We start from the raw sequence: 51,873 nt of genomic DNA, 5'->3' as shown, positions 1-51,873 counted from the left end.
TATATAAGCAAAGAGCGCTGAAGCGCAACTACGTACCTAATTTTTCGTTTTTTATATATATAAGCAAAGAGCGCTGAAGCGCAACTACGTACCTAATTTGTCTGACGACAATAAATTTACCCTGCCATACTAATAATGACTACTGACTAATTATAACTTGCCCTTTTCCATTGCCCACTGCATCAAACCGGGGAATAAGCGATAGGCTTCTGATGCCAAGAAAGCAGGGCCGACTGTGACTTCTGCACGCTGATTCTTCACTGCATCCCAGATAGCTTTAGCAATATCTTCCGGCTGATTTGCCCAGTCAGATTTCAGCATTTCACTCATTTGTTGGCGGCGCAATTCGACTGCGGGCTCGTCTCGATCGCGAAATTGAGCTCTTTCCAAAAAATCGCTGTTGATCAAACCCGGATGTACGGCGCAAACGTGAATTCCTTGGGGCGCCAATTCCAATCGCAAAGTTTCTGTCAAACCCGTTACTGCATACTTACTGGCACAATATGCAGTCATTTGAGGTAAGGGCATTTTGCCACCAATGGAACCAACATTGACGATTGTACCGGTTTTGCGATCGAGAAAATGTGGCAAAAGTTCTTGAATTGTGTTAACGCAGCCCCAAAAATTGGTATTCATTAATTGCTGCCAATCTTCGGAGGTGGTTTGCTCGATCGCCCCTGCGAGACAAATTCCAGCATTATTCACCAAAACATCAATGTTTCCGCAGGTATCCAGGGCTTTTTGGACGATCGCCCGCACTTGTTGAATGTCACCAACATCCCCCGCAATCGCCATAGCCGAAGTGCCTTCACGCTGCACCTGAGCCGCTGCTGCTGCCAATCTTTCCGGCTCCCGAGCCACCATCACCACATCGTAACCCTGACGGGCAAATAACAGTGCCGTTGCCTTGCCACTTCCTTGAGAAGCGCCTGTAATCAAAACTGTAGGAGCCATAGATAGTTTTAAATTGGGAGTTTTCAGTGTTAACTGCGAGATTTATTGATTGTTACACATTTTTTTATTAAAAAGGTGGGGCCCGAGGATCTCGCCCCCAGCCCCTACCCTCGGCTGATTACCAGAAATAATTGGTTGAAAGCCTCTTCGTTTTAGGGAGAAATTAACAGAAGACGATTCATTACTCCAATCCTCTTCCTTCCAGGTAGAGGTTGCTGTGGGAGCATCTCAGTTTTTATAGTCCCCGCTCGCGTATTGTACAATATGCGAGCGGGGACGCTCGCACTCAATCAAAGAAAAAATGCTTTTTACAAAAATGAGATGCTTGCGGTTGTTGTTAACTATCAACTGTCAACTGTCAACTGTCAACTGTCAACACTCTTTTAAATCACCACAAAATCATTTGCTCGCAGCAGCCCGGTGACTCCACTGACATTTGCCAACACTGAGCCTGTCGCAGCAATTTTGATCGCATTTCCACTAGCAGTCTGGGTAATGTCTAACTGTCCGAAGCTCAAGCCATTGCCAAGGATAATCTTATCGCTATCAGTGTCAAAATTCGCGATCGTATCGATACCACTATCTAGATTTAACAAAAAGCGATCGCTACCTTCTCCGCCGATTAGAAAATCATTGCCCTTTTCACCACTCAGGAAATCATCACCCAAACCACCAAGCAAAGTATCATCTCCCTTGCCGCCATACAAGCTGTCATTGCCTGCACCGCCATCCAAACTGTCAGCACCACGGCCTCCAAATAGGATATCATCGCCACTGTTACCTGTCAGCGTATCGAGTCCCTTGCCACCGTAAATACTGTCATCGCCGGCACCACCATCGAGGGAATCACTGCCTTTTCTGCCACTGATGAAATCGTTACCGCTAGCACCTAGTAAAGTATCGTTATCATCAGTACCTACCAGATTTTTGCCCTCAAAACCGAGAAGTGTAGTAGAAGTTGTGGAAGGGTTAACATCGCCTGTGAGAATCGCAACACCGACTGCTTCCAGTTTGATCGCACTTTCACCTAAAGCCACCTTTTGAACTTTGGCAATTTCCGAGGCAATAGACTCAGGTGAAGAGTTAGATTTCACCTGATCTATCTGCTGATTAGCCTCAACCATTACCTTCGCTGTTTGCGAGGAAATTTTGGAAAGTTTTTCAGCGTCGAGATTGCTATCAACTTGTTTGACGTTAGCAATAGATTGCTGGATAATGCCTTCTACCTGCGTCGCATTGTTCAAATCCAGGGAACCGCCGGATTTAATTTTACTGTTAATTGCTGCAACAACAGCTTTGGTAATTGCACCATTATCCGCCCCAGATGCACCGTCAATCAGGCTGGTGGTTTGGGTGACGACGTTTTGGACTTTTGTCATCGCGACTAGAGTTTCGACACCACCAGGCTCATTTTTTGCCGTAGATGCGATCGGATCTAAGTCCAGTAAATCAACTCCCGCAGGAATAGACAGAGTAGATTTAACCTTTGACTCCGCTTCAGTCTGCGACATTCCCCCAGCCGTCAAATCAGTAACTAAAGTAGTTAATAGCGTGACAACAGTGGAATCTATCGGTGCTGAAACAGGAGTTGTCAGTGGCAAGCCCGTCGAAACATCCGTCCCCCCAAAAGCAACTAAATTACCTTCTTCAGGGTCAAAATTGCCATTTTTGTTCGTATCAAAACTGTCCGGGATATCGAGTTCGTATTCCCCTTTCTCATCAGTCGTTGAGAAAGGTTCGTTAGCATCTTTGACTCCATTTTTGTTGGCATCAAAGAAGATAGTCGCACCTGCAATATAACCATCAACGACCACACCATTCTTAGTTACTATTAACAGGATAGAATCGCTAGCACTCGCACCGGAAGTGTCGGTTGCGGTCAACTTAATATTCAGAGACCTCCCTTTAGTAATGTCGCCGCTGAAATTACGGGTAGTGGGATTAAAAGTAATCCAACTCGGTAAAGGTTGACCGTTTTCTAAAGTGGCTGAGTAAGTTAACTTGTCACCAGAATCTGGGTCTATAAATGCCTTTTCGGGAACCGTAAACTCAAATTTGGATGATTTTTTGACTATCGGGCTGTCGTAGTGCCAGGGAGTAGTTTCCTTGCTTTTGTTTAACACGGGTGGGCGGTTAGTTTCGGCGTTGGTAACGCTGACATCCTCTGCATTGAGGTTGTTGTATTTTGGATCGGTGCTGACAGCAGAGTCAGTGACAATTGTGTATTTTTTATCGCCATCTACTATCTTGTCATCAACACCTTTTACTATGACTTTTTGGGCTTGATTCCAATCGGTAGGAGTGAAGGTGAGAGAGGCTGGGGAAATAGTTCCTTCTACTGTATTGGAACTACTTAAGCCGATGCTGACATTAGCGGTGGGTTGGCTATTGAGTTTGACCGTAAATGAGTCACTGTCGCCTGATTCTGTGGTTTTTAATCCGGTTGTTGGACTGACGGTGATTCCACCAGGTGTTGGAGTGGTAATTGGAATTGGAATTGGTTTTGGTGGAGTTGGAGTTGGAGGAATTGTAGTTGGAGTTGGAGGAATTGTAGTTGGAGTTGGAGGAATTGTAGTTGGAGTTGGAGGAATTGTAGTTGGAGTTGGAGTAATGCTGGCGGTATTAGTGAGGGTGATATCAGACGGATTTAGTTTGTCGTATTTTTTGTCAGCACTAACAGCGGGTTGGGTAATGATTGTGTAAATTTTATCGCCGTCATTTACCTTGTCGTCAACTCCTGTTACCGTTACAGTTTGCGGAGTCTCCCAATTGGTAGGATTGAAATTCAGAGAAGCTGGAGAGGCTGTTCCTTCTGTTTTATCGGAACTACTTAAACCTAGGGCTACAGTAGCAGTTGGCTTGCTATTGAGTTTGACGGTAAATGTTGCCGTTCCCCCTGCTTCTGTAGTTTTTAATCCCGATATCGGAGTGATTGTAAAACCAGCAGATGTTCCAGGTGTTGGCGGTGGTGGCGGTGTTGGAGTCGGGGCGGGAGTGGGCGTAGGTGCTGGTTTTGATGTGTCGGTAAGGGGACTGGTATCGTTGATTAAAATTCTTACATTGCCAAGATAGTTGCCGGCAATGTCAGGTTTTTTATCTCCATTAAAGTCGGCATATACAGGATTAAATCCCGTCCAAGGAATGTCGGTATAAGTGTTGAATTTGCCAGTGTTGTCTCCCCACAAAATAAAGTTTGAGAGCAAATCTCCGACTACTAAATCATTTTTGCCATCAGCATTAAAGTCTAATACTTGAATGGACGAAGGGCCGATTCCTCCGAAAAAGCTGGTTGCTGTGCCAAAATTGCCTTTCCCGTCTCCAAACAGTATGGAAATGTCGTCGGAATAGTAGTTGGCTGATACGATGTCGGTTTTGCCGTCTCCGTTGATATCTCCCGCTGTAATGGCGGTGGGATATTTCCCTAGATTAAAGTTGGTAGCTTTGCCAAATTTTCCAGTACCATCTCCTAAATTCACGGAAATATTTGTTGAGTATTGGCTGGCTGTGGTTAGATCTATTTTGCCGTCTCCGTTTACGTCTGCCCAAGCGATGGAAGAGATGTCTGTTGTGATATCAATAGCCTGGGCTTTGCTAAACTTACCCGTACCGTCTCCCAAGAGGACGAAAATTTTGTTATTCGTATAGTCTACGGGGGCTAAATCGACTTTGCCGTCACCGTTGAAGTCGATCGGATAGATGACATTAAATGGTACTCCCACATCAAAGTTGGTGTAAGAAGTAAAGCTGCCTTTGCCGTCTCCCCACAAAATCGAATTTTTGTCAGTACCGTAGTGGCGAATAAATCTGTTTTGCCGTCACCATTGAAATCTGCGCTGCTAAAGTCGTAGGGGAATTCTCCCGTGGAGGAGTAGCTACCAATGCTGAATTTACCTGTACCGTCTCCTGGCAAAATGCCAATTTGAGTCGATAGCAAATCCATGGTTGCTAAATCTGTTGTTGAGTCGCCGTTAAATTTTCCTGCGGTGACATTTGTAATATATCTACCTGAATCGAATTCTGTTACTTTGAATGGGCTAGCCATAGTTGATTCTCCTGATTTATTTTTGGTTTGAGCTATGTTAAAAATGAATGAGAAGTTCTTACCAGTTTCATTTTTCGTACTTAAGATGCTAAAACAAGTATTTTTTTAAGTCAATTCATAAAAGTCATGACTTTGAGTTCATAAAAGTCATAAAAGTCATATTTGTAAAATTATGTTACAATTCCTGGACAATATGGATAATGTAAGGACTACAAGTTTTCCGATCTCAAATAGTTTGTGCGCTCTCTGATAAAAAATTTCAGATAAATTTTTACTAATTACTCGCGCTAATTCTGATTTATCTAGTTTGAAACTATCAAATATATATCTTGGAAAAGTTTTTATAATCAAATTTTGGAACGGGCAAGATGCCCATTCCACAAAAATATCTTTTACAAAAATATCTTTTACAAAAATATCTTTTTCTGTGGAACTGGCATCTTGCCAGTTTCTAGATATTTTTATAATATGTCTAATACTTTGCGGATAAAATGTTGTATTTAAGATGATAAAATCAGCTATAGCATTTATTGACAGCTTATATAACCGCTTAAACCAAGAGGGCTGAAGCCCAACAACGTACCTCACCTATCTGAGAAGGGCTATATTTTTAAAGTATATTTATAAATTTAATCAATCTAGTTGATTAAATTCATGATTTTGAGTTAATAAAGATTATTTTTGTCAAAATACGATCGCCCGCAACGACACCATAGACTGCTTGGGGCGCTCTCAAAATAAATAATCTCATGGAAATTTAAATGAATATTCCGCAAAAACCGTCGAATTGGTCGATCGCCCTTATCTTAACGATCGGCGTATTAGCAGTCTCAACCGCCTCAATCTTAATCCGGCTAGCCAACCTGAAAGCAGGCGCGGGCGGCCTCGGTTTCAGCCTCGTACTCGCCGCTTCTCGCTTGACTTTATCCGCCTTAATTCTGCTTCCAGCTTGGCCGAAAATTCAGTGGAAAACCCTACAACCCGGAGCTCGGCGCTATGCTGCGGCGGCTGGTTTGTGTCTCGCCCTGCACTTTGCTCTCTGGATTACCTCACTGTCTTATACTTCGATCGCAGCTTCCACAGCCCTCGTCACCACAAATCCCGTCTGGGTAGCGCTGTTATCCCGCTTCTGGTTTGGCGAAAAACTCAGCAAAATGTCGATCGCAGGCATTACTATAGCCCTTGCTGGCGGAATGGCGATCGCCCTCGGAAGCACAGGCGCAGCCAAGGGCGGCAACACTCAATTATTCGGCGATTTCCTTGCTCTGACAGGTTCCTGGGCTGTCAGTTTGTATCTGTTGCTAGGCCGGGAAGCTCAACGGCGGGGATTGGGAATTGGCGGTTATATCGCGATCGCCTATACTGTTGCTGCGATCGTCCTGCTACCTCTACCCCTCGCCTTCGGTACCAGTTATACCGGTTATCCAAACATCGTATATTTTTACATTTTATTAACCGCCGCCTTGCCTCAATTAGTAGGTCACACCATTTTAAACTGGGCTGTAGCGCAAATTTCCCCAACTCTGGTAACTCTTGCCATCTTGTTTGAACCCGTTGGGGCGAGTTGTTTGGGTTATTTGGTGTTCGGCGAAATGCCTGCGCCAGCCGTACTCGCAGGTGCTGCGGTACTCCTCTTCGGTGTAGCCGCCGCCACTTTCGGAACCCAAAAATCCTAGTGAATAAGTTAAAAGCAAAAAAGATAGCAAATATCTTCGCCGATCAACCGTCAACCGTCAACCGTCAACTGTCAACTGTCAACTGTCAACTGTCAACTGTCAACTATCAACTGTCAACTGCTATAAAAACCTACTTTCTGTCTGTAATTGTAAAAATTGCAATTAGACGTTGCACTTTTTGCATAAGTTTGTTACAAAATGTAACATTCGTGACAAACTGCTCAAAAAAGTCTTGATATGTTTCTTTTGGTAGATGACGCAGTAAAAAAACTGCTTGTCAAAAAAAACATATCGAGGAAAGAAAAAATGTCTAAATTAATTGTTGGTTTCACTGCTACTTTATTGGCATCTGGATTATTGGGAAGCTCTGGTCAATTAGTTCAACCACCTACTATTAACAATACAATTATTACCCAAGCCAACGAACAAACACTCATACAGCAAAATCGGGATTTGCTAGTGAAAAATGGTCAAACAGCTAAGAATATTGCTGCTAAAGTAGGCGCAGCAGCTAGCAAGGACGCAGCACCATCGGGTAGCAATCCTTTGCAAGTTAACCAACAGCTAATCTTGCAAAACAGAGCTATTTTTACCAGTATCGCTACCAAAGTAGGCGCAACTGTACCCAGCGTAGCAGGCCCAGGGAGCGGTGACTTAGCGACAGAAAACCACAAATTATTGTTGGGTAATAGACAAATTGTCCGCGCGATCGCTGAAAAATTAGGCGTTAAACTGCCCGCTCCCCCAGAACTGAGTGGCAGCATGGTGCAGAAAAATAACACGCTTCTACAAGGCAACGGCAAGGCTTTAGCTGCGATCGCAGCCAAAGTCGGTGCAACAGTCGCTAAATAGGAAAAAAGGTACCATTTTTATGGTTGTTGTGGGATGGGCCCAGAACCCATCCCACAAACTTGTGTAAATTATTTAATTATTTAATTCGCGATCCTAATGCGATCGGGACTTACGCAGTCAAACTATATATCTCGTGCCAAAAAGGGCGATCGCTTGTTCAAACTCGCAAGCGATTGTCATAGACTTCTCCAAAACAGAAACTCTCGGGCAGGCTCCATGCCTACCCTACAATAATCGTTATTGAAGATATCTATTAAATTAAAAGTTAAACTTCTCAAAAAATCACCGTTACACTGTTAAATGACATATTCCTAGAACTTACGCACCGAGAGTCAATCGATTTTAGATTTTAGATTTTAGATTTTAGATTTTAGATTTTAGATTTTAGATTTTAGATTTTAGATTTTAGATTTTAGATTTTAGATTAACCCCACGGATAAATTCGGGGGAATAGAGGATTTTAGATTTTCGATTTGGGATTGATTCCACGGATAAATCACGTGGCGGGTACCACATGCAGAAATTCTTGGTATTCGATCGTCAATTTGTTGTCATTAGTTAAGAGCTATTGATAATAACCAACCATCAACAACGATAGAATCGGAGTTGCGGAATTTGCTTGTTGAGAAAATTAGCACGTTAAAAAATGTGGGCAATCAGAAGCCTCTTTGGTTCGATATTTGCCACCGCCGTTATTGTGAGGCAGGATAGATATCAAGGACAAATAATCTGGTTTCCACTTGCATCGGCATCCTAACTTTCCGAGTCTAGCGCTTTTCGCTCGCACTGCGGTATTGTGTCCCGTGCAACGCCGGTTTTATATCACCTCTGGGTTAAATATTGACTCAAAAGTAAAAAATCTCAGCATTTTTAGTTTCTGCTTTCTGCTTTCTGCAATTAGGGTGCCTTTCGGAGAATAAAATTATGCTACCAGAACAACTACAGCGCATCATCGGCTACTTTCTAGAAGAAGCCACAGAACACCTTCAAATCATGGAACAAGGCTTGCAGGGCCTGCAAAACACCGTGCAAACTCCCCAAAGGATACACCAGCTCATCCGAGCCTCGCACTCAGTTAAAGGGGGAGCAGCTATGTTGGGATTTAGCAGCATTCAGCGCGTAGCCCATCGTTTGGAAGATTATTTAAAACTGCTCAGAGAATGTCCGATCGCCATTGATAGCAGGCTGCAATCGCTGTTAACCCAAGTTTTTGATATTTTAGCAGCCCTCGTCTCCAAGGTTTCTAAGGGTTTTGGGCTCAACCACGAAGACGCAAACCAGATGCTGTCCCTCGCCGAACCGATTTTTGACGAGCTCGACGCTTACCTGAGAGTGCTGATTCCTACTCGCCTGAGTGTGAGAGCAGTAACCGACGAACACATTCACCTTTTCTGCGGTTACTGCACCTTGGCTGGGGAATTTTCCTCCGCCATTACGTCGCGCGTCGGTTTGCTCGGAGGCAATATTACCCGCCAGGAGTACGAAGGCGATGGCATACGCCTTTATATTGACATTTACCTGCCACCTTACACCAGGATCGAAAACATCCGCCAAGCTGTGGAACTTTCAGGCGCTATTATCGGGACTGTTCAGACGCAGCGCGACTTCTCACTGCTGGCTATGGATTATCCGGTTTACCAAAGTGCGATCGAACCTCCGGCAATTTGCACGGGATGTCGCTACTATTATGGCAGAAGCGATGGCGGGCACCTGCTCAACTGCACGATCCATCCCCGCGGCCCGGAAGATGAAGACTGTCGCGATCGCGAACCGGAATAAGGGTTATAAAATCACGACTCAGAACTAATAGGTGGAACGAGGGAACAGATTAGTAAAAACTAATATTCTCCCAGACATCTTTCAGACGGCCAGATGCCAATTTCTTTCTGCTTCCTTATTTCCTAGATCGCTAAAATTTTATTCGTTACACCCGTTAGAAAATCCGTTACCGAACTTCCGACTTCACGCTTGACTTCTTCCTTCTTCCTTCTTCTAAAACTTCCCTAAAAGCTGATACCGCAACTCTAATTAATTGCATCATGCTCGCAGGATGTCCCACTGCCCAGATATTGATAGCCAGACAAGCGATCGCCATAGCTAACAAGATGTATGTCGGAGGCATTACTACTCCGATCGCGAACCAGGTAAAAACGTGAAAGATCATTGCTGTAGCCCAAAGGCTGGCCACAGCCACAGACGCCCAAACTTGCATTCGAGGTCGGTTTAGTCCTGTCAAAATCCCTGTCTGCAAAGTAGTCAGCAAGTTTGCCGGAACTAAAAAGGCACAGATAGCTATGCAGTGGGTATGAGAAAACTCAGTAACTGTATTGAAGTCGAGCATCAGTATAATTGTCGGGCCTGTTGGATATACTTCAAAAGCTTAACGCGACTTTACTTTCAAGTCTTGTCACCCTTACCTTAACTTAATCTTTTCGTTAGTCGGCCGGTCTGAAGACACATTTATCTCCCCTTTTTTATGATGGTAAAATATTACCACAAATATTAAAATTGTGGAAAAACATTAAAACGACTTGAAGAATGGGAACAATTGCTGCGATAATTAATATCGGGGATCGCTCGAATAGAATAGCTCAGTTCGTAAAAAAAACCAGAATGCTCGCGCCAGTCTAGCAGCAACACAACGGTAGGCTAATTTTCGACTCCATCATTTTCGATTCGCTGATTTTCGGATAATGCCTTGTTAGTGTCGGTCAAGGGATCAGGCCATTATGCGATCGAACAATATGAGATTATTGAAAAGCAAATTTGAGATCAAATCTAAAATCGATAGAACCCTCTCGAAATTTTACAGCGGAAAATAGAGACAATGGATCGACAAAGCACAATCCCAGCACTCGCAGAAGTTGACTTGACAAACTGCGACACAGAACCCATTCACATATCGGGGCACATTCAGCCTCACGGGATTCTCGTGGTTGTACGAGAACCTCAACTAGAAATACTGCAAGTCAGTGAAAATACGCAAGATTTATTGGGAGTCGATGCCAAAAGTGCGATCGGTCAAGATTTGAGCTTATTCTTCGATAGAGTTCAGTTAGAAAAACTCAATTCCTGTTTGCAGAACGAAAACTTAAAAACCGTCAATCCCATTAAACTCTCTGTCAACAAAGCAGACAAGTTTTTAGAATTTGACTGCATCCTCCACCGACAACAAGGAATTTTGATAATTGAGCTAGAATTAGCAACCACCACAGAAAATCTTTCCGTTTTTAGCTTTTATCATTCAGTCAGATCCACAGTCAGCCAAATTCAAAGCGCCAAAAATCTCAAAGAATTATGTCAGCAGACTGTGGGAGAAATCCGGAAGATTTCGGGATTTGATAGAGTTATGACCTATCAATTTGACGCAGAAGGTAACGGTGCTATAATGGCTGAAGACAAACTAGAAAACCTGAGTCCATTCCTGGGCTTAAACTACCCCAAATCAGATATTCCCAAACAAGCCAAAAAACTGTATTTGTTAAATTGGTTGAGGTTAATACCAGATATTAATTATCAACCAGTTCGCATCATTCCCGAAAAAAATCCTGTTACGAAGCAGTCCCTAGACCTCAGTCTCAGCGTGTTGAGAAGCGTGTCTCCCATTCACATAGAATACCTGCAAAATATGGGCGTTGCCGCTACTTTATCAATCTCTTTAATCAAAGATCAACAACTGTGGGGATTGATTGTTGGCCATAACTATACACCAAAATACCTCAACCATGAAGTGCGAGCCGCTTGCGAGTTTATCGGGCAAGTAATGTCCTTAGAATTGCAATCAAAAGAAGCCAACGAAGACTACGACTACAAACTACACTTAAAATCTATTCAAGCCCAGATTTTTGAAGACATATCTACCTCCGAAAACTTGTCAGAAGTGTTAGTTAAATGCCAGCATAATTTGCTGGAAGCAGTCAACGCCCAGGGAGCATCAATAGTATTTGGAGAAAATTGCTATCGAGTCGGGGAAACACCTCACGGAGAAGCGCTTAAATCCTTAACTCAGTGGGTGCAAAACAGCCTAAAAAAAGAAATTTTTTATACAGACTCGCTGACTAAATGCTATCCAGAAGCTGAGGAATTTAAAAACACGGCTAGCGGGTGTTTGGCAATAGCAATATCGCCGAGTCAGAAAATATACGTCTTGTGGTTTCGCCCGGAAGTAATTAAGACCGTAAATTGGGCCGGAAACCCCAACAAAGCAGTTCTAATAGATGAAGATGGCAGCCACAGACTGTCTCCTAGGAAATCCTTCGAGCTGTGGAAAGAAAATGTGAGGTGCAAATCTTTGCCGTGGAAGCAATGCGAAATAGACGCTGCATTGGAACTAAAAAAAGCAATAATCAATATAGTGCTGCGCCAAACCAAAAAACTCGAAAAATTAAATAGAGCACTAGAAGCCTCAATCGCCAGAGAACGCGAAAAAAGCGAGCATTTAAAAACAGCGATGTACGAGCTTCAGCGAACGCAAACTCAATTGGTGCAAAGCGAAAGAATGTCAAGTTTGGGACAGTTGGTGGCGGCGGTAGCCTATGAAGTGACTAACCCGATTAACTTCATATACGGAAATCTTAACTATGCCGACGAATACAGTCAAAAAATGATCGATTTATTGCAGCTTTACGAGCAGCACTATCCGTCGCCTTCGCCAGAAATTCAAGCAGAAATAGAAGGAGCAGAATTAGAGTTTATAGTTGAAGACTTGCCGAGGTTGCTGGGTTCAATGAAAGTAGGAGCTAACCGCATCCGCGAGATAGTTCAGTCGCTGCGAAATTTCTCTAGAATTGACGAAGCAGAGATTAAAGAAGTTGACATTCACGACGGATTGGACAGTGCTTTGCTGATTTTGAGCAACCGATTCAAACCGAAGCCCGTTAGCGTAGCAGGTACGCAGTACCATCGCCCTGCAATTCATCTCAACAAAGAATATGGCTCTCTACCGTTGGTTGAGTGTTACCCAGTTCAAATCAACCAAGTATTTATGAATGTGCTGACAAATGCACTTGATGCTTTAGAAGATGCCTTTGTCAACAAAAATTTATCGCCGCACTCTTGGCACGAAGCAGAGACAGCCAAGAGCGGACAAATTCGGATCGTGACTGAAGTTTGTCCGGGAGAAACAGCCGTAGCAGTTCGGATTAAGGACAATGCTTGGGGTATGGAAGAAACAGTTAGACAGAAAATATTTGAGCCGTTTTTTACCACAAAACCGGTAGGGAAAGGTGCGGGGATAGGTTTGGCGATTGGCAGCGAAATTGTGGTGGAACAACACGGCGGCAAATTGAGCTGTATTTCAGCCCCCGGAGAGGGAACCGAGTTGATTATTGAGATTCCCTTGAGCCAAACTCATCTCAAACCGATTTTAAACAGTTGACAGTTGACAGTTGACAGTTGACAGTTGACAGCGAAGCGATAAGAACGGAGATTTAAACTCCGTTCTTATAATAATCTGCCTTCATGCTGGGACTTCCAACCCCTGCTATTCGGTGAAGTGAAAAAAAGTGCGCTTATCGACAAAATGCACAAATCGAAAATTAGATTAAAATACAAAAGCAGCTATAGCAACCGCCACATTGGTTAGGACATTCAAGAACTCATCAATAGAGTCTAAAATCCTTGCTTTATAAACGGTTAGATTCGGATACCATAACTGTCAACTGTCAACTGTCAACTGCTATAAGTAGATTTGAGCCAACTCTGAGGAAGCGACTGTGACTGAAAAAAATACCGCCCAATGGGATGCCGGCAGATTTGTCAAAACCTTGGCTTATTTCGGCGTGATTCCCTTCATTGGCAGCATTAGCTGGCTGCAACAACTGTTCGGAAGCAGCAGCAACAATAAAAAAGATAAACCCAAACTCGTACTGGTAGCCGGTGCGACAGGTGGCGTCGGGAAGCGAGTTGTCAAGCGGCTGCAACAGCGGGGATATCAAGTCCGCTGTCTCGTCAGAGATACCAAAAGAGCAACCGAAATTCTTGGCAAAAATGTCGAATTAGTCGAGGGAGATATCACTATCGCTGAGACGCTAACACCGCGCGTCACTGAGGGCGTAGATGCAGTTATCTGCTGCACGGGTACCAAAGTTCAACCTGTAGAAGGAGACACGCCAACCAGGGAAAAATACTATCAAGGCATCAAGTTTTATATGCCGGAAGTTGTGGATGTTCCCGAAATTGTCGAATACAAAGGCCTGAATAATTTAGTGCAAGCTGTTCGCAGTCAGCTCATTAAATCAGGCGAAAAAGTCATTTTTGATTTCACAAAACCTACCCAAGATTTAAAGGAAACTTGGGGCGCTCTCGATGATGTTGTGATGGGCGGGACTAGCGAAAGTTCGATCGTACTTACAGACAGTACAGCTATATTCACGGGCAATGTTTCCACTGCCAACTCAGGTGGCTTTGCTTCTGTCCGCACCCGCAACTTCGATCCTCCGGTCAATCTCGCAGGATTCAGCGGCCTCCTGCTCCGGGTCAAAGGGGATGGTAAGCGCTACAAGTTGATCGTGCGTAGCGAGGCTAAATGGGATGGTATCGGCTATTGCTATTCGTTCGATACTGTGTACAATACCTGGATTACGATCGTAGTTCCCTTCGATAAGTTAATTCCAGTATTCCGCGCGAAGACTGTGAAAGATGGCGCGAAATTCGATCCCAGCAGCATTTATTCTTTTCAGTTAATGCTGAGCAAGTTTGAATATGACGGCGCGCTGAATCCGAAATTTACACCGGGTGTTTTTCAACTGGAATTAGAATCTATTAAAGCTGATGGCGGCCAGACTTTGCCGCGATTTGTGATGGTGAGTTCGGCGGGAGTTACTCGCCCGGGCCGCCCAGGACTTATCTTGGAAGATGAACCGCCGGCTGTCAGAATGAATGATATGTTGGGGGGAATTTTGACTTGGAAGTTGAAAGGGGAGGATTGCGTGCGATCGAGCGGCATACCTTATACTGTTGTCAGACCTTGTGCTTTGACTGAGGAACCGGGCGGCAAAGCTTTGATCTTCGAGCAAGGAGATAATATTCGGGGTAAAGTTAGTCGGGAAGATATTGCGGAATTGTGCGTGCAAGCTTTGGAACAACCGCAGGCTTGTAAGGTGACTTTTGAGGTAAAAGAGGGGGAAAATCCTGGTTCTCCGAGAGATTGGGAGGGTTTGTTTTCTGGGCTTAAATAGGTATAGACGGCGAATCGAAGACGGCGAATCGAAGACGGCGAATCGAAGACGGCGAATCGAAGACGGCGAATCGAAGACGGCGAATCGAAGACGGCGAATCGAATTCGCGTCTACACAGACAAAACCCGCCTCCGCGGGTTGAAGAAAAAGATCGGACGGCGAATGGAATTATGTTGTTTTCTTCAGTCGGCGTCCGGCTGACATCGTTTGTATAGACGCGGTTTCAACCGCCGTCTTATTATTAACCAAGACTAATTACCAATTATTATGCCTTTGAATTTTTTCCGCCGCTATTCAACGCCTTATTTGTTTTTGTTTCCGGCTTTGTTTGTTTTGACTTTGACTGTTTTGTGGCCTGCTTTACAAGCTTTTTATTTGAGTTTTACGAGTTACGAATATGATTTAACTCAAATGCCGCAGTGGGTGGGTTTGAAGAATTTTGAGCGGTTGTGGCGCGATCGCACTTTTTGGCAAACTTTGACCAATACGCTGCTGTATCTCATCTGTGTTGTGCCTATATTGGTTGTTCTACCGTTGGGAATGGCAATTTTGTGCAATCAAAAGCTGCGGGGGATGAACTGGTTCCGCGCCGCCTACTACACGCCGGCGGTGATTTCGATGGTTGTCGCGGGGATTGCTTGGAAGTGGCTGTTTGCTGAGACGGGATTGCTGAATCAGTTCGGAGAATTGTTGGGTTTACCTCCGGTTTCTTGGCTGGCCAATCCGAAGGTGGCAATTTTTAGCGTGATGGCAGTTACTGTCTGGAAAGGCTTAGGTTATTACATGGTGATTTATTTAGCTGGGCTGCAATCTATTCCGGCAGAACTTTATGAGGCGGCTGCGATTGATGGTTCGGAAGGTTTGCGGAAACACTGGGATATTACTGTGCCGCTGATGAAGCCTTATTTGGTTTTGGTGGCGGTGATTTCGGCGATTTCTGCTACTAAGGTTTTTGAAGAAGTTTATATTATGACTCAGGGCGGCCCTCGCAATAGTTCTAAGACTGTTGTTTATTATCTTTACGAACGGGCTTTTAAGGATTTGGAAATTGGTTATGCTTGTACGATCGCCCTAGTTTTGTTTTTGCTGATTTTGGGTTTGTCGGTTTTGCAAGTTAGCCTTCAGGGTTTGACTCGCAATGATTAGTTGACAGTTGACAGTTGACAGTTGACAGTTGACAGTTGACTTGACAGAGGAAAGAGAGAAGAAGATAAGAAGGCTGTTAAAACCCTTGGCGCGGCAAATGTTATATTAAACACAATTTAATCAGTAAGAATACGTATTAATCAGTAAGAATACGTAAGTGCGATCGACTTAAAGATTAAGCCAAATAGCCAATGCCAAAGCTGCGATCTTTGCACTAATGTTGATTATGCCTCGGAATCTGTTTCACCCAACCTGTGCCATCACCCCTCTAACACGGGCGATCGACTTCCGCCCACAGCACAACTCGGGTAAATTTGCAGTCAACCCTTTAAATTCAAATTGATTAAACTATGATTTTACTAACAGGCTATCAAATCACGGAACAAATTTATTCTGGTATCAATACTGCGATCTATCGGGGAATCTGGGAACAAGAAAACCTACCCGTCATAGTCAAAACCCTGAAAAGCGAGTATCCAACTCTCGAAGAGATTACTCGCTTGAGACACGAATATAAAATCCGAAAAAATCTAAGAAATATAGAAACTATTGTTAATTCATACCGCCTAGAAACGCATCAAAATAGTGTAGCACTCACATTAGAAGACTTTGGTGGCTTGGCTTTGTCAAAACTTCTAACTACTCAAAAAATTAAATTAAAACATTTTCTCGAAATAGCCGTGCAGCTAGCTCAAAGTTTGGGTGAAATTCATCAAAATCAAATAATTCACAAAGATATTAAACCGCACAATATCATTATCCATCCCGAAACCTATCAGGTCAAAATTACTGACTTCAGCATCTCCTCGCGCTTGGTTAGAGAAAACGCAAGTCCCAGCTATCCCAATTTGCTCGAAGGTACGTTAGCTTATATTTCGCCGGAACAAACTGGTAGAATGAATCGGGCGATCGACTATCGCAGCGATTTTTACTCGTTAGGTGTCACTTTTTACGAGATGCTGACTGGTGAATTGCCGTTTAATGCGATCGACCCTTTAGAATTAGTTCACTGTCACATCGCTAGAATCGCACCCGCGCCCCACAGTTTGAAGCCGGAAATTCCCGAAGCAATCTCTGCCATCGTGATGAAGTTGTTGGAGAAGACGGCGGAAGATAGGTATCAAAGTGCCGACGGGCTGAGGTTTGATCTCGAAACTTGTCTCGCACAACTGCAAGCTGGTGGCAATATATCTGATTTTACTGCCGGAAATGCCGATCGGGCCGGTCAACTCCTCATCCCCCAAAAACTATACGGTAGAGAAGCCGAAGTCGCCGCTTTACTCAGTGCTTTTGAGCGAATTAGCGGTGTAGAACCCCCCCAACCCCCCCTTGCTAAGGGGGGGCTTTCGGAGCTTTCCCAAAGCACCGGAGAACCCCCCCAACCCCCCCTTGTTAAGGGAGGGCTTATTGAAAGTTCTTCATCCTCCTTAACAAGCAAAACAGGGGGAGTCGAAATGATCCTGGTTTCCGGTTACTCCGGCATCGGCAAATCCTGCTTAGTAAATGAAGTTCAAAAACCCATTGTCCGGCAGCGCGGCTATTTTATTGGCGGCAAATTTGACCAATTCAAGCGCAACATTCCCTACGCTTCTTTGATTCAAGCATTCCAGTCATTGATTCGGCAGTTGCTAACAGAAAGTATAGCATCTATCGTAACTTGGAAACAAAAAATGCTAGCGGCTTTGGGAAGCAGTGGGAAAGTTGTCACAGACGTGATTCCCGAAGTCGAACTAATTATCGGCAAACAGCCAGAAGTCCCGGAATTGGGGCCGACAGAATCGCAAAACCGATTTAATCGGGTGTTTAAACAATTCATTAGCGTGTTTACTGCAAAAGAACACCCGCTAGTAGTTTTTCTCGACGATTTGCAGTGGGCAGATTCGGCATCGCTGAAATTAATTGAACTGCTGGTGACAGACTCAGATAGCAAATATTTGCTAATAATTGGAGCTTATCGAGACAACGAAGTCAGCGCCACTCATCCGCTGATTGCCACAATCGAAAATATTCAAAAGACTGCGGTAATAACTCCCGAAATAGTCAGCAATATTGTTCTCGCTCCCTTAGAATTTAGTCATGTAGAACAATTAATCTCAGAAACTTTAAAAAGCAATATATCCGAAAATATAAAACTTTTAGCAGAGCTACTTTTCAACAAAACCCAAGGCAATCCCTTCTTTCTAACTCAGTTACTCAGAACTCTTTATCAAGAAAATCTGTTAGTTTACGATTTTCCATCCAGTACGTGGCAGTGGGATCTCGGACACATCCAAGCTATTGGGATTACTGACTGCAATGTCGTAGAGTTAATCGCTCGAAATATTCGGAAGTTGCCTGTCTCGGCGCAGTCAGCATTAAAATTAGCTGCCTGTATTGGCAACCAGTTTAAGTTAGAAGTTCTCTCAATTGTCAGCGAAAAATCTCAGAAAGAAACAGCATTAAACCTCTGGGATGCTCTTCAGGCTGGTCTAGTTTTGCCACTGAGCAACGATTACAAAATTCCGCTGGTTTTTGAAGGTTCAGAAACGGGGCTGGCTGGGCTGCAAGATGTGAAGGTTGACTACAAGTTTTTGCACGACAGAGTGCAGCAAGCAGCTTATTCTTTGATTCCCGATGGCGAAAAACAAGCAACGCACGTCAAAATCGGTCAACTGCTGCTCAACAATACTCCCCCCTCTGAGATTGAAGAAAATGTCTTTGATATTGTCAATCAATTGAATTTTGGTGTTGAATTTATTGCAGACAAAGCCGCAAAAAATGAACTGGCAAAACTGAATCTGATTGCCGGAAAAAAAGCTAAGGCATCCAATGCTTACGAAGCCACTATCAGATATTTGAATGTCGGTTTGGCGCTGATTAATTCCCCTCAGTCCCCCGTAAGTATAGGATCGAGTTGGCAGACTGATTATGATTTGACGCTGAATCTTCACGTTGAAGCAGCGGAGGCGGAATATCTGAATACTAACTTTGGGCGATCGCAAGAATTAGCAGACATCGTGTTACAACAAGCGACAAACCTGCTCGACAAAGTTAAGGTTTACGAACTGCAAATCCAGTCTTATTTGTCTCAAAACCAGATGGTTGAAGCCATCGATACTGGTTTAAAAGCTTTGGAAATCTTGGGATTTACCTTGTCGGAAATTCCCCCACAGGGTTTGACTGCAATTAAGTTACCTCAGCTTGATGAACTAGAAAATGTTCCGGTAATGACTGATAGCTATCAGTTGGCGGCAATGCGGATACTTTCGGCTGTTGTTTCTCCTGTTTTTGTGGCAAAACCAGAACTATTGCCGCAGGTTATCTTTACAATGGTCGATTTTTCGATTAAACGGGGTCATTCAGCACTTGGGGCGATCGCCTATATTTGGTATGGCTTGCTGCTGGCTGGTGCCTTAGGAGAGATCGACGCTGGATATCATTCTGGACAGCTAGCTTTGAAGCTGTTAGAGCAATTCAATGCTAAACAATTTAAATGCAAAGTTTACCACCTGTTTAACACTTTTGTTCGCCACTGGAAAGAACACGCTAAAGAGACAATTGCCCCCTTAATAGAGAGCGTTCAAAGCGGCCTGGAAACTGGAGACTTAGAATTTAGTAGTTATGCTGCTTTAAACAGTTGTTCTTGCCCTTTTTTGATTGGAGAACAACTAGAAAATGTCGAACACAAACAAGTGCAATACTTCACTTTAGTACAAAATCTCAAGCAAGAACTTTCGATGGAATTGCTGGGCATCTGGGGGCAAATTATTTTAAATTTGCGAGGAATGTCCGCAAACAAATCTCAACTAATAGGTGAAAAATTTAATGAAGCAGAGATTTTGCCTCGGCTGCAACAAGCTAACAATTATATGTCACTTTTTAATGTTTATCTCGCTAAGTTGCTGTTAAATTACTTATTTAAACAGCCAGATAAAGCAGTTGCTGACGCATCTTTAGCGGCCGAATATGCACAAGCAGCAATTGGCTTCATGATGATTGGTACGCACAATTTTTATTATTCGCTGGCACTCCTCGCTGTATATCCAACTGCTGACAGCGCAGAACAAGCAAAACACTTGATGCAGGTAGTAGCGAATCAAGAAAAAATGCGAAAATGGGCGCACCACGCACCAATGAATTATCAGCATAAATATGAGTTAGTTGAGGCTGAGAAAGCGCGGGTGTTGGGGGACAAAGATAAAGCAATAGATTATTACGATCGCGCAATCCAACATTCCCGCGAACAGGGATACATTCAGGAAGAGGCTTTGGCGAATGAATTAGCTGCTGAGTTTTACCTGTTTGCGGGGCGCCAGAAGGTGGCTAAGGTTTACATGACTGATGCTTACTACGGTTACATCCGTTGGGGTGCGAATGCTAAGGTTACTGATTTGGAGGAACGCTATCCGCAGTTGATTGTACGGATGCCGGAAAGTGATAGTCTCACAATTAGCGATCGCCCGACTGTGACTGTAACTTCTGCAACCGTTACCGGTACTCACAAAGCTTTGGATTTCGCTACCGTCATGAAAGCATCTCTGGCTATCTCCGGCGAAATTGTCCTCGATGCTTTGCTGGACAAATTGATGCGGATTTTGTTGGAAAATGCGGGGGCCCAAACTGGGTTTTTGATCGCACCAAAAAACGGTGAATTTGTCATTGAAGCTGCGGGAGAGGTTGGCGGCGATGTGCGGGTGCTCTCGGGCGCGGGCTTGGATTGTGCGTATCCGCGATCGCTAATCAATTTTGTCGATCGCACTCAGCAAGATGTCGTGTTGAATGACGCCAGCAGCGACGCTATTTTCCACAATGACCCCTACATCGTCGATCGCCAGCCAAAATCGGTGTTATGCGCGGCGATCGTCTATCAAGGCAAATTAACCGCGATCCTGTATTTGGAAAACAATTTGACAACCGGCGCTTTTACAGGCGATCGCTTGGAAGTATTGAAGCTGCTTTCTTCCCAAGCTGCGATCGCCCTCGAAAATGCCCGCCTTTACACAAACTTAGAAACTGCCAACAAACAACTCGCAGAATACAACTTTACCCTAGAAGCAAAAGTAAAAGAACGCACCCAAGAATTACACGAAAAAAACTCGCTACTTTCCGAAGAAATTAAAGAACGCCAAAAAGCCGAAGCCGCCGCCCGAGATGCCAGCCACGCCAAAAGCGAATTTTTAGCTAACATGAGCCACGAATTGCGAACACCCCTCAACGGCATTTTAGGTTACACCCAAATCTTTAAGCGCGACAAACATTTGACCTCGCAACAACAGAATGGAATTGGCGTTATTCACCGCTGTGGCGAACACTTGCTCGCTTTGATAGAGGATATTTTAGACCTTTCTAAAATCGAGGCAAGGAGAATGGAACTCGTGGCCACAGACTTTGATTTTCCCGATTTCATTCAAGGCATTAATGCTATTTGTAGCATTCGGGCAAGTCAAAAAAACATAGCTTTTAATTGCGAATATCTTTCGTATCTCCCCAGTGCAATCTCGGCAGATGAAAAGAAGTTGCGCCAAATATTGATTAATTTAATTGGTAATGCTGTTAAGTTTACTGAAAGGGGTGGGGTAACATTTAAGGTTTCAGTAGTGGATTGTGTAAGCGATGAAAATAGGACTGAAGTCCTCACTACGAAGGTGAGGATTCGGTTTCAGGTTGAAGATACAGGAATTGGGATCGCTGCTGATGAATTGCCAAAGATATTTACACCTTTTGAACAGGTGGGCAATACCCGCCGCCATACCGAAGGAACCGGATTGGGATTAGCAATCAGCCGGGAATTAGTCGAGATTATGGGCAGCGAATTACAAGTAGAAAGCACTTTAGGCAGAGGTAGCATTTTCTGGTTTGAGTTAGATTTGCTAGCAGTTGACAGCCCAGAAATAAATAAAAAGTATTCCCAAAAATTTATCAAAGGTTTCAATGGTACTAACAAAAAACTTCTGGTGGTTGACGATCAGTGGGAAAATCGCTCGGTTTTAATTCACCTGCTCGAACCGTTGGGTTTTGAAATAATTGAGGCTACAGACGGTCAAGATTGTTTGAATAAAGCCCTGGAATTTCAACCGGATTGTATCTTGATTGATTTGGTAATGCCGGTGATGGACGGATTTGAAGCGATGCGGCAAATTCGCAAGTTGCCGCTCTTTAAAAATGTGGTCACGATCGGCACTTCTGCTAGTATTATGGCAGTGGAAAAGCAGGGAAGTTTAGCAGCAGGATGCAATGCTTTTCTCCCCAAGCCGATCCGGGCTGAGGAACTTTTAAATTGCTTGCAAGTTCATTTAGAGTTAGAATGGATTTATGAGAATTTGGAAGACGAAAATTATGAATCTGAAGATTCCGACAACCAATCTAAAATTCCAGATGAAAAAATTATCCCTCCTCCGGCAGAGGAAATAGCTGTACTTTTTGAATTAGCAATGATGGGTGACTTAGGAGGAATTCAAAAACAAGCAGAAAAATTGGCCAAAATTAATGCAAAATATGTCTCTTTTGCCAGCCATCTGAATCAATTAGCTAAAAATTTTGAAGAAGCAAAGATTTTAGAATTCGTAGAACAATATAGGAAGCATTGAAAACATGAGCATCTTACCTTTGGAAGAGAGCGTTATCTTGATCGTCGATGATAACCAAAATAATTTGGCAGTGCTGTTTGATTTTTTGACGGAATCGGGGTTTAAAGTGTTGGTGGCAAGGACGGGAGAGAGCGCTATCAAAAAAGCTGAATACTCGCTGCCAGATTTGATATTGCTGGACGTATTAATGCCGGGAATTGATGGGTTTGAAACTTGCCGGCTTTTGAAGGCTGGCGATTTGACAAAGGAGATTCCGGTGATTTTCATGACAGCGCTGGATGAGACGGAAGATAAGGTAAAAGGATTTAATTTGGGAGCTGTTGATTACGTTACTAAGCCGATTCAAAATCAAGAAGTCTTAGCTCGGGCTAAAGCGCATTTGAGCATCCGCAAGCTGACTCAAAAACTTCAGGAGCAAAATGCCCAGATGCAGCGTGAAATTGTCGATCGCAAACAAGCTCAAATTAACCTGGAACAACTGGCTGCCGAGTTGGAAAAACGGGTAGAGTCGCGCACTGTGGAACTTTGTCAAACCAACGAGCGGCTACAGGAAGAGGTGAACCAGAGACAGCAAACACAGGAGAATTTACAGCAGTCCCTGCACAAGCTCCAGCACGCCCAGTCGTTGTTAATTCAGAGCGAAAAAATGTCTGCTTTGGGGCAAATGGTGGCGGGAATTGCTCACGAAATTAACAATCCGGTAAATTTTATCTGCGGCAATCTCAATTACGTTCGCGATTATACTGAAGATTTGCTCAAGGTACTCAATCTTTACCAGCAGCACTATCCCGAACCCGCAGCGGAAATAACATCAACAGCAGAAGCGGTAGAGATTGAATTCATCAAGGATGATTTGCTGAAAATGCTAGACTCGATGCGGCTAGGTGGCGATCGCATTCGGGATATAATTCTGTCTCTACGGTATTTTTCGCGACAAGAAGGGCGAGAAATGGAGCTGATTGATATTCATCAAGGTATTGACAGCACGCTGATGATTTTGCAAAATCGGCTGAAATTTAAGGCGAACCGTCCCGCGATTCAGGTGATTAAGGAGTACGATACCGATTTGAAAAATGTAGAGTGCTGCGGCGGGGAGATCAATCAGGTATTTATGAATATTTTAGCTAATGCCATCGATGCGATAGAAGAATCATGCGCTGAAAAAACTATGGAAGAAATTAAAATAAATCCCTACCAGATTCGGATTTGTACGAAAGTCCACAACCCGAACACGGCAATTATTAAAATTGCTGACAGCGGGCCGGGAATCAGTGAGGATTTGTGCGATCGTATTTTTGACCCATTTTTTACAACAAAGCCTGTGGGAAAAGGTACGGGAATTGGCCTGTCAATTAGCTGGCACATTGTCACAGAAAAGCACGGTGGCAGTTTGCGCTGTTGTTCGACACCAGGCCAAGGAACCGAATTTGCGATCGAGCTTCCAATTCGACAAAAAGTGCGAGAAATGGCGACCTCCGGTTCCAAAATAGTAGACCGCTAATCATTGCCCTTGGGGCGCCCCAGAAGCCATAAAAAAAGCAGGTTTGTGAGCGAAAAAATCCGTCTAAGACTGTAAAAAATCAACGTATAAATCCGGCATTTAATGAGATACTCCCAAAAACAAAAAGCATCGCCCATTTGAAAGGGCGATGCTGTTTCCCAAATGGGTAATTCTATTCAGGAAAATCAGGGATTACCCATTTGGGAGGTTCCGTCCGTTTCCTTCTCACCGCTTCCTCTGCCATTTCTAGCATTTTGTCGAGAGAAGTATTTTCAATAAAGCTTGAAGTTGCTTCTGCGTATTCCCGCTTCGGACACTTGTCGCCCAAAACGCAGCCGTTGACGCAAGCTACAGCACAATCGACAGTGTTCTCCACCATAACTTTTTTCCTTTCACGGTTCCAACAACTAGCAGGCAGATGCTCTGGGTGAATTTGTCAAGAGACTGCCCTCTATGTTCATTTTACTTTACTAAAGACCAGGAAGATGTCGATCGCCAGCGCAAAACTGTTATAAAATCAAAGCAACCTACCAAATTTGCCGATTATGAGCAATTTTCTGCGCCGCTTAAAACTTTTCCCCTGGCGAGAAATGCTGCAAATTGCCGCCCTCGTCAACTCCATCGTGATTGGACTGGAACTATTTTTAGCCTGGGGTTTCACGCAATCGCGGGTAATCCGCAACATTCTGACACTTCTCTACGGCTCCTCCCTCGGAATATTGATACCTTTTGTTACAGCCGTGGGAATGGGAGCTTTAGCAGTGTACTTTTTGGAGTATTGGCAGCAGCAATTTTTGCTCAACCGGACTAATTTGTGGGTTTTAGTTTTGTGCGTAATCTTGGGTTTGGTATTAAAGTCATTCCTGCCCATACCTGCTTTTTTAGCAAGTTTATCGGAAGCTGCACTAATAGGAATTACCGTGGGAGTTTTTTGGAAGGGTCGGCCTTATTGGTGATAGTCAGTTGACAGTTGACAGTTGACAGTTGACAGTTGACAGTGATTGTAGGGTGCTTCAGGGTTGAATGTCTTGAGTATAAATTAATATTTTTTGCCCTGACGCACCCTACGATTAGTTACTTTTTCACCCACATTGACAGTTTCAATCAACTATTTTGATGAAAAACCCGGTTTCTCGCCACCCGTGCATAAGTCCTACTTAGTTAAAGCAATACATTTCCTCTTCCCTCTTCCTTCTAATTAGGGCAGCCAAAAATCGGGAATAACAGCTTTAGTCAAACTGCGAACAAACTGATTAATCTGTCTGCCGACTTGAATGTGTGGTTCGTCAGCCTCCACCGGAATAATTGTCGCTTTCTTGCCAATTCCGAAACGCGAAACTACCAAGTTAGCCGCTTCCAAACCAGTAACATAAGCCTTTTCCTGCGACCAAGAACCGTGACGGGTCACAACCCAATCGCCGCTCATAAATACATTATCATAACTTGTGACCGCAGGCAACAAATACTGATAACTTCCCGGTGCAAAATGCGTCACCGCCCGCGATAAACGAATCGCGCTGCTGTCGATTACTTTAGCCTCCCGAAAAGCCGGAATACAAGTCGCCAAATCCCGCTGAACAAGAGCAACTATTTCCTCATCTTTCAGGGGAATTAATTGATTGGCATGATAAAAATCAGCTTCCACAACTGTTCCCGGTTCGGAGCGGAATTCGTCGTGCAAAGCATTCAAATCAAAAAACGTCCATCCCGTAGTCGAACTAAATCCAAAACAGGCATTTGAAGGCAGCGGAATCTCAATTTTTCTGTCAAACCACAGGCGAACAGCTAACACGTCAACAGCGCCCAAGTTCATCACGTCCCGAAACTCTTGGCGGGTTTGCAAAGCGGGGCTGCTGCTGATAATTTTTTGCATTCCGGTAACGCCAACTGCAAAAATAACTGCATCTGCATCGAATGTTTCGTCGCCGCAGACAACTCCCTTGGCTTGATTGTTGCTGTCAACTATGACATCAGTAACTCGCCGTTTTGTCAATACTTGGGCGCCGATTTTTTCTAGGCGTTCTACCCACGGACGAAAGATTTTTTCTCCGACAGTGCCGCGACACCAAACTACATCAAAATCTGCTTGGTGTGCTAAAATGAAATAATAAAGCATTCCCAAAGCTGCGGCGGCCGAACACTGTTCTCCGGGTGCAAATAAACCTACTAATAACATCGGCTCAAAAGCATCCCGGTACAGCCTTGCAGATACGCCAAACTGTTTGAACAATTCGCGGGCTGTCACGCGATCGTACCGCTGCCAAGCTTCGTCGGAATTGTCGAAATCTAGTACGGCATAGAGTAAGGGTAAGGCTGAAAGGCGATCGACTAATGGCAGTCTTTTAAATCGCGTGTACAAGAATGTTCCTAACGGTGTGGGAAGTCTGGGTTCGTCCTGAAAAATGGGAGATTCAACTTCCAATCCGGCGGGGGAATACTGACAAGAACGAGTCCAAGGCGTGAAGGGATCGAGTCCTAATTCCTTGACTAATGAAAAGATGTTTTTGTAGGGATACCAGAAGCCGTGAATGCCTGCTTCTACGGAACGCCCGCCTGGGGTTTTCCACCCCGCAACTAAGCCTCCTGGCTGAGGCCCTGCTTCTAACAAAGTTACGTCATATCCTTGTTGGGCTAGGTGATAGGTGGCGCCTAAACCGGCCCATCCGGCACCGACTACGACTATTTTTGGGGTTGGCGATTCTGCTGACATTGCGTACCTCTTGATTCTTTATTTATGATGACATAATTGATAAAATAAAGCGAGATATAACCTTTCTCAGAAAGATGAGGTACTCATGGGAATTGGCCAAACAGGGAATTGGCCAAACAGGGAATTGGCCAAACAGGGCATTGGGCATTGGGGATACCTCACTTTTTTGAGAACCGCTATATAGCTTCACTAATTTAGATGAGGTCTGTCTGGTAATCGGGAATTGGTCGCGCTTGACTAAGCTCATTTTATAAGCGCCATATGAACTCGATTATCAGAAGGTTAGACGAGGTTTTTTTACCAGAAAGAATTGGTTGAAAGGCTCTCGCCGATCGGGAGAAATTAAAATCAGACTATTGATTACTCCAATCCTCTTCCTTCTAAATAGAGGTCGCTCTCAAACTGTCAACTATCAACTGTCAACTGTCAACTGTTGAAGGCGATAGCTGTTATATTAAAACGTTAAGGTTGGTTTTTTCGGCGAATTAAGATTAGAGTAAAATACACAAACAGAACGGGTTGTCAATATGCAATTGATTAATTATTTGACTGCTGTTTTTGGGGTGATTTGGCAGAATAGCATTTTTCACTGGGCGGCGCTAATTTTGCTGTGCGCGGCTGTTTGGGGCGAGTACACTTCTGTGAAGCAGTACCAGCGTTATGTGGGCGTCAAAAGCCGATCGACTTTTGAGGCTGTCAACTATTTGAGCTCGAAGTTAGAAAAGGGTATGTCAGGGGCGATCGATCTACAGCAACCGGAAACAGCAACAGACTCTTGGAAACTTCTCCTCGACTGGTTTAGCGAACACTTGGCGGGCGACACAATCGCAGACGGCGAGGCTTACAGGGCTCAGGTAAAATCCGGGCGGTTTCTCTTATTTCAGTATCCGGCCATTTTAGGGCGATCGGCACCTCGGAGTCAGTGGCGGTTTGTGCCCAGCGTCTTAGTAGCCCTCGGGGTTTTAGGTACATTTTACGGCATTCAAACCGGATTGCAGGATGTTAACTTGGGTTCGCTGGAAGATACCAAACAATTGCTACCCTCGATTAGCACGTTGCTGGAGGGGATGAAAACAGCGTTTTCCACTTCTCTAATGGGTTTGGGTTCTTCTAGCGTATTTACGATCGTGTTGGCTTGGGGCGATCGCGCGCGCGTTGCTAATCAATCCAATTTGCGCGCCAAATTAGATAAAATCGCGAAATTACAAACCCCCGAACAACTGTTTTCCCGCGCCAATTCCAGCGGTGGCGATGCTGAAAGTGCGATCGAATTGGCGATCGAGACAATGAGAACCGGATTTGCTCAAATCGTCGAGGCGCAAAGCAATGTGAACTCCCAGGCGATCGGACAGCAAATCGGTTTAGCAATGACCCCAGTTTTCCACGACATTCGTCAAGAATTATCCGTACTCCAACAGATTAAAGCAGACCAAGGCGAACAGATATTAAATAACCTACTTTCAGGTCTCCGAAACGAAGTAATTGAACCCGTAGTTGGGCGATTAGATCAAAGTGCCCAATTAACTCAAGAAGCATCCGAAGCTGTCAGAGAACTGAAGAACGAATTAGGCGGAATCTCTTCTAGTTTAGCACAATCAATCCTGACAATTCAAACTTTCCAGCAAGATACATTAGTACAGTTGCAAGAATTTGCCAACAACTTGCAGCAAATTTTAGGACAGTTTCAAACCGACACCCACAGCGTTTTGCAAGAAATGGCCACCGAAATACGATCGGGAGTTGGAGAAAGCATTGAAGGGATGAAAGCGCAAAGAACAGCCTTTCAAGAAAGCGCCCAAGAAGCCGCCAACACCTTTAGAGGAATCCAAGATAACTTGCAAGAATCTCTCCACACTCAAGCCGAACAAGAAAGAGAAATGCTGCAAGGTGTCGAAACCCGGATGACAAATATTTTAAATGCCACCCACTCCGCTTTTCAAACTCAGTCTGACACCCTCAAAGTAGTAGGCGACGAAGCTTCGGGATTGATGGATAAAGCCAGAGAAAATCTGGTTGGTAGCTTGCAAAATGTTGACTCCATGCTGCAAAACACCCGCGTCACAGTCCAGGAAGAATTAGACAACTTCAGAGTAACGTATCAAGCCTCTCTCCAGCAATTTTTTACCCAACAAAACAATTTATTAGAAGGAACATTAGGCAAACAGCAAAAAGGTTTAGCACAGGTTGTACTCGGCTTGCAGAAAGTTTTTCAAGAAGAATCAGAGAAACGCAAATTGATGTCGCAGCAAGTTGACCAAAGTATGAGCCAAATTTTGACAACAGCCGCAGAAGTCAGTCAGTTTGCTAATTCTGTAGGCTTGAATTCCAGCCAGCGTTTGGCACAGTTGCAGGAATTAGCAAAGATAACCGGACAAGAAGTGCTGCGGGTAGAAAGCGTTTATGAAAAAATGGCAAATCAGTTCAATACAGAAGGAGAAAGATTGCAAACTACCTATACAAATTTGGTGAATCAATTAAATGCAGCTTTGCAAGCAGAACAAGAACAAGTGCGGCGGGTTGAGAGTGCCTATCAAAACATGACAAATCAGTTCGATCGCGCGCTGGAGTTGGGCAACAATCAATTAGTTGGCTATTTGGAAAGAACTACTTCATCGCAGCACAAGTTTTTTGAAGAAGCAGATACTTCGATGGCGAAAGTGTGCAGTGGGTTGCAAGAAAGTTCCGACGGTTTGATGCAGGTTGCTCATTATTTGGTGGCTGCTGCTGATAATTTGGGAACAAAGAAACCCTAGGGTGGGTTTTACGATAACCGAGAAACACGCAGATATAAAGGTGTTCAAAAAGATAAGGTAAGTTGTTGGGCTTCAGCCCTCTTATCTAAAAGGTACGTTGTTGGGCTTCAGCCCTCTTATCTAAAAGGTACGTTGTTGGGCTTCAGCCCTATACGTTTAAAGGTACGTTGTTGGGCTTCAGCCCTCTTATCTAAAAGGTACGTTGTTGGGCTTCAGCCCTATACGCTTAAAGGTACGTTGTTGGGCTTCAGCCCTCTTAACTTAGTGGCTATATAAGCTGTCAGTCATACCTCACTTTTTTGATAACCCCTATAATAAACCCGCCCTCCATAGTTGCAATCGCTTGATATTCTGCAATCAAGCATCTTTCACCATCCAAACTAACAAGCTGAGAATATGCTCGACAGGGGGCAGCGGATAGTCGGTTAGGTCGATCGTTATTATCTGTCCCTCCAGCTTCAAAAACCGCCATTGCGTGCCGCTGGTAACGCAACCGTAGACAGCCCCAAGCAGTTGCTCTTTTGCCCGATTAAATTGTTCTACAGCCAGCATTTCTGCAATGCACTGTCCCAGCCCAGATTTCAGGTCAGATTTTTTCGCCTCAACCACAACAATTGCTGGCGCTTCCACCGTCAGTTGTTCGGGAGAACGGCTAATTAGGAAATCACAAACTCCGTTAAGTCCAACACTCGGATCGACATTGAATTCTTCGCCAGAAAACACACTAATTTGACGGTTGAGAATGCGTCGCACTTCCAGCAGGACAGGATTTATAATGACTTCAGAGCGAGCCTTTTCGGTATCTACAGCGATCGCCCAAGGTACATCCTCTAAAATTGCCAATAACTTAGAACTAGGGGCGATCGGCTCAACAGAGTCCGGGAAAAATCTGCTTCCCTCAACAATCGTCAGGTGAAAATCTCGCTTCACCTTGTCAATACTAAACTGACTGTAGAGCATAATATTTTCTTGTTGTTTTATTCTAGAGTGTAATGTAAAATAGCAGAATATATCAAAAGTTCCACACCAATAATTATATGTCAAATATGACAGTAAAAAATCAAAATTAATACCTCACCAAAAAAATGAGAAATATATCAGATTTAGACAATGCACCGGAAATAGAAGAAGAGGAAGACTCCAGCGTACTGCTATCGATCGGCGATTTAATGTCCGGCTTGCTGATGTTGTTCGCCCTCCTGTTCATCACCGTGCAAATTCAACTTAGCGAAAAGGCGAAAATGCTCGATGAGAAAATCCTTCAGGTGGAAAAACTGCGGCAGGAATTGCAGCAATATCAAAAGGCTTTTGAAGGACTGCCGCAGATTATTGTCAATGCTTTAGAGGGAAAAGTTGGAGACAAAGATATTTTTACTGTTGACCCCGGAACCGGAGATGTCAGCATTCGCGATCGCATTTTGTTTGATAATAACAGTTCCGTCCTCAAACCCGAAGGTAAAAAGTTTTTGCAAGCCTTCATTCCCATCTATACCCAAGTGCTTTTTGCAAACAAACAGTTTGAAAAACAAATTTCTCGCGTTGTCATCGAAGGACATACCAGTTCCGCAGGTTCCGATTCCAAAAATCTGGAACTGAGTTTGCGTAGGGCTTTAGCTGTTTCTAATTATATGTTTTCCAATGAGGTTAATTTTCCTAAAAAAGCCGAATTGCAGCAAAAAGTATTAGTTTCTGGACGGGGAGAATTAGATGCGAATCCGACTCAAAATGCAGCGGGCGATCGCAAAGTCGTTTTCCGCTTCCAATTCCGCCGCGAAAACTTGAATGTTGACGTAAACCGCCAATTACCCTCGCCCGAAAAGAATTTCACAGGTGGTACCCGCCACGTGATTTATCCGTGGAATCAATCCCAAATCGAAAATCGAAAATCCTCTCTTCCCCCGAATTTATCCGTGGGGTTAATCTAAAATCTAAAATCTAAAATCGAAAATCGATTGACCTGCGGATTTGATATAAAATGTGTGGAATTATTAGTCCTATACGCACGGGTAGCCAAACACCCTGATGAAATCGCTCTTTCCCAATCCAAAATCGAACAGCGAACATAGAAAACTGTATAACCTGTTGCTGCTATTATTTCCCGCCAGCGCATGGCTGAGCGTTTTCTTCGTTCTGCCGGTGCTAATTGTACTATTGTACAGTTTCTTAGAGCGCGGTACCTACGGCGGGATTACTTGGGTATTTACTCTCAGCAACTACCAGCGTTTGTTTAGCTGGGTTTTTTTAGGGGTAATTGGTCGATCGCTCTTTTTGGCTTTTTTGACAACCGCGGCTTGTTTGTTAGTCGGCTATCCCCTAGCATTTTTCATCGCCACCCGTCCTCCCCGCTGGCGAAATGCCTTGCTTTTGCTGATAATTATTCCATTTTGGACTAACTTTTTAGTGAGAACCTACGCCTGGATCATTCTGCTGCGGAGCGAAGGAGTAGTGAACATAGCCCTGCAAAACCTGCAAATAATTACCGAACCGTTAAACTTGCTGTTTACGCCTTTCGCTGTGGCGATCGGTCTGATTTACGGCTATTTACCTTTCATGGTTCTGCCTTTATATTCTAGCATAGAACGCTTCAATTTTTCATTAGTTGAAGCAGCTCAAGATTTAGGAGCAAATGATATTCGCACTTTTTGGCGCGTATTTTTACCGCTGACAACTCGCGGCATTGTTGCGGGTTCTATTCTCGTGTTTGTTCCCGCAGTCGGCGCTTTCATTACACCCGATATATTGGGCGGGTCGAAAACAATTATGGTGGGAAATTTGATTCAAAATCAGTTTATGAAATCCCGCGATTGGCCTTTTGGTTCGGCGCTTTCTATGCTGTTGACGGTAATAATATTAGTTCCTGTTTTAATTTACTTCCGCGTCTCCGACGAAACGGAATAAGTGGTGTGTACTGCGCGCCTTACATTTAGGTTAAGATGAGCTAATGACCAATGACTATTGACCAATGACTATTGACCAATGACTGCTGTTCGCGAGGACGCTCGCACTAATGACTATTGACTAATGACTAAAATAAAACTAGATTTATTTGTTCGGGCGATCGCCAAAAAGTGGCTTTGGGTACAAGCTGCACTAGCATTTGCCTTTCTCTACTTGCCAATTCTCATCTTAATTATTTACTCGTTTAACAGCTCCAAATTTAACGCAGTTTGGCGCGGTTTTACCCTCGATTGGTACGGCAGCTTGTTTAGCAATGCAGGCGCGACTCTTGCTACCAGCAGCAGTGCCGGAATTTTGCCAGCACTTAGCAATAGCTTGCTAATTGCAGCTATTTCGACAGCTTTAGCGACTATTTTCGGTACCATGCTCGCGCTAGCGCTTGAACGCTTTCATTTTCCGGGACGCAAAGCAGTAGAAGCTTTACTATTTTTGCCGATTATTATGCCCGAAATTACGATCGGCATTTCGCTGCTAGTTTTCTTTACCCTAGCATTTCGGATCGTAGAAAATCTCACCGGAATCCGCCTCAATCTCGGCTTACCCACAGTAATTATCGGTCACGTTGTCTTTAATATTTCATTCGTAACGATTACCGTCAGGGCGCGTTTGGCGGAACTCGATCCTCAATTAGAACAAGCAGCCTTTGACTTGGGTGCTAACGAATGGCGGACTTTTTGGCGGATTACTCTCCCTCTAATTTTGCCAGCTATTTTCAGCGCAGCACTGCTGGCTTTTACTTTGTCGCTGGACGATTTTGTCGTGACATTCTTTACCACCGGTGTCGGTTCGATGACGCTGCCGCTATTGGTTTACGGCATGATAAAATTTGCAGTGACGCCAGCAATTAATGCCATCTCAACTTTGATGTTGCTAGCTTCTTTATTGCTGGTTGTATCCTCGCTAAGAGTTAAAAAAAGTTGAAAAACTTGCTTTGTGTGTCATAATTAATTTTGCCTACAACTAACAAAACTCATGAAACGCCTGCTGACTTTCTTACTTTTGTTTGTGATGAGTGCAACGGTGGTTTTCGGATGCAGCCGCACAGGCAGCAACCAGCAAGTCCTCAGCATTTACAATTATGCAACTTATATCGCTCCCGAAGCGATCGCCCAATTCGAGAAAGAGAACAATGTAAAAATTCAATACGACACTTTCGAGAACAGCGACGCACTCTACGCCAAACTCAAACAGGGAAATCCCGGTTATGATGTCATATTTCCCGCCGATTACATGGTCAGAATCATGGCAGCCGAGAATATACTTGAACCGCTAGATCCTGCAAAAATTGTTAACAAAAATAATCTCGATTCAAAATGGCTAAACCAAACATTTGACCCTGGCAATAAATATTCATTGCCCTATCAGTGGGGAACAATGGGAATTGGCTACAACATCAAAGCAACCAAGGACGAGATTAACAGTTGGGGGGCGATGTTCGATCCTAAATATACTGGAAAAATAGCATGGCAAGATGATGCCCGATACACTTTTGCAGTGGTTTTAATGTATTTAGGATTTGACCCAAATACAACTAATCCCGAAGAAATTAACAAAGCCCGCGACTTGCTGATTAAAAATAAAAATATCATTGCTGCTTTTGTCCCCGACACGGGTCAAACTCTGCTCGATCAAGGAGAAGTCAACCTGACAATGGAATGGAGCGGCGATATTTTTCAGGTGATGAAAGAGAATCCAAATCTCCGCTACGCTATTCCCAAAGAAGGAACAATTGTCTTTTCTGACAACATGGCAATTCCCAAAGGTGCACCGCACAAAGAGTTAGCTGAGAAATTTATTAACTTTATTTTGCAGCCAGAAGTAGGTGCGACAATATCTAATTTTACCCACTATGGCTCGCCGAATAAAGCAGCAATAGACAAAGGTTTAATTGACCCGAAAGATTTGAAAAATCCCCAAATTTATCCACCGGCTGAAATTTTTGGTAAGATGAAATTCTTGCAGGATGTCGGGAAAGCAACCGCATTGTACGATCGAGCTTCGACGGAAGTTAAAGCAGGAGCAGGAAAGTAAGCATTGGTGTCAACTTAAGGTCAAACTTAACTGGTTCCAAGGAAGAGCATGGTAACGAGTAGAAAGCGAGTAACTAACTAACTGTAGGGTGCGTCAGGGGAAAAATTATTGAGTATCTCGTCACAATATTCAGCCCTGACGCACCCTACAATAACTACTACGATAGATAAGAATGCACGCCGTCGAAATTTTAGACATTTCCAAAGTATTTAAAAGTGCCAGCAGTCAAGATTTCTTGGCTGTAGACAATATCAACCTGCAAATTAAAGATCGCGAATTCTTTTCTTTGCTCGGCCCTTCCGGCTGCGGCAAAACTACAACTTTGCGAATGATTGCGGGTTTTGAAATGCCCACAGCGGGCGAAATTTACATTCACGGCCAACCGATGCGGCATCGCCCGCCATTTCACCGCCCCGTGAATACGGTATTTCAAAATTATGCTTTATTTCCGCACATGACAGTAGCACAAAATGCTGCATTTGGCTTAGAAATGGAGAATTTGCCTCCCCAAACAATTCACGATCGCGTGGTGGCAGCTTTAGCATTAGTACAGTTAACCGATGTAGAAAAACGCTATCCCCGCCAACTCTCAGGAGGGCAGCAGCAGCGAGTAGCGTTGGCGAGGGCGTTGGTTAAAGAGCCTTCTGTTTTGCTGTTGGATGAACCCTTAGGGGCCCTGGATTTGAAGTTGCGTAAAGAGATGCAATTAGAATTAAAAAAAATGCAGCGACAATTGGGAATTACGTTTATTTATGTAACTCACGATCAGGAAGAAGCGCTCACCATGTCGGACAGAATTGCTGTGATGGAGGGAGGAAAACTGCAACAAGTCGGGACGCCTGTTGAGATTTATGAATATCCTAAAACGCGGTTTGTGGCTGATTTTATTGGGGACAGCAATTTTTTGACCGGGCGAGTAGTAGAAAAGCAACAGGGTAAAATAATCGTGTTGGTTGATCAGCAGTTGCCCGTGTTAGTTGCAACATCAGAAGATTTGCCCGCTGGGAAAGTTGTTACCCTGGTGTTGCGGCCGGAAAAAGCCACTATTTATCCGGCTAATTATCAGGCTGAACATTGCTGGCCGGGAGTAGTTGAAGAGGCGATTTATATTGGCACTGACACGCGCTATACGGTGCGCCTGACTGCTAAAAGCTCGATCGCCCTTCGCCGACAAAACTTGCACAGAGATGACTTGCAGCGGCACAAAATTGGCGACAGCGTTCGAGTCGCCGTGCCGCCGGAAAGTATCTGTATTTTATAGCGACAGGAAGAAGGAAGACACGACACAGCTTTGCACACGAATGCACGTATATTCTCAGTAACAGTGCGGTGCTCTTATGGGCATAGGGCATAGGGCATAGGGCATTGGACTGGAACCCGTGTACTTCACCACTACAGGCAATAACATCTTCTACGCTGGCGATCGCAAATCCATCAAAACCTTACTAATTGGATTGCCATTCTATTTCAGAGGTGCGTTACTCGCAGGCTAAATGGAACTTCTCCCTATGGGGGAAGTTCCGATTAACAAGAGTCAAAAAATCATCCATCGAAGATGTCGATTTAGTGAATCGGAGTTGAAAGCCTCCGCGCTTTTAGCCCGAAGGTAAAAACAAGAGAAAAACTCTTGTAGTTATGCACAACAAATTCCCAAACTAGCCAACTTTTAAGGTGGGGGAATTTCCGGCGAGGGGGAAGGCACCGGAATTTCCGGAGGAGTTGTTGATTCTGGCGACGGCGCGGGAATCTCCGCAGGACTCGATTCTGGGGAGGGCGAGGGACTCTCGGCACCGGGCGAGGGACTCTCGGCACCGGGCGAGGGAATATCGGCACCGGGCGAGGGAATATCCGCAGGAGTTGGGGCGGTAGTTTCCGGCGGTGGCGGCAGTTGTTCGGGATCGGGGTTCTGGTTTTGGAGGCTCCGCACCCACAAACCTAAGCCCGCGAAGACTAGCATCAGCACCAACAGTCCCAGCAGCGGCCCCAAACGCTTCGGCTTCTGTTTTTCAACTGATTCCGAGGCGGAGGCCGTTTCGGGGTACAGCAACTGTTTCGACGATTCAGAAAGTTGAGATTCTGGCATCCTCCCCGTTTTTTGGAGGGATACCGAGCCTGACACCGAGGGTGACATGGGTAGCGACACCGAGGGTGACATGGGTAGCGATATCGACGGCGACGCCGACGGTGCCGACGCCGTATCGAACAGTACGACTCTCTCCGGTGACATCCGACAGTAAGTCACCACTACAGAGGTGTTGTCGTAACCATTTTTCTCGTTGGCGAGGCGAACCCAAGACTGAGCAGCGGCTTCCAAGGACATTTTGCCCTCAAGTACCTCTGGGCCGTAATTCTGCCAAGATTGCTCTACCCAGTCGTTATCGCTCAAACCGTCGGAACACAGCAGCAGCAAGCCTTCCTCTTCGACAATAAATCGTTGAATCGTCGGGCGCAGAAAATCGCCGTCCCGCGTCCCCAAAGCTTGAGTGAGGGCTCCGGCATCCGATCGCAATTGAGTCTCCCAGTATAAACTGTGTCCTAGGTGCACTTCCCTAGACGCTACATCGTCGTCCACAGTTAGCCGCTGACAGTAATTGTTGCCAATCCAATAGGCGCGGCTGTCTCCAACATTGACCAAATAAAGTTCGTGACTGTTATTCGCGGGTACATCCTGAGAAACTTTCACTTTTTGAGGCAACTGGAGGGCCATCACCAAAGTGGTTCCCATGCGCTCCCGCAACTCTTTTCCTTGCTCGTTATTTTGAGCGGAAATCACATTATTCACAACTTTCACTATTTCTTCGAGTTGTTTGATGACCATTGCTGGCGCCATCAACTCTTCTTGTTCGGCGATTTCGGCGAGCAAATTTTGGATTAAAGCTTTCAGCGATTGCACGGCTAACTGACTGGCAACTTCTCCTCCTTCGTGGCCTCCAACCCCGTCGCAAACCATTGTCAAGTAAGGAATTAGTTTGTCATTTCCGGCACTTTTTATCGATTGAAAATCAGCAGCAGTCGGATAGCAACTATCTTCATTTTGGGAGCGGTGCGGCCCGGTATCGGTGATGCCGACTACTTCTAAATGCAGGGGCAATTTAGCAGCTTGTTCTAATAGTAAATCGTTAAGTTCCAGGGCGATCGCATCTAAGTTCATGCTGCTGCGGCGCATAAACAGACAAATCTCTCCGAGTTTCGACTGTACCTCAGGCTGCGCCGAGTCCACCAAACCAGACCACACATCTCCCAAATCCTTCAGCGTCGGTACAAAATTACCTCGATGCAGTTCCACCAGACGCACCCGCCAACCTTCCACGCGCAAATTTTCCGGTACCAGCAAACTCGCAGCGACTCCTTGTTCGGAAAGCGGCGCCCACAGTTGGAGCATTTGCCACAGCCAGTAAACTTGGCGCGTGGCACTTGTCTGAGCCCAAGCTTGTAGAATAGAAGGATACAGGCTACCGAAATTATTGACCGGCACATTTTCCAACAACAGCACCTCTGTGGCTTCTGCTGCTTCCCCGAGCGAACAAAAGCCGTATACTTCGGGCGTATGCAGCCGCTGGGGATACAAATGCAGGTAAGGCATAATTCTATCCGGCAGTTGTTCGGGGACGCTAGGAGGAATAGACGGACGGCTGTCGAGCCAGATTTGGGGTGCAATGACAAAATATCGATCGGCGATTATCTTACCCGCCGGCACTTCCTCGACTGTGGGGCCCACCGCCCACAAATAGCGATAAATTAAATCGGTTTCGCAAGCTGCACACTTCTGGCTGCCAAAGCTATTGCCGGGATCGGAACAGCTCAGATTCGGGCAATAAATCGGTTCGGAGAAACTACTGATCATATCGAAATAGTTTGTGTAAAAACATTCTGAAGATATATGATTGCCACGCTCAAATTCAGGAACTTGAGAATAAACTGATTTTAGCCCCTATCAATTTCTTAACTGCCTTTGGGGCACGAGAAATTGTAGTTGCTGCCGGTGGACACCGGCTAAAATTGTAATTTAAGTTACTAAAATCTGACTTTGAGTACAATGGAAGCCTCAACCTGGTACCGCGATGTGAACAATCGCGATCGGGCTAGCAAGTCATAAAGCCTTGCAGAGTCAGTCGTTGGCAATTCTTAAATCTCAAATTTCAAATCTAAGATATTTCATAGTATCACCAATTCTTTTTATGTTCTGGACTCCCACGCTCCTTTGGTTGCTAGTTGGGGCTTTGCTCTGTTTGGCAGAGCTATTTCTCCCCACTGCTTTTGTTGCTTTTATCCTGGGACTGAGTGCCTTCGCCGTCGCTGGATGCTCTCTAGTTTTACCTTACGTTAATTTACAAATATTCCTGTGGATGGTATTTTCGACAGTTTTTGTGCTGCTGTCCCGGCGATTGATACCAAAAGGCAAGGCATGGGCGATCGCAGATTCTGACGAAGCTAAAACTTTAACAGAAATTCTCCCAGGAGAATCGGGGCGAGTGATTTATGAGGGGAATTCTTGGCAAGCTCGCTGCGAAGACACTTCTACCGCTATCCCCCCCAACCAAAACGTGATAGTCGTCGGCAGGAAAGGCACTACTCTGATAGTTTTACCAGAACATTTGCTGCATTCTTAAACAAAATGTGGAATTGGGAATTAGAAATTGGTAGTTGGGCATAGGGCATTGGGCATTGGGCATTGGGCATTGGGCATTGGGCATTGGGCATTGGGAATTGGGAATTGGGCATTGGGCATTGGGAATTGGCACTAACAAATAACCAATAACAAATAACCAATAACAAATAACCAACAGTCAATATTTAACAGTCAAGATTTATAGGAGGCGACCGTGGAACAATTGTTTTTACTCGTATTTTTAGCACTGGGCGGCTCAGCGATCGCAGGTTCCGTCAAGATTATCAATCAGGGAAATGAAGCGCTGGTGGAAACTTTAGGAAAATACAGCGGCAAGAAACTCGAACCTGGTTTGAATTTTGTCACACCGTTTCTCGATCGCGTCGTTTACGAACAAACAATTAGGGAAAAAGTCTTAGACATTCCGCCGCAAGCTTGTATTACGCGCGACAACGTTTCCTTCACTGTAGATGCTGTAGTTTACTGGCGGATTGTGGACTTGGAAAAAGCCTGTTACAAAGTCGAAAATCTTCAGTCAGCAATGGTGAATATGGTGCTGACTCAAATTCGCGCCGAAATGGGTCAACTCGACCTCGAACAAACGTTTACAGCCCGTTCTCAAATTAATGAAATCTTGCTCAGAGATTTAGATATTGTGACCGATCCTTGGGGAGTGAAAGTAACGCGGGTGGAATTGCGCGATATTATCCCTTCTAAAACTGTACAGGAATCGATGGAATTGCAGATGGCAGCCGATCGCCGAAAACGAGCGGCAATTCTGACATCCGAGGGCGAACGCGAGTCAGCAGTTAACAGCGCCAAAGGTAAAGCCGAAGCGCAGGTTTTGGATGCGGAAGCGCGGCAAAAAGCGACTATTTTGGAGGCGGAAGCTCAACAAAAGGCGATCGTGCTGAGAGCGCAAGCAGAACGCCAAAGTCAGGTTTTGAAAGCTCAAGCTACTTCTGAGGCTTTACAAATTATCGGTAAAACTCTACAAAATGACCCCAAGTCCCGCGAAGCTTTACAGTTTTTGTTAGCTCAAAACTATCTGGATATGGGATTAAAAATTGGCAGCAGCGATAGCAGCAAGGTGATGTTTATGGATCCGCGCAGTATCCCGGCTACGATGGAAGGATTGCGATCGATTGTTGGGGAAGGTAATAGTAATGAGGTGAAAAAATAGAAAGAAAGAGACGGCGATTGAAATCGCTTCTACACAAACGATGTCCGCCTCCGCGGACTAAGAATTAATTCAACCCGCGGAGGCGGGTTTCGTCTTTATAGCAGCGATTTCAATCGCCGAGTAAGTATCTTCTTCCTTCTTCCTTCTTCCTTCTTCCTTCTTCCTTCTTCCCTAAGATTCTTGAGCGAGAGTACATCGATCGCACAATCCAAAAAATTCCAAAGTATGATAATAAATTTTGAAAGAATGAGATTGTTGTAATTGGCTTTCTAGGTGGTGTACGGGGCATTCGTCGATCGTAATAGACGCACCGCATTCGAGACAAGTAAGGTGATGTTGGTCTTGGTGGGCGGCACCGTAGAGAGATTCGCCACTAGCAAGCGTTCTGACTTGCACGAAGCCCTCCCGCTTTAAACCGTCGAGGGAGCGGTAAACTGTTGCTAAGCCCATGCTGTGGTCGCTGTTACGCAGTTCTAGGTAGATATCTTGCGCTGAGAGCGATCGATTCAAGTGCTTGAGCAAGTGTAAAATACGCTCCTGACTGCGGGTGCGGTTGGTTCTCATAATTTTTTTGTCTAATCGGCTGGAATCAAATCTATCGCTGTTTCTAGGCTAGCTTAATTCGGGGCAGCAAAGGGCGATCGGCTTCCCGCCCGCGTTGTAGAATGAGGTGGCCGTAAATTTCGCATCACCTACACATTGCTGTGACTCAAAAATATTTTGCCCAAATCTATGTTACCCTCCGCCCTTCGGTTTTAGACCCGGCCGGTACTGCCGTACAGTCTGGTTTGCAACACATGGGATACGACAATGTTGAGCGCGTGCGGATCGGGAAGTACGTTGAATTGACGCTGACTGCTGCGGATGAGTCGGAGGCGCGCGAACAACTCGATCGCGTTTGCGACCAACTTTTGGCCAATCCAGTGATTGAAAACTATCGCGTTGAGTTGACTGAAATTCCTGTTGCTGTCGAGACAGCAGGGGTATAAAAATGAAATTTGGAGTTATTGTTTTTCCGGGTTCAAATTGCGATCGCGATGTGGTGTGGGTAACTCAAGGGTTGCTGCACCAACCGACGCGGATGATTTGGCACGAAGATACCGATATTTCGGATATTGACATCATTGTAGTTCCCGGTGGTTTCAGTTATGGAGATTATTTGCGGTGCGGCGCGATCGCCCGTTTTTCTCCGGCGATGCAAGCGACTGCCGAACACGCGAAACAAGGAAAGCTTGTACTCGGCATCTGCAATGGTTTTCAGGTGTTGACTGAAGCTGGTTTATTACCGGGGGCGCTGGTGCGGAATGCGGGATTGCATTTTATTTGCGATCGCGCTTCGTTGAAAGTCGAACGCGGTAATACGCCGTGGACTTCGGCTTATACTTCCGGTGAAATCATCGATTTGCCGATCGCCCACGGTGAAGGAAACTATTATGCCGATCCGGATACTTTGGCAGAGTTGGAAGAACACGATCAAGTGTTGTTTCGTTACTGTACAAGTGCCGGAGAAATTAGCGCTGCTGGTAATCCGAATGGTTCGTTAAATAATATCGCAGGCATTTGTAATCGCCAGGGCAATGTGTTAGGAATGATGCCGCATCCTGAACGGGCATCCGATCCAATGTTGGGCGAAACTGATGGAGTGAAATTGTTTCAAGGGTTGTTGATGGCAACTGTTGCTGCTGTTTTGTAGTTGCCATAACTCAGATACGTAGGGTGCGTCGCGATGGATAATCTACAAATCAACTTGATTTTATCCCAGCGACGCACCATACAAATGCCTGTTCTACAATACATTAAATTTATTGTGGTGTGGGCATATTGCCAGCCCCAAGAATAGAATTATAGCGATGAATAAGTTTAAAAAACGGTTGGGGAAAATGTCGCCACAAAAGCGACTTTATACTTTGGAAACTCTGCCGGGGCATTTGGCCCAGAGTGTTCAAGGGGAAAAGCTTCATCAGCTTTTAACGGATTTCGATTTCATTGAGGCGAAGTTGGAATTATTAGGGGTGCAGCCGCTAATTGAGGATTACGATTTAGCGACAATTTCTGATGTGTTGTTGTCGCCGGCGCAAACGAAAACGCTGAAATTGATTCAAGGGGCAATTCGCAAGTCGGCGCACGTTTTGGAAAGGGATAAAACTCAATTGGCAGGGCAATTTTTAGGGAGATTGCTACCTTATGAAATAACTAGGGTTATAGATAAATCTAAGTATTTTTGGGAGTATTTACCATTGATTTCTAGATTTTCTCCCCGTAAACCTGTCAAAAAACTGACGGAAAAAATCTCAGTATCTGATGAAATTAAAGCGATGCTAGAACAAGCAAAGCAATCGAAAAATCGTCCTTGGCTGCGGCCTTTAAAGGCTAATTTAGAACGGGCAAAGGAAGGGGCATTGCGGACACTTGTAGGTCATACTAGCCAGGTAAAGGCAGTGGCGATCGCGCCTGACGGCAAGACAGCGATTTCCGCTTCATATAAAACCATGAAAATCTGGGATACAGACACCGGCAGGGAACTGAAAACTCTCACCGGTCATACTCACTGGGTACAGGCAGTAGCGATCGCACCTGACGGCAAGACAGCGATTTCCGCTTCAAGTGATAAAACCCTAAAAATCTGGGACACAGACAGTGGCAGGGAACTGAGAACTCTCACCGGTCATACTGACGAGGTAAATGCAGTGGCAATTGCACCCGACGGTAAGAGAGCTATTTCCGCTTCAAGTGATAAAACCATGAAAATCTGGGACACAGACAGCGGGCGGGAACTGAAAACTCTCATCTGTCATAGTAGCCGTGTATACGCAGTGGCGATCGCACCTGACGGCAAAACAGCGATTTCCGGTTCACAAGATGATGACTTGAAAATCTGGGACACAGACAGCGGGCGGAAACAGAAATATCTTGGTACTAGCTGGGTAAGGGCAGTGGCGATCGCACCCGACGGTAAGACAGCGATTTCCGCTTCAAGTGATAACACCCTGAAAATCTGGAACACAGACAGCGGGCGGAAACTGAAAACTCTCACCGGTCATACCAGCTATGTAAATGCAGTGGCGATCGCACCCGACGGCAAAACAGCGATTTCCGCCTCAGACGATAAGACCCTGAAAATCTGGAACACAGACAGCGGCAGGGAACTGAGAACTCTCACCGGTCATACTGACGACGTAAATGCAGTGGCGATCGCACCCGACGGCAAAACAGCGATTTCCGCTTCAGACGATAAGACCCTGAAAATCTGGAACACAGACAGCGGTGCGGAACTTAAAACCCTCACGGGTCATACTTATAGGGTAAATGCACTGGCGATCGCACTCAACGGCAAAACAGCGATTTTCGCTTCAAGGGATGATACCTTGAAAATCTGGGATACAGACAGCGGTGCGGAACTTAAAACTCTCACCATTCATAGTTTCTGGGAATATACAGTGGCGATCGCAACCAGCGAAAAAATAGCGATTTCTGCTTCAAGTGATAACACCCTGAAAATCTGGGATACAGACAGCGGGCGGAAACTGAAAACTCTCATCGGTCATACTGAAAGGGTAACAGCAGTGGCGATCGCACCTGATGGCAAAACAGCGATTTCTGCTTCAGACGATAAGACCCTGAAAATCTGGGACACAGACAGCGGCAGGGAACTGAAAACTCTCACCATTCATAGTTTCGCGGTACTCACAATAGCGATCGCACCCAACGGCAGGACAGCGATTTTTGCGAACAGGGGTAACGCCCTGAGAATCTGGGACACAAAGAGTGGCAAGGAACTGAAAACTCTCATCGGTCATACTAGTTCTGTAAATGCAGTGGCGATCGCACCCGACGGCAAAACCGCGATTTCCGCATCAGATGATAACACCCTCAAAATCTGGGACACCGAGACAGGCACCGAACTATTAACCCTAACCGGTCATACTGACTCGGTAACAGCAGTGGCGATCGCCCCTAACAGCAAAATAGCAGTTTCTGGTTCAGACGATCGCACCCTGAAAGTCTGGGATCTGTTTAGCGGTGAAGAGGTTGCTAGTTTCAGCGGAGATGGTGGCTTCAATTGCTGTGCAATTTTGCCTGATGGGGTGAGTGTTGTAGCGAGCGATACGTCGGGCAGGGTGCATTTTCTGCGATTGGAGGGAATGCGCGATTTGGGTGATGCTGCTGGGCTAAATAATCTCATTTCTTTATTTTATAGTGGCTTGGTACTGGCGAAACAAGGGCCATATGAAGCAGCCCTAGCAAAATTCACGGAAGTTGTAGAAATAAGGCCGGATGCGTTGATTGTTTGGTGGGAACAAGGCAAGGTTTTGTATGAGTTGGAGCGTTATGCAGAAGCTGTTGTCAGTCTCGACAAAGCAAGAGAAATAGCAGGGAAAAATCGCTATTTTTGGTTTTGTCTGGGCTTTGCACTGATGAAGTGCGGCAGTCAAGAAACGGCGGGCGAAAGCTGGGGTTTTGCCATTAACATTCAGCCGGATGACTGCGATAGTTGGACTAAACAAGCCAAGGTGCTATTCAAGTTGGAACGATACGAGCAAGCTATTTGCTGTATTGATTTAGCGATTAAAATCGATCCAAATCAATATTGTATATGGGATTGGCGCGGGTTGGTTGTTATGCAAAAATTCGGACGTGCGGAAGAGGCAATATCCAGTTACGATCGCGCTTTAGAATTGCACCCTGACGATGCTGGGATATTGGATAATCGAGCTTACGCTTTACTAACATTAGGTCGTGATGACGAAGCAATGGCTGATTGGGATAAAGCTTTAGAACTAGATCCAAATTATGCTGGCGTTTATTATAACAAAGCTTGCTATTTTGCCTTGCAGAATCAGGTGGAGTTAGCGCTGGAAAATTTGTGGCGTGCGATTGAATTGCAACCGGAAAGATATCGAGAGTTAGCGAAAACAGATGCGGATTTTGATGGGATTAGGGGTGATGTGCGGTTTCAGGAGTTGTTGTTGGGTGGTTAGAAATCCTCGGCGGTTGGAAACCCGGCGGTTGGAAACCGCCTCTACACAAACGATGTCCGCCGGACGCCGACGAAGAGGGTATTCGGAGCTCGAAAATTATCGGGTGAAATCTTCAACCCGCGGAGGCGGGTTTTGTCTGTGTAGCAGCGGTTTCCAACCGCCGGGGTTTTTGGGATTTTCGCATTTTTGGATTGATGGGCGATCGCATTTTTGGATTGATGGGCGATGGCTTACGCCCCGCTACGCTACGACTTTTGGGGAAATGTGCGATCGGGCGATCGACTTGATACCAATCAATTTGTAGGGGTGAAGCATTCGGGCGAAAATTGTTGATTCCCAACCTACCATCTAATACCCGAATGCTTCACCCTCCCCCCACAGACAAGTCATAATTACCAAATATTTTGCTTGATGCGCGATGTCACCGCATATTTCGTTTTGACAAATAGCCCGATCGCGATCGAGATCCTTTGGTGGGGGCAGGGCGAAGCATTTGGGTATGAAATCTTGGGTTTTTTGTTCTGAATTGTCGCCCAAATGCGAGAGCCCCTACGAATAATTTGATTAATTTTGGGGGAAATGTGCGATGGCTTACGCCCCGCTACGCCCCGCTACGCTACGACTTTTGGGGAAACGGGCGATGGCTTACGCCCCGCTACGCTACGACTCTTCAACCCGCGGAGGCGGGTTTTGTCTGTGTAGCCGCGGTTTCCAACCGCCGGGTTTCCAACCGCCGGGTTTCTGGGATTGCTTCGTTCCTCTCTTCGGACAGATTAGAAACTAATCATCCCCATCCAATCCCAACGGCACAAAATACTGACTGTAAACCACACTATCCGGTGCCCACAGCGGCCGCCAATAAACACTTTGAATCACCGCCTTCTCCCCATCACCCTCAGCAGGCCACTCAAAACTGACGATCGCAATATTGCCATAACCCACAATCTCATCACCCTCTTGCAGCCACCGATTCCGCCACAACAGCGCTATCAAATTCCACAAACGACGCAACAGTAACAACAGTTTATTTTTAGGTAATATACTTGACGAATTACCATCTTCATGCTGCAAAAACACCCGAGATCTTTGCCGCTTCATCCAGTCAACTCGATAACCCCAATCAGGCAAAGATTGCCTATCCCTCACAACAGCAGCCACAGCCTTCTTCCTGCCACGCCTCGGAATCTTCACCAACTCCAGCGGCTCATTCCATCCCAAACGTTCGTGCGATCGCTCAGGAAACAACGACTTAATCTTAGTATGAATTACATGAGTTGTCCACTCCTCATTAATAAAAGCACTAGCCGTTAACTGCGCCAAAACAGACAATCTTTGACTCGCAATTTTCAACTCTCCATTCACCCCAGATACAGACGGTAAACGCTCAATCTCAGAGCGAGAATCGCCAAAATGACAATCCGACCAATAACTCAACCGCACAGCACCAGCATAGTGGATATCCCCCGTCAAAACAATCACCCGATCGCGCTGCTTAAAAAACTCCGACAACAGCTTCACAAAAGCCAACTCATGAAAATTCCAAGCATCCCCCGCATCGGTATTAAAAACCTTTCCCTGTTCCACATCCCGCCTTTGCACCGCATCAATAATCCATAAACCCACCAAATTAGTCGGCACCACAACCAGCGTCGCCTCGATCGCAAATTCCCCAGATTTATTCAGCAACTCAGTCTCCCGCAAAGGCTGCTGAATTTGCTCATCAAAACCTTTGTGAGTCAAAAGCATCGGCGGGGCGATCGCACTTTCGGGCGGATAGCCCCGCCAAGTCCGCGTATCCAGCACAATCACCTCATGCTTAAAACTTCTCACGGTAAAATGCCAATTCAAAACCTCATCATCTCGATCCAAAATCAAAACATCTTCATCTAACTTAAACTTCGGCAAACCAGTTTCAATATCAACCGCCGGAATCCCCAAATACCCAGCAGCATCCTCCCAAACACCAACATCAGTCCCCGCCGAATCCGACCACTTTTTAGCAGCTTTTAATAACTTATCTCCTACTCTTCCATACTCGAACTGTGCGGGCGTATTTCCCCAACTCTGAAACACAGCATAAGCCAGCAAAGCATTCTGCACCACCCGGCGGCCCAGCGGCTTCCCCAACACCCGGTAACACCACTCTCGATTCAAAAAGCAATCATCGCTAACATCATGGTCATCGCAAATCATATAAGTAGAAATATTAGCCAGCGCCCGCCTCACTCGCCACAAATTGCGACAAAAACCGTCAAGTTCTACAACTTCTCTATCCCAGACTTTTGCTTGCTTAGAATCTTGACAAATATCGTTACCCTTCGGAAAACTATCGCACCAAAGCACAGGAGACCAAACTAACAAATACATCGCGCAATATTCGCCCAAACCAAACAAGTGACTTTTAGCCTTATCCGGTTTATTCACCAACATCGCCGTAAAACCGCCAAAATCTCTAGCAATATCGCTGCGAGTCCCCGGCTGCAACTCAATTGGTTTTTTGTATTCAGACTCAGCATCAGACGCTTTCTGAATTGGCGATTCTCTAAAAATTTCCCTCTCTTGGCGAATTACATTTTTCTTTTCCGATTTCTTAGGTATACTGGTACACAAATTCTTTTTTATTTGGGCATCATTCATCAGGGGCAGATTCTCTTCCCAGCCCAACAGTGTATCGCCAGCATCAGTCAAGGCCCACAGCATCGCATCGGCAACGTCATCGCCGTAAATTTGGTCACCCGTTAAAAACAGTTGGTGGGGGCGGAAATTTGCCATACCTGCAAACTGTTCGATCGAATTATCCAAGATTGGCAGCGCATCTCTGCCGTCTCCGTGGGGCTTGCGACAAGAACCGTGCACTATACGCAAATAGTTTAAATCCCTTGGTGGCAGGGCAAAAGTCGGCAACCCGTGAGCGAAATAACCGATCGTCTGCGGCCCCAAAACTGACAAATCAGCAGCAGTCGGCCACAAACAAGAAAGGAGATTTTCCTGCTCATTTTCTGGGACTCCCACCGACGGCGACTCCTGACTCCCCGCAAACTCAATGTCATAAGCATAAATTTGCCCGTATGTCAAGATATCTCTGTCGATTGGTTTAGCAGTCACGGCCGCTACGTGCAGGTATTTGCCAAGCCGCACAGTAGAGCTAGCACCTTGCAGCAAGGGCGTACCGACAATTTCACCAGTGCCGCCCTCAGTCGCATAAACCTTGAGTTTGACTTGACGGGGTGCTTTCAAAGCCAGCCAAACAGTTACGCCCCCAGTTTCAATTCGGCGCAAAATCGGGCCTGCAAGAATCAGCGGCAAATGATGAATTCGATGATTTAATGGTGTCCACGACATAGGAATTAAACAAATAAAAATTAAATAACGGGTTTTTGGCAAAGTATCTGTCAGCCGATTTGAGATTTGAGATTTACTCCATATATCAATCTGGAAGCTTGAACTAGGATCTGAAATTTGGAGCTCACCACTATAGGACTACGTGGCACGGTATCCGTTTTTCGGTTCCTTCTTCCACTTAATTAATGCTAAGTCTGTCAACTCATGTCCGCCAAATTGTAACAATTCATTAAGGAAAATTAATAATCACTATGCTACAAGAACAAGATTTACAACATTTTTTAGATTCAGTCCCCCAGCTCGCAATTAAACCACCAGCATCCCCTGTAGAACCCAACAGCGCACCGATCGATCTATCACCTTTAGATCGATCGATCGATCGCCATCCCCTGACAGTGGCTCCAGAAACACCGATCGCCGAAGTCTTGGCTCTCATGAACCCGATGCGCGTCTCCTGTCAGCTTTGTAGCGAAAAACAAAAGAGTCTTAAGAACACGGCCAAGCGCAGTTGTGTCATAGTCGTGGAGGACGATCGCCCGATCGGCATTTTTACAGAACGGGATATCGTTAAGTTAACTACTCTGGTAAATTGTGCGATCGGACTGACAATTGCTGAGGTAATGACTCACTCGCCCATTACCCTCAAACAATCCGAGTCTCAAGATATTTTCACCGCTATATTCACCTTGCGCCAGCACTCCATCCGGCACTTACCCGTAGTCGATGAGGACTCGCGACTTGTCGGAATCATCACCCGCGAAGCCATTCACGAAGCCCTACAACCAGTGAACTTGCTAGCAAATTTGCGCTGTGCGGGAGATGTCATGACAAAAGAAGTCATTTGTGCCCCAAAGACTGCCTCAGCCCTCGAATTAGCCCAGCTCATGGTCAAAAATCGATCCCATTGCGTCGTCATTGTCGAAGACCAAATTCAGCATCCACAGCGGATCGTACCAATAGAAAAGTATCAAATCCCGATCGGCATTGTCACCGAGCGCGACATCGTGCAGTTTCACGCCCTCGAATTAAACCTCTCGGAAATCTCAGCGGCTGATGCCATGAGTGCGCCTTTATTTTCCATATCTGCCACCGATTCCCTCTTCCGCGCCCACCAGGAAATGCAGCGCCATTGCGTCTGCCGTTTGGTAGTAGTTGGCAGTCACGGAGAGCTTTTGGGTGTTGTTTCTCTGACAAGTTTGCCGCAAGTTTTTAACCAATCTGAGATGTACGGGACGATCGAGCTTTTGCAGCAAGCAGTAGACGATAGAGCCGCCCAATTGCAGAAAACCAACGAACTTTTACAGCAAGAAATTTTAGAGCGGCAGCGCGCCCAAGAAGCCCTGCACCAAGCTCACGAAGACTTAAAAAAACAAGTTGAAGAGCGCACCGCCCAACTTTTAGAATCAAATAAATTATTAAGACGGGATATTATCAAGCGCCAGCGAGTAGAAGAAGTGCTGCGGAAAAAGCAAACCTGCTTGAAAAATCAAGCAGAGCAATTAGAGCAAACAGTGCGGAAATTGCAGCAAACTCAAACTCAATTAGTCCACACCGAAAAAATGTCTTCTTTGGGACAAATGATTGCCGGTATCGCCCACGAAATTAACAATCCGGTTAATTTCATCTACGGCAATCTTTCCCACACGAGTCATTACATCAAAGAATTAATTCAACTATTAGAACTTTACCAGCAGCACTATCCCGAACCAGTCTCGGAAATTAGGGAAGCAGCAGCAGATATGGAAATCGATTTTTTGGTGGAAGACTTATCTAAGATCGTGTCTTCGATGCAAGTTGGCACCGATCGCATCCGCCAAATAGTCCTGTCAATGCGAAATTTTTCGCGATCGGATCGAACTAGCGTCAAATTCGTTGACATTCACGAGGGACTCGACAGCACTTTGTTGATTTTGCAGCACAGGCTCAAAGCTCACGGCGGACATCCAGGTATTCAAATTATTAAGGAATACGGCAATTTGCCCAGCGTCGAGTGCTGTGGAGGTCAGATCAATCAAGTGTTTATGAATATTATCGGCAATGCTATTGATGCTTTGGATGAAGCAATCCAGAAGGGCCAATGGAGAAAGGGAAATGGGAAAAATCCACCGCCGTTAATTCCTAGTTCTCCATTGACTCTTCCCGCAATTACAATTCGCACTGAAGTTGTTGCTGGCGATGTTGTAGCGATCCGCATTTCCGACAACGGCGGGGGCATACCGGATGAGATTTGCAGGCAACTATTTGACCCGTTTTTTACTACCAAACCAGTAGGTAAGGGGACTGGGCTGGGGCTGTCTATTTCCTATCATTTAGTTGTGGAACAGCATGGGGGGCGGCTGGAGTGCGTTTCGGAAGTTGGACTGGGGACTGAGTTTGCGATCGAGATTCCGATCGTCAGAAGGCAGTTGACAGCGGACAGTTGACAGTTGACAGCGGACAGTTGACAGCGGACAGTTGACAGTTGGCAGTTGGCAGTTGGCAGTTGGCAGTTGGCAGTTGGCAGTTGGTAGGGGCGGTGTATCTCAGTTTTGCATTTGTAGTGCTGTCGGGAGCTCGCGTATTTTACAATACGCGAGCGGGGACGCTCGCACTGTAAAAAAAATGCTTTTTGCAAAAATGCTCCCGGTAGGGGCGGTGCCCCTGTGCCCGCCCTCAGTTGACAGTTGTCAGATTTTCGGAACTCCGACACTCTCCCCAAATCTCCCACTCGGAGACTCTCGCCCTCGCCCGTCGCCGCTCAATTACTAAAAATTCACAATTTTTTACACAACACTCAAAACCGCAGCAAAATCACTCTTTCCTAATCTAAAATCTCAAATCTCAAATCCAAAATCGTCTAATTTTGGCATCCCAGGCCCAATTAACCCAACTTACTTTCCGCTTTGCCTCATCCACTAGCGCCTTTGTTCCCCCTCCACTTACCCCACAAGCCATCAACTGCACCCATCCTAGCCCCAAACCCAAAGACCGAGATTATTTGAGAAGTTAATTTTTGTTTTGTTTTTGTACCTCTTTTTATTAAGAAAGTATTCTAAAACTTAAATAAAATCTAAAATATTTATAAAAATAGATTTGTAAATCAAAAAACCAGCTAAGATGCCCAAAGATGCAAAATAAATAGAATTACTAGCATTTTCATTTCGAGAGCCCCTTTCTTTTCCTCGTAAGTTAGCTAATAATGCTTTCAACGAGCTTTCCGCACAGCAACTCCAAACTAGACAAGAATGGGATTGCGGTAAGGGCATTGGAGGAAAGGTTATTGCATTGGGGCTATCCGCTAAACACTGGACAAAAGTGGACGAGATAGCCAGTCTAAGTCTTTAACTAGGCTACGTTAGTAAGGTCACGACACCTACGAGTGCTTTCCAGCTTGTAGCTATGTCGCCGGAGATT

33 protein-coding genes are annotated in these 51,873 nt (G+C 45.2%); 23 read left to right on the top strand and 10 right to left on the bottom strand.

Annotated features, from left to right (window positions below; translation table 11 throughout):
- Positions 1–150 precede the first annotated feature (150 nt).
- The 3 genes from JGK22_RS26940 to JGK22_RS26930 all read right to left on the bottom strand — a co-directional run bounded on the left by JGK22_RS26940 (position 151) and on the right by JGK22_RS26930 (position 4,996).
- On the bottom strand, positions 151–954 hold the full coding sequence (locus JGK22_RS26940; protein WP_293178343.1) for an SDR family oxidoreductase: 804 nt from the start codon (positions 952–954) through the stop codon (positions 151–153).
- Between the two features lie 383 nt (positions 955–1,337).
- On the bottom strand, positions 1,338–4,673 hold the full coding sequence (locus JGK22_RS26935; RefSeq protein WP_293314149.1) for an FG-GAP-like repeat-containing protein: 3,336 nt from the start codon (positions 4,671–4,673) through the stop codon (positions 1,338–1,340).
- Positions 4,610–4,996, bottom strand: coding sequence for a VCBS repeat-containing protein (locus JGK22_RS26930; RefSeq protein ID WP_293212310.1), 387 nt, complete (start codon positions 4,994–4,996; stop codon positions 4,610–4,612). The genes JGK22_RS26935 and JGK22_RS26930 overlap by 64 nt, the downstream gene beginning before the upstream one ends.
- Positions 4,997–5,757: 761 nt before the next feature.
- Between JGK22_RS26930 and JGK22_RS26925 the strand changes: the two genes are divergently transcribed.
- The 3 genes from JGK22_RS26925 to JGK22_RS26915 all read left to right on the top strand — a co-directional run bounded on the left by JGK22_RS26925 (position 5,758) and on the right by JGK22_RS26915 (position 9,303).
- Positions 5,758–6,672, top strand: a complete 915-nt coding sequence (locus tag JGK22_RS26925; protein WP_293178336.1) for a DMT family transporter — start codon at positions 5,758–5,760, stop codon at positions 6,670–6,672.
- A 306-nt stretch (positions 6,673–6,978) separates the two neighbouring features.
- Positions 6,979–7,524, top strand: a complete 546-nt coding sequence (locus tag JGK22_RS26920) for a hypothetical protein (RefSeq protein ID WP_293178333.1) — start codon at positions 6,979–6,981, stop codon at positions 7,522–7,524.
- Between the two features lie 924 nt (positions 7,525–8,448).
- Positions 8,449–9,303 carry an Hpt domain-containing protein gene (locus JGK22_RS26915; RefSeq protein WP_293178330.1) on the top strand — a complete coding sequence of 285 codons (855 nt, stop codon included), beginning with the start codon at positions 8,449–8,451 and terminating at the stop codon, positions 9,301–9,303.
- A gap of 166 nt (positions 9,304–9,469) precedes the next feature.
- On the opposite strand, the gene JGK22_RS26910 is transcribed toward JGK22_RS26915, so the two are convergent.
- A complete protein-coding gene (locus JGK22_RS26910; RefSeq protein WP_293178327.1) occupies positions 9,470–9,865 on the bottom strand; it encodes a hypothetical protein in 396 nt (131 codons plus the stop codon).
- Positions 9,866–10,351: 486 nt separating this feature from the next.
- Between JGK22_RS26910 and JGK22_RS26905 the strand changes: the two genes are divergently transcribed.
- The 5 genes from JGK22_RS26905 to JGK22_RS26885 all read left to right on the top strand — a co-directional run bounded on the left by JGK22_RS26905 (position 10,352) and on the right by JGK22_RS26885 (position 23,915).
- Positions 10,352–12,901, top strand: a complete 2,550-nt coding sequence (locus JGK22_RS26905; protein WP_293217681.1) for an ATP-binding protein — start codon at positions 10,352–10,354, stop codon at positions 12,899–12,901.
- 337 nt (positions 12,902–13,238) lie between these two features.
- Entirely contained in the window at positions 13,239–14,702 is a 1,464-nt protein-coding gene (locus tag JGK22_RS26900) for a CIA30 family protein (protein WP_293178321.1), read from the top strand.
- Between the two features lie 267 nt (positions 14,703–14,969).
- Positions 14,970–15,848 carry a sugar ABC transporter permease gene (locus JGK22_RS26895; RefSeq protein ID WP_293314146.1) on the top strand — a complete coding sequence of 293 codons (879 nt, stop codon included), beginning with the start codon at positions 14,970–14,972 and terminating at the stop codon, positions 15,846–15,848.
- A 350-nt stretch (positions 15,849–16,198) separates the two neighbouring features.
- Complete coding sequence (locus JGK22_RS26890) at positions 16,199–22,414, top strand: hybrid sensor histidine kinase/response regulator (RefSeq protein ID WP_293314144.1); 6,216 nt, start codon at positions 16,199–16,201, stop codon at positions 22,412–22,414.
- Between the two features lie 4 nt (positions 22,415–22,418).
- Entirely contained in the window at positions 22,419–23,915 is a 1,497-nt protein-coding gene (locus JGK22_RS26885) for a response regulator (RefSeq protein WP_293178312.1), read from the top strand.
- 172 nt (positions 23,916–24,087) lie between these two features.
- On the opposite strand, the gene JGK22_RS26880 is transcribed toward JGK22_RS26885, so the two are convergent.
- Complete coding sequence (locus JGK22_RS26880; protein WP_293143836.1) at positions 24,088–24,294, bottom strand: hypothetical protein; 207 nt, start codon at positions 24,292–24,294, stop codon at positions 24,088–24,090.
- A 166-nt stretch (positions 24,295–24,460) separates the two neighbouring features.
- Between JGK22_RS26880 and JGK22_RS26875 the strand changes: the two genes are divergently transcribed.
- Positions 24,461–24,871 carry a peptide chain release factor 1 gene (locus tag JGK22_RS26875; protein WP_293178309.1) on the top strand — a complete coding sequence of 137 codons (411 nt, stop codon included), beginning with the start codon at positions 24,461–24,463 and terminating at the stop codon, positions 24,869–24,871.
- Positions 24,872–25,113: 242 nt separating this feature from the next.
- Here the strand turns inward: JGK22_RS26875 and JGK22_RS26870 are convergent, their stop codons facing one another.
- On the bottom strand, positions 25,114–26,625 hold the full coding sequence (locus JGK22_RS26870; RefSeq protein ID WP_293314142.1) for an FAD-dependent oxidoreductase: 1,512 nt from the start codon (positions 26,623–26,625) through the stop codon (positions 25,114–25,116).
- A gap of 527 nt (positions 26,626–27,152) precedes the next feature.
- On the opposite strand from JGK22_RS26870, the gene JGK22_RS26865 reads away from it, so the two are divergent.
- Positions 27,153–29,378 (top strand): hypothetical protein, encoded by a 2,226-nt coding sequence (locus JGK22_RS26865; RefSeq protein ID WP_293207191.1) that lies wholly within the window; start codon positions 27,153–27,155, stop codon positions 29,376–29,378.
- 357 nt (positions 29,379–29,735) lie between these two features.
- On the opposite strand, the gene JGK22_RS26860 is transcribed toward JGK22_RS26865, so the two are convergent.
- Positions 29,736–30,338 carry a hypothetical protein gene (locus JGK22_RS26860; RefSeq protein WP_293178300.1) on the bottom strand — a complete coding sequence of 201 codons (603 nt, stop codon included), beginning with the start codon at positions 30,336–30,338 and terminating at the stop codon, positions 29,736–29,738.
- A 125-nt stretch (positions 30,339–30,463) separates the two neighbouring features.
- Here JGK22_RS26860 and JGK22_RS26855 point away from each other — a divergent pair, with 125 nt between their 5' ends.
- From JGK22_RS26855 to JGK22_RS26835, 5 genes are all read left to right on the top strand, one after another.
- A complete protein-coding gene (locus JGK22_RS26855; protein ID WP_293314140.1) occupies positions 30,464–31,303 on the top strand; it encodes an OmpA family protein in 840 nt (279 codons plus the stop codon).
- 97 nt (positions 31,304–31,400) lie between these two features.
- Positions 31,401–32,276 carry an ABC transporter permease gene (locus tag JGK22_RS26850; protein WP_293197885.1) on the top strand — a complete coding sequence of 292 codons (876 nt, stop codon included), beginning with the start codon at positions 31,401–31,403 and terminating at the stop codon, positions 32,274–32,276.
- Positions 32,277–32,399: 123 nt separating this feature from the next.
- The gene (locus JGK22_RS26845) at positions 32,400–33,257 is read left to right on the top strand and encodes an ABC transporter permease (RefSeq protein WP_293197888.1); all 858 of its coding nucleotides are present in this window, start codon (positions 32,400–32,402) and stop codon (positions 33,255–33,257) included.
- Positions 33,258–33,308: 51 nt separating this feature from the next.
- On the top strand, positions 33,309–34,367 hold the full coding sequence (locus JGK22_RS26840) for a spermidine/putrescine ABC transporter substrate-binding protein (protein ID WP_293178288.1): 1,059 nt from the start codon (positions 33,309–33,311) through the stop codon (positions 34,365–34,367).
- A gap of 172 nt (positions 34,368–34,539) precedes the next feature.
- Positions 34,540–35,628: an ABC transporter ATP-binding protein gene (locus JGK22_RS26835; protein WP_293207183.1), complete on the top strand. Its 1,089-nt coding sequence runs from the start codon at positions 34,540–34,542 to the stop codon at positions 35,626–35,628.
- A 405-nt stretch (positions 35,629–36,033) separates the two neighbouring features.
- Here the strand turns inward: JGK22_RS26835 and JGK22_RS26830 are convergent, their stop codons facing one another.
- Entirely contained in the window at positions 36,034–38,211 is a 2,178-nt protein-coding gene (locus JGK22_RS26830; protein ID WP_293217691.1) for a protein phosphatase 2C domain-containing protein, read from the bottom strand.
- Between the two features lie 334 nt (positions 38,212–38,545).
- Between JGK22_RS26830 and JGK22_RS26825 the strand changes: the two genes are divergently transcribed.
- Complete coding sequence (locus tag JGK22_RS26825; protein ID WP_293178279.1) at positions 38,546–38,977, top strand: NfeD family protein; 432 nt, start codon at positions 38,546–38,548, stop codon at positions 38,975–38,977.
- A 213-nt stretch (positions 38,978–39,190) separates the two neighbouring features.
- Entirely contained in the window at positions 39,191–40,159 is a 969-nt protein-coding gene (locus JGK22_RS26820; protein WP_293178273.1) for an SPFH domain-containing protein, read from the top strand.
- A 171-nt stretch (positions 40,160–40,330) separates the two neighbouring features.
- Here the strand turns inward: JGK22_RS26820 and JGK22_RS26815 are convergent, their stop codons facing one another.
- Positions 40,331–40,723, bottom strand: a complete 393-nt coding sequence (locus JGK22_RS26815) for a Fur family transcriptional regulator (protein ID WP_293143880.1) — start codon at positions 40,721–40,723, stop codon at positions 40,331–40,333.
- A 140-nt stretch (positions 40,724–40,863) separates the two neighbouring features.
- Between JGK22_RS26815 and purS the strand changes: the two genes are divergently transcribed.
- From purS to JGK22_RS26795, 4 genes are all read left to right on the top strand, one after another.
- Positions 40,864–41,148, top strand: a complete 285-nt coding sequence (purS, locus tag JGK22_RS26810) for a phosphoribosylformylglycinamidine synthase subunit PurS (protein WP_293178270.1) — start codon at positions 40,864–40,866, stop codon at positions 41,146–41,148.
- 2 nt (positions 41,149–41,150) lie between these two features.
- Positions 41,151–41,852, top strand: a complete 702-nt coding sequence (gene purQ / locus JGK22_RS26805; protein WP_293217694.1) for a phosphoribosylformylglycinamidine synthase subunit PurQ — start codon at positions 41,151–41,153, stop codon at positions 41,850–41,852.
- 157 nt (positions 41,853–42,009) lie between these two features.
- Complete coding sequence (locus JGK22_RS26800; RefSeq protein ID WP_293314137.1) at positions 42,010–45,138, top strand: tetratricopeptide repeat protein; 3,129 nt, start codon at positions 42,010–42,012, stop codon at positions 45,136–45,138.
- 103 nt (positions 45,139–45,241) lie between these two features.
- Positions 45,242–45,442: a hypothetical protein gene (locus JGK22_RS26795; RefSeq protein ID WP_293314135.1), complete on the top strand. Its 201-nt coding sequence runs from the start codon at positions 45,242–45,244 to the stop codon at positions 45,440–45,442.
- A 476-nt stretch (positions 45,443–45,918) separates the two neighbouring features.
- Here JGK22_RS26795 and JGK22_RS26790 read toward each other — a convergent pair whose 3' ends face one another.
- A complete protein-coding gene (locus JGK22_RS26790; RefSeq protein WP_293243522.1) occupies positions 45,919–48,480 on the bottom strand; it encodes a PhoD-like phosphatase in 2,562 nt (853 codons plus the stop codon).
- Positions 48,481–48,731: 251 nt separating this feature from the next.
- On the opposite strand from JGK22_RS26790, the gene JGK22_RS26785 reads away from it, so the two are divergent.
- Both JGK22_RS26785 and JGK22_RS26780 read left to right on the top strand, forming a co-directional pair.
- The gene (locus JGK22_RS26785) at positions 48,732–50,903 is read left to right on the top strand and encodes a CBS domain-containing protein (protein ID WP_293178253.1); all 2,172 of its coding nucleotides are present in this window, start codon (positions 48,732–48,734) and stop codon (positions 50,901–50,903) included.
- Between the two features lie 38 nt (positions 50,904–50,941).
- A complete protein-coding gene (locus tag JGK22_RS26780) occupies positions 50,942–51,076 on the top strand; it encodes a hypothetical protein (protein WP_293178250.1) in 135 nt (44 codons plus the stop codon).
- Positions 51,077–51,873: the final 797 nt, after the last annotated feature.

The sequence above is a fragment of the Microcoleus sp. PH2017_08_TRC_O_A genome (assembly GCF_020738665.1).
Classification (GTDB): domain Bacteria; phylum Cyanobacteriota; class Cyanobacteriia; order Cyanobacteriales; family Microcoleaceae; genus Microcoleus.
Note: the sequence above shows the minus strand (reverse complement) of the source record. Positions and strands in the feature narration are given on the sequence as shown.

Excerpts from the sequence above, each read along its gene's own strand:
- JGK22_RS26940 (WP_293178343.1), bottom strand. The coding sequence starts at position 954 with ATGGCTCCTACAGTTTTGATTACAGGCGCTTCTCAAGGAAGTGGCAAG.
- JGK22_RS26930 (WP_293212310.1), bottom strand. The coding sequence starts at position 4,996 with ATGGCTAGCCCATTCAAAGTAACAGAATTCGATTCAGGTAGATATATT.
- JGK22_RS26925 (WP_293178336.1), top strand. The coding sequence starts at position 5,758 with ATGAATATTCCGCAAAAACCGTCGAATTGGTCGATCGCCCTTATCTTA.
- JGK22_RS26920 (WP_293178333.1), top strand. The coding sequence starts at position 6,979 with ATGTCTAAATTAATTGTTGGTTTCACTGCTACTTTATTGGCATCTGGA.
- JGK22_RS26915 (WP_293178330.1), top strand. The coding sequence starts at position 8,449 with ATGCTACCAGAACAACTACAGCGCATCATCGGCTACTTTCTAGAAGAA.
- JGK22_RS26910 (WP_293178327.1), bottom strand. The coding sequence starts at position 9,865 with ATGCTCGACTTCAATACAGTTACTGAGTTTTCTCATACCCACTGCATA.
- JGK22_RS26905 (WP_293217681.1), top strand. The coding sequence starts at position 10,352 with ATGGATCGACAAAGCACAATCCCAGCACTCGCAGAAGTTGACTTGACA.
- JGK22_RS26895 (WP_293314146.1), top strand. The coding sequence starts at position 14,970 with ATGCCTTTGAATTTTTTCCGCCGCTATTCAACGCCTTATTTGTTTTTG.
- JGK22_RS26890 (WP_293314144.1), top strand. The coding sequence starts at position 16,199 with ATGATTTTACTAACAGGCTATCAAATCACGGAACAAATTTATTCTGGT.
- JGK22_RS26885 (WP_293178312.1), top strand. The coding sequence starts at position 22,419 with ATGAGCATCTTACCTTTGGAAGAGAGCGTTATCTTGATCGTCGATGAT.
- JGK22_RS26880 (WP_293143836.1), bottom strand. The coding sequence starts at position 24,294 with ATGGTGGAGAACACTGTCGATTGTGCTGTAGCTTGCGTCAACGGCTGC.
- JGK22_RS26875 (WP_293178309.1), top strand. The coding sequence starts at position 24,461 with ATGAGCAATTTTCTGCGCCGCTTAAAACTTTTCCCCTGGCGAGAAATG.
- JGK22_RS26870 (WP_293314142.1), bottom strand. The coding sequence starts at position 26,625 with ATGTCAGCAGAATCGCCAACCCCAAAAATAGTCGTAGTCGGTGCCGGA.
- JGK22_RS26865 (WP_293207191.1), top strand. The coding sequence starts at position 27,153 with ATGCAATTGATTAATTATTTGACTGCTGTTTTTGGGGTGATTTGGCAG.
- JGK22_RS26860 (WP_293178300.1), bottom strand. The coding sequence starts at position 30,338 with ATGCTCTACAGTCAGTTTAGTATTGACAAGGTGAAGCGAGATTTTCAC.
- JGK22_RS26855 (WP_293314140.1), top strand. The coding sequence starts at position 30,464 with ATGAGAAATATATCAGATTTAGACAATGCACCGGAAATAGAAGAAGAG.
- JGK22_RS26850 (WP_293197885.1), top strand. The coding sequence starts at position 31,401 with ATGAAATCGCTCTTTCCCAATCCAAAATCGAACAGCGAACATAGAAAA.
- JGK22_RS26845 (WP_293197888.1), top strand. The coding sequence starts at position 32,400 with ATGACTAAAATAAAACTAGATTTATTTGTTCGGGCGATCGCCAAAAAG.
- JGK22_RS26840 (WP_293178288.1), top strand. The coding sequence starts at position 33,309 with ATGAAACGCCTGCTGACTTTCTTACTTTTGTTTGTGATGAGTGCAACG.
- JGK22_RS26835 (WP_293207183.1), top strand. The coding sequence starts at position 34,540 with ATGCACGCCGTCGAAATTTTAGACATTTCCAAAGTATTTAAAAGTGCC.
- JGK22_RS26830 (WP_293217691.1), bottom strand. The coding sequence starts at position 38,211 with ATGATCAGTAGTTTCTCCGAACCGATTTATTGCCCGAATCTGAGCTGT.
- JGK22_RS26825 (WP_293178279.1), top strand. The coding sequence starts at position 38,546 with ATGTTCTGGACTCCCACGCTCCTTTGGTTGCTAGTTGGGGCTTTGCTC.
- JGK22_RS26815 (WP_293143880.1), bottom strand. The coding sequence starts at position 40,723 with ATGAGAACCAACCGCACCCGCAGTCAGGAGCGTATTTTACACTTGCTC.
- purQ (WP_293217694.1), top strand. The coding sequence starts at position 41,151 with ATGAAATTTGGAGTTATTGTTTTTCCGGGTTCAAATTGCGATCGCGAT.
- JGK22_RS26800 (WP_293314137.1), top strand. The coding sequence starts at position 42,010 with ATGAATAAGTTTAAAAAACGGTTGGGGAAAATGTCGCCACAAAAGCGA.
- JGK22_RS26790 (WP_293243522.1), bottom strand. The coding sequence starts at position 48,480 with ATGTCGTGGACACCATTAAATCATCGAATTCATCATTTGCCGCTGATT.
- JGK22_RS26785 (WP_293178253.1), top strand. The coding sequence starts at position 48,732 with ATGCTACAAGAACAAGATTTACAACATTTTTTAGATTCAGTCCCCCAG.